General features: G+C 50.0%; 39 protein-coding genes (1 of these 39 running past the window's edge). 4 read left to right on the top strand and 35 right to left on the bottom strand.

Annotated elements, in window-relative coordinates; genetic code table 11:
* The 3 genes from B160_RS0102130 to B160_RS0102110 form a co-directional block, all read right to left on the bottom strand.
* Positions 1–1052 carry the 5' portion of a FecR family protein gene (locus B160_RS0102130; RefSeq protein WP_018626199.1) on the bottom strand. It extends 139 nt beyond the left edge of the window, so the window shows 1052 of its 1191 coding nt (coding positions 1–1052); the start codon lies at positions 1050–1052; its stop codon lies off the left edge, out of view.
* A gap of 75 nt (positions 1053–1127) precedes the next feature.
* Positions 1128–1703, bottom strand: a complete 576-nt coding sequence (locus B160_RS0102125) for an RNA polymerase sigma-70 factor (protein WP_018626198.1) — start codon at positions 1701–1703, stop codon at positions 1128–1130.
* Between the two features lie 694 nt (positions 1704–2397).
* Positions 2398–3558 (bottom strand): Gfo/Idh/MocA family protein, encoded by a 1161-nt coding sequence (locus B160_RS0102110; protein ID WP_018626195.1) that lies wholly within the window; start codon positions 3556–3558, stop codon positions 2398–2400.
* Between the two features lie 184 nt (positions 3559–3742).
* Between B160_RS0102110 and B160_RS0102105 the strand changes: the two genes are divergently transcribed.
* A complete protein-coding gene (locus B160_RS0102105; protein WP_018626194.1) occupies positions 3743–4642 on the top strand; it encodes a L,D-transpeptidase in 900 nt (299 codons plus the stop codon).
* A gap of 307 nt (positions 4643–4949) precedes the next feature.
* Here B160_RS0102105 and B160_RS0102100 read toward each other — a convergent pair whose 3' ends face one another.
* The 27 genes from B160_RS0102100 to B160_RS0101960 form a co-directional block, all read right to left on the bottom strand.
* Positions 4950–5918 (bottom strand): flavin reductase family protein, encoded by a 969-nt coding sequence (locus tag B160_RS0102100; RefSeq protein ID WP_245562135.1) that lies wholly within the window; start codon positions 5916–5918, stop codon positions 4950–4952.
* An 894-nt stretch (positions 5919–6812) separates the two neighbouring features.
* Positions 6813–7727, bottom strand: a complete 915-nt coding sequence (locus tag B160_RS0102095) for a ferredoxin family protein (RefSeq protein WP_018626192.1) — start codon at positions 7725–7727, stop codon at positions 6813–6815.
* A 19-nt stretch (positions 7728–7746) separates the two neighbouring features.
* Positions 7747–8940 carry a cupin domain-containing protein gene (locus B160_RS0102090; protein ID WP_018626191.1) on the bottom strand — a complete coding sequence of 398 codons (1194 nt, stop codon included), beginning with the start codon at positions 8938–8940 and terminating at the stop codon, positions 7747–7749.
* An 82-nt stretch (positions 8941–9022) separates the two neighbouring features.
* Positions 9023–9232 (bottom strand): hypothetical protein, encoded by a 210-nt coding sequence (locus B160_RS0102085; protein WP_018626190.1) that lies wholly within the window; start codon positions 9230–9232, stop codon positions 9023–9025.
* A gap of 181 nt (positions 9233–9413) precedes the next feature.
* Positions 9414–11087 carry a glutamine--tRNA ligase/YqeY domain fusion protein gene (locus B160_RS0102080; RefSeq protein WP_018626189.1) on the bottom strand — a complete coding sequence of 558 codons (1674 nt, stop codon included), beginning with the start codon at positions 11085–11087 and terminating at the stop codon, positions 9414–9416.
* A 191-nt stretch (positions 11088–11278) separates the two neighbouring features.
* On the bottom strand, positions 11279–12397 hold the full coding sequence (locus tag B160_RS0102075; RefSeq protein ID WP_018626188.1) for a glycoside hydrolase family 183 protein: 1119 nt from the start codon (positions 12395–12397) through the stop codon (positions 11279–11281).
* 319 nt (positions 12398–12716) lie between these two features.
* Complete coding sequence (locus B160_RS0102070) at positions 12717–15332, bottom strand: GH116 family glycosyl hydrolase (RefSeq protein ID WP_018626187.1); 2616 nt, start codon at positions 15330–15332, stop codon at positions 12717–12719.
* A gap of 33 nt (positions 15333–15365) precedes the next feature.
* A complete protein-coding gene (locus B160_RS0102065; protein ID WP_018626186.1) occupies positions 15366–16469 on the bottom strand; it encodes a GTP-binding protein in 1104 nt (367 codons plus the stop codon).
* Entirely contained in the window at positions 16456–17256 is an 801-nt protein-coding gene (locus B160_RS28210; protein WP_018626185.1) for an MIP/aquaporin family protein, read from the bottom strand. Before B160_RS28210 ends, B160_RS0102065 begins: the two co-directional genes overlap by 14 nt.
* Positions 17257–17355: 99 nt before the next feature.
* Positions 17356–19449 (bottom strand): hypothetical protein, encoded by a 2094-nt coding sequence (locus tag B160_RS0102055; protein ID WP_157557852.1) that lies wholly within the window; start codon positions 19447–19449, stop codon positions 17356–17358.
* 30 nt (positions 19450–19479) lie between these two features.
* Positions 19480–21042: a DUF4185 domain-containing protein gene (locus B160_RS28205; protein ID WP_169539981.1), complete on the bottom strand. Its 1563-nt coding sequence runs from the start codon at positions 21040–21042 to the stop codon at positions 19480–19482.
* 103 nt (positions 21043–21145) lie between these two features.
* Positions 21146–22486, bottom strand: a complete 1341-nt coding sequence (locus tag B160_RS28200) for a glycoside hydrolase family 183 protein (RefSeq protein ID WP_169539980.1) — start codon at positions 22484–22486, stop codon at positions 21146–21148.
* Positions 22487–22633: 147 nt separating this feature from the next.
* The gene (locus tag B160_RS0102040) at positions 22634–23638 is read right to left on the bottom strand and encodes a glycoside hydrolase family 43 protein (protein ID WP_157557851.1); all 1005 of its coding nucleotides are present in this window, start codon (positions 23636–23638) and stop codon (positions 22634–22636) included.
* 341 nt (positions 23639–23979) lie between these two features.
* Complete coding sequence (locus tag B160_RS0102030) at positions 23980–25203, bottom strand: DUF1735 domain-containing protein (protein ID WP_018626179.1); 1224 nt, start codon at positions 25201–25203, stop codon at positions 23980–23982.
* A 45-nt stretch (positions 25204–25248) separates the two neighbouring features.
* Entirely contained in the window at positions 25249–27033 is a 1785-nt protein-coding gene (locus tag B160_RS0102025; protein ID WP_018626178.1) for a RagB/SusD family nutrient uptake outer membrane protein, read from the bottom strand.
* A gap of 27 nt (positions 27034–27060) precedes the next feature.
* Positions 27061–30249: a SusC/RagA family TonB-linked outer membrane protein gene (locus B160_RS0102020; RefSeq protein WP_018626177.1), complete on the bottom strand. Its 3189-nt coding sequence runs from the start codon at positions 30247–30249 to the stop codon at positions 27061–27063.
* Between the two features lie 320 nt (positions 30250–30569).
* Positions 30570–31859 carry a sugar MFS transporter gene (locus B160_RS0102015; protein WP_018626176.1) on the bottom strand — a complete coding sequence of 430 codons (1290 nt, stop codon included), beginning with the start codon at positions 31857–31859 and terminating at the stop codon, positions 30570–30572.
* 418 nt (positions 31860–32277) lie between these two features.
* Positions 32278–34065: an L-fucose isomerase gene (locus B160_RS0102010; protein WP_018626175.1), complete on the bottom strand. Its 1788-nt coding sequence runs from the start codon at positions 34063–34065 to the stop codon at positions 32278–32280.
* Between the two features lie 250 nt (positions 34066–34315).
* Positions 34316–35578 (bottom strand): DUF6786 family protein, encoded by a 1263-nt coding sequence (locus B160_RS0102005; protein ID WP_018626174.1) that lies wholly within the window; start codon positions 35576–35578, stop codon positions 34316–34318.
* A gap of 119 nt (positions 35579–35697) precedes the next feature.
* Positions 35698–36861: a glycoside hydrolase family 172 protein gene (locus B160_RS0102000; RefSeq protein ID WP_018626173.1), complete on the bottom strand. Its 1164-nt coding sequence runs from the start codon at positions 36859–36861 to the stop codon at positions 35698–35700.
* A 149-nt stretch (positions 36862–37010) separates the two neighbouring features.
* Positions 37011–38057, bottom strand: a complete 1047-nt coding sequence (locus B160_RS0101995; protein WP_018626172.1) for a LacI family DNA-binding transcriptional regulator — start codon at positions 38055–38057, stop codon at positions 37011–37013.
* Positions 38058–38202: 145 nt separating this feature from the next.
* Positions 38203–40131, bottom strand: a complete 1929-nt coding sequence (locus B160_RS0101990; RefSeq protein WP_018626171.1) for a glycoside hydrolase family 172 protein — start codon at positions 40129–40131, stop codon at positions 38203–38205.
* 349 nt (positions 40132–40480) lie between these two features.
* A complete protein-coding gene (locus B160_RS0101980; RefSeq protein ID WP_018626169.1) occupies positions 40481–42616 on the bottom strand; it encodes a hypothetical protein in 2136 nt (711 codons plus the stop codon).
* 33 nt (positions 42617–42649) lie between these two features.
* Entirely contained in the window at positions 42650–43468 is an 819-nt protein-coding gene (locus B160_RS0101975; RefSeq protein WP_018626168.1) for a DUF3823 domain-containing protein, read from the bottom strand.
* Between the two features lie 25 nt (positions 43469–43493).
* Positions 43494–45554 (bottom strand): RagB/SusD family nutrient uptake outer membrane protein, encoded by a 2061-nt coding sequence (locus tag B160_RS0101970; protein WP_018626167.1) that lies wholly within the window; start codon positions 45552–45554, stop codon positions 43494–43496.
* A 12-nt stretch (positions 45555–45566) separates the two neighbouring features.
* The gene (locus B160_RS0101965; protein WP_018626166.1) at positions 45567–48701 is read right to left on the bottom strand and encodes a SusC/RagA family TonB-linked outer membrane protein; all 3135 of its coding nucleotides are present in this window, start codon (positions 48699–48701) and stop codon (positions 45567–45569) included.
* Between the two features lie 299 nt (positions 48702–49000).
* Positions 49001–50014, bottom strand: coding sequence for a LacI family DNA-binding transcriptional regulator (locus B160_RS0101960; RefSeq protein ID WP_018626165.1), 1014 nt, complete (start codon positions 50012–50014; stop codon positions 49001–49003).
* A 281-nt stretch (positions 50015–50295) separates the two neighbouring features.
* On the opposite strand from B160_RS0101960, the gene B160_RS0101955 reads away from it, so the two are divergent.
* The gene (locus B160_RS0101955; protein WP_018626164.1) at positions 50296–50493 is read left to right on the top strand and encodes a hypothetical protein; all 198 of its coding nucleotides are present in this window, start codon (positions 50296–50298) and stop codon (positions 50491–50493) included.
* Between the two features lie 108 nt (positions 50494–50601).
* Here B160_RS0101955 and trxA read toward each other — a convergent pair whose 3' ends face one another.
* The 3 genes from trxA to B160_RS31500 form a co-directional block, all read right to left on the bottom strand.
* Positions 50602–50922, bottom strand: coding sequence for a thioredoxin (gene trxA / locus B160_RS0101950; protein ID WP_018626163.1), 321 nt, complete (start codon positions 50920–50922; stop codon positions 50602–50604).
* A 130-nt stretch (positions 50923–51052) separates the two neighbouring features.
* Positions 51053–52306: a nucleoside permease gene (locus B160_RS0101945; protein ID WP_026309454.1), complete on the bottom strand. Its 1254-nt coding sequence runs from the start codon at positions 52304–52306 to the stop codon at positions 51053–51055.
* 87 nt (positions 52307–52393) lie between these two features.
* Entirely contained in the window at positions 52394–52531 is a 138-nt protein-coding gene (locus tag B160_RS31500; protein ID WP_157557850.1) for a hypothetical protein, read from the bottom strand.
* A gap of 31 nt (positions 52532–52562) precedes the next feature.
* On the opposite strand from B160_RS31500, the gene mqnE reads away from it, so the two are divergent.
* Complete coding sequence (gene mqnE, locus B160_RS0101940) at positions 52563–53711, top strand: aminofutalosine synthase MqnE (protein ID WP_018626161.1); 1149 nt, start codon at positions 52563–52565, stop codon at positions 53709–53711.
* 508 nt (positions 53712–54219) lie between these two features.
* On the top strand, positions 54220–54654 hold the full coding sequence (locus B160_RS0101935; protein WP_018626160.1) for a CBS domain-containing protein: 435 nt from the start codon (positions 54220–54222) through the stop codon (positions 54652–54654).
* Between the two features lie 12 nt (positions 54655–54666).
* On the opposite strand, the gene B160_RS0101930 is transcribed toward B160_RS0101935, so the two are convergent.
* Positions 54667–55722: an MBL fold metallo-hydrolase gene (locus B160_RS0101930; RefSeq protein ID WP_018626159.1), complete on the bottom strand. Its 1056-nt coding sequence runs from the start codon at positions 55720–55722 to the stop codon at positions 54667–54669.
* Positions 55723–55802: 80 nt separating this feature from the next.
* Positions 55803–57380, bottom strand: coding sequence for a Na+/H+ antiporter (locus tag B160_RS0101925; protein ID WP_018626158.1), 1578 nt, complete (start codon positions 57378–57380; stop codon positions 55803–55805).
* Between the last annotated feature and the right edge of the window lie 291 nt (positions 57381–57671).

Below are 57671 nucleotides of genomic sequence, written 5' to 3'. Positions count from 1 at the left end.
CGGATCTCCAGGTCATACCACCGGGCGATCGCCCGCATGATGGTGGGAATATCGGCATTATCAAATTGGAACAGCCCGCTTTTCCAGGCGACCGCCTCCTCCGTATTTGCATTCCGGATCAGTTTGGCTCCGCCCCTGTCGTCCAAAACAGCCTGCTCGCCGGGCCGGAGCACCTGGCTGGCCTGCGCTGCTCTTATCTTAACAGCGCCCTCCAGCAGGGTCACTTTTTTTGATCCTTCCTCCGGGTATGCCATAATATTGAAATGCGTTCCCAGCACTTCCACATCAGCGCCCCCCGATCTTACCTTAAAGGGCATTGCCCGGTTCTTTGCCACTTCAAAATACGCTTCCCCCGTCAGTGTTACCACACGTTCCGTGCCAGTAAACGCAGTGGGGTATTGTAAGGAAGAAGCTGCATTCAGCCATACCCTGCTGCCATCCGGCAGCACTACCTGGTACTGGCCGCCACGCGGGGTCGTGAGGGTATTTACTGCAACTTCCGGACCGGCGGCTCCCAACGACTCGTAGATCAGCTGACCGTCCTTTGTTTTGGTAATGCGGCAGCTACCCTGAACCACCGCCGCGCCGCTTTTCATTTCCGTAAGCACAACGGTCTTTCCGCCGGCAAGCGTCAGTGTTGCCCTGTTGCCACCGGGAGGGGCATCTTCCTTTACCGGCTGTCGCGCAATATTCTGTGCGGGCTTTCCCGGGGCCGGCCGCATCATAAAATAAGCGCCCAGGCCTGCCACAATGAGGAGTATCGCCGCCACGGCCAGTCGCCGGAGCAGTACCCTCCTCTCCATGCCTGCATTGCGGACCAATGGTTCCTGCCGCTGTTTTTCCAGTACCGCATCCAATAGCCGTGCACTCTCTGCCGGCTCAAACGCTGCCGTAGCCGGCTGGTTTTTCCATTCATCAAGCAGCAAACGGGTCAGATCCTTCTCTTTCTTTTCATCCAATAAATAAAAAAGTTCCTGCAACTCAGCGTCGGTAGCCGTTTTTGTATGATAACTGTTAAGAAGGTACGCAAATCTTGACTTTGACACATCCATTGAATCTGATTTAATAAATTTTCCCACAGCTACATCTATAAGACATTCCGTAACCCCAAAACGGGGGTACCTCCTTTAAAAAAAGATAAGAAAAACAAGGAACAATACAATTACATCTGAGTTTTGCGTCATATAAGCCGTTATTGAAGCAGTGGCGATGCGCAGGTAGCTTTTTACGGTTTCCCGCGAGAGATTGAGCTCCTGCGCTATTTCGGCATATTTCAGCCGTTGATGCCGGCTTAACAGGTACACTTTCTTTTGCTGGGGCGGCAGCTGGTCAATGGCCTCATCCAGCTGACGGTAGTAAGCGTTTTCCGGCAGGTCGTCCGCGGCAGGCGCTGCCGACGGGTCTTTCTTCCATTTTTCCTGTTGCTTTAATTCCCGGGCCAGTTTTCTCAGGTAGTTTAACGCATGATTTTTAGCCAGAACAAATAAATAGGCGTCGATATTGTTTACCGTTTCCAGCGTGCTGCGGTTCATCCACAATTTCAAAAAAACATCCTGTACCACCTCTTCCGCCAGTTCCCGGGAACCGGTGATCTGTACGATATAGCTTCCTACCCGCTGGTGGTACTTATTGAATAAGTGCCGGAACGCCTGCTCTCTCCCTGCTGCAATTTCTGTTAATAATTTTTTGTCCTCGTTATACATACTCAAATGGAAGATGGCTCAGCAACTCCAAAAAGATCCCGTTCCGTTTTCTATGCTGGGCTTATACATTACCAATGACCGAACGATCTGATCAATAAAACAATGAGCATCTGCAATACCCCAAAGCAATAAAAATGCCGGGACCGGATCTCAATCGTTTAACAGAAACAGACCATGAACTCTCCTCTGCATAATCCGTCTGAAAGCAAAAGTTACAAAATCAGATGGACCCAAAATTACGGAAACATTTTCGAGGCCGTTAAAAATTTGCGGGTAATTTTCGATGATCCGGCACTGCCTGTTGCATCACAGGATCTTTTAACACTGCGGGTATTATAAATGAATGGATTGCAAAAAACCGGGCGGGGCAAACGGGAATCCGATGATCCTATACCGTGTGCCTGACCTTTACGAAATGATGCCCGGTCATAAGATGGCGCTGATACCGGCGCCTTTTTAACCAATCGCCGGGGCAGCATGCGACCACAATCACCAACTACAGTTTTTTAAACAACACTGCCACCCGGAATGCAAGTACGATCTATAACCCGGGAAATACCTTAGTACGGTGATCAAAAACGGCCTGCGTTCGCTGTTCCCTGGCTTCGCCGCGCGAAACAAGATTTCAGCAATCAGCCTTCAGCCCAGCAACAATTGCTGAAGACCGAAGGCTGAAAACTCAGATCGCAATATCTTAAACTTTAAAATCCCACCATTTCTGATCCGACTGGGAGGAAGCCACCACATTGTCGATAAATGCCATTCCCCGCACCCCATCATCTACCGAAGGGAAATCAAGACTTTCTTTTGAGGGTGTTTCATTATTCAGTTTGGCCTGCAAGGCTGTTGCAAAATTCCGGTAATGATTGGCAAAGGCTTCCAGGTAGCCCTCGGGGTGCCCGCCGGGAGTGCGGCAATTGTGCTTAGCATAGTCGCCAAGATATCCGCTGCCGGCGCGATATACCTGGGTGGGGGCATCCAGCCATTTTACCAACAGGGTATTCGGTTCCTGCTGGTGCCATTCCAGCCCTCCCTTTTCACCATAAACCTTGATCCTGAGCGCATTTTCCTCGCCTGCAGCTACCTGGCTGGCAATGAGCACACCGGAAGCACCCTGATCAAATTTCAGCAACACCGCACCGTCATCATCCAGGTTACGCCCTTCCACGATCGTGTTCAGATCAGCGCATAGCTTTGATATGTTCTGACCGGTGATGTACTCTGCCAGGTTTGCCGCATGCGTACCAATGTCGCCCATACAACCGCTCTTCCCGCTCTTCTTCGGATCTGTACGCCAGGCGGCCTGCGCGTTTCCTTCACGTTCAGACAGGCGGCTCAGCCAGCCCTGGGGATATTCCACATACACTTTCCGGATCTTACCAAAAGCACCCTCCGCCACCATCTGCCGGGCCTGTTTTACCATTGGGTAGCCGGTATAGGTATGGGTCAGACAGAGCATCAGCCCGGTTTCGCGCACTTTCTGCTGCAGCTGCTTTGCCTCATCCAGGCTAAACACCATCGGCTTTTCGATGACCACATTAAAACCATGCTCCAATGCCATCATTGCCGGGGCAAAATGCACAAAATTGGGTGTTACGATCGACACAAAATGAATGCGCTTATCTGCCGGCAGCTGGCTTTCCTTCCGGATCATTTCTTCGTAGCTCATATAAATACGGTCTTCCGGCAGAAAAAGCAGCTCGCCGGATTCACGGGCAACCTCCGGATGAACACTGAGTGCTCCGCAGCTCAATTCGATCAATCCATCCATATTGAACGCCAGACGGTGAACAGCCCCGATAAAGGCATCCTTGCCCCCGCCGATCATACCGACACGCAATTTCTCTCTTTTCATATAGTAATCTTTATTTAATGTGAATGATTATAAGGGTGCAGTGCATACTGCAAAAAAAATGGTATGCATGCGTTACGAATATACAGATTTCTGATTTCATCCCTACAATTGGTGAGGAAGAATTAACCGCCCCGATCCTTTACCTATGATTTTTTTCACGATATTGCGTTGCAATAATTCAAAAATGAACCTCAGGATAATAACTGCTTCCATCGCCTGCCTGTTCGCCGTGGCATGCAAGCAAATGGAGAAACAACGGACCGCCGAACTGCTGCCTGAACAAAAAGACACCGTTATCAAAAAACAGCCGGTACCGGAGCGCCCCCGCCTCACCTACCGTTTTATGAAAAAAAAGGAGTGGCAAACCCTCAAGGACAGTTTTGAAGGCGCCCGGCATCTTGACCTTTTAATTGCGATCAATCGCACCGACTCCGTTCATATCCGTCGGCTGGACAGCATCCTGGTACCCAGCGATTTTTCATTGCCCCGCACGGCCTACCTTCCTTTCCCGGAAGAAGCGGCCTTCTTAAAAGGGGTCCATAAGATCCTGCTCTTTTCCCTCCGCACACAAACCTTTGCTGCGTATGAGAACGGCAGGCTGGTTTTAACCGGTCAAACCAATACGGGTCGCAAAACCAAACCAACACCGGAGCATTTATACTTTGCCAACTGGAAAGCCCGGAAAACGACCAGTACCATCGACGACGAGTGGGTGCTCCAATGGAATTTTAATGTGCACAATACCTGGGGGATCGGTTTTCACGAATATGCGCTTCCGGGCTACCCGGCGTCGCATAGCTGTATGCGGCTGCAGGAGCGGGATGCCCGGTTCCTGTATGGCTGGGCGGAGCAATGGATCCTGAAAAACAATCAGCAGATAGCCGCCGGAACCCCGGTCATTGCTTTTGGGCAGTACCCGTTCGGACAGGCAAGGCCCTGGTTCCAACTTGCTGAAGATCCGGCAGCGCTGACCATTTCTCCCGACAGCCTGAAAAGCCACCTCGCCTCCTGGCTTCCGGAGGTCCTGAAAAAGCAGCAACAAAGAGACTCTATCGTCTGGAGCTCCTCCCAGGCAAAGCTGTAATCCTGCTTCCGCAGCAACCAAAGTGCAGCGAGCGCAGCACTTCAAATGCTAAAGGCTGAAAGCTGATCGCTGAGTCACCCTGCACATGGGTAACAACATGGTTCATTATTGTAAAAACTGGTCGGGAATTGAAAAGCAAGGAAACAAAAGCAGTTAGCCGTGGTCGCTTTTAGCATTTTAGAAATAGTCAATGTTTCTCCCTAGCATAGGGTGAAGTTAATCCTTAAAAAAAAGTTAAGGGCAACTATTCGATAAACTCCCTGAAATCATAAGACGAAATCCGGTTTTTCTTCGCCGGATACCCGCATTATTCAAAAACAATGGTGGCGTCTCCTCCCACGGGATATCCCTGACAGGTAAGCACCCGCCCTTTTGCAATTTCTTCATCCGTCAGTACTTCATTGTACGCCATCCAGATGGTTCCGGAAGTACAGGTGGCCACACAGCTGCCGCATTGCCCCGATTCACAACTGTACGGCAGCTCAAGCCCCGCCCTTTTGCCCGAGGCCGTAATCGTATGCGGGTATTGCACGACCAGCTGATGCAGAACCCCACCGATCCGGATGGTAACCCGGTGCGCACCCAGGTCCGGCGGCTTGGGCTTCACCAGCCGGGGCATCGGATAAAAATCCTCCTTAATGATCTGCTTTCCTGTTACACCGTTGCTCTTTAACGAAATGCCGGCCATAAGCATATAATCATAAGGGCCGCAGATATAGAACAGGCTATTCCTAAGGATCTGCTCCGGCAGGTGTTGCTTCACAAGGTGTGTCAATACCCAATGACTGAGCCGCTTCTGTAAGATCTGGGGGTGGTTGCTGAACATAAAGTGGATCAGCAGCCGGTCGGAATATCGTTCTTTTAATTGCTTCAATGCCTCATAAAAAATGACATCCGCCGGGGAGCGGTTGCTGTAGAGCAGCATGACCTTTTCGCCCGTGGTAGCCAACAGTGTTTTGATCAGGGAGAAACAGGGTGTAATGCCGCTTCCCGCCGCAAGAAAACAAAATTGCTTTCCCCGGACATCTTCCGGCAGCACAAAAAAACCACTGATGCCGGAGGTTTTCAACAGGTCACCGGTCCTGGCCTTATAGATCAGATACCTGCTAAACTCGCCATTGTCCAGTTTTTTTACGGTAAATGCAAGGGCTTCGCCCAGGACCGGGCTTGAAGAAATGGAAAAGGAACGCCGTTGCTCGCCGAGATGGTTTTGAAAGACCAGTGTCAGGAACTGCCCCGGTTTGTAAACCGGTTGCCATCCTTCCAATGGCTCCACAACAAATGTTTTTGCATCTGCCGTTTCCTGTATAATCGCTACAATCCTGAGTTTTTTGATCACCGGACCATTCATCCCGCTAAATGTACTAAATATCCTGATAATGATTAAAGGGAGTGCATTGCATTTTTATTCCCGAAGCGGCCACCCGGATCCGCACCCATCCCGACACATTAGAAATGTAATGCGCCCGGATGCCGCGCAGGAAGGAGCTGAAACGAAAAAGCGTTCCCGTATAAACCGGAACGCCCTTTTTGCCTCCAAGTGTTTGCCTATAGTCTTATGTTTATTTATCGAGTCCCAATGAACGGTGCTCCCTGATCTCTCTTCCCCCTCTGCATCGAAAGCCCGGGAACACCGGAACGGATAAAAACAACAACCCGGTAAAGATAGCGCTGCCCGGTGTAGCTTGCGCTCATGAATGGCTCAAAAGGCAATAACTGTCGGCCAATGAACATCTGCGGCCGTTCAGAATGACAACATGCTATAAAGTAACTTTTAATACAATCTCTTTAACGAGGCCGTAATTTCATAAGTGTCATGGACACGGTTCATCATGCCCCGGGCCCCTGGCGCTCTGTTGTTCTTTTGGACTTATAAACGGGTTGAAACCCCGTTCTTGCCGGATCTTTCGAGGCCGTGCTTCTTTCGTTAAAATGATTGCAGAACCCCGTTTTTTTTACAGATGGGTTTAATTATTTCCCGACGATTTATACGGTCCGGAGTATCAAATGACCACCGCGCAGCCCGTCCAGGTCATCCGGGCAGGCTGGCAGGATGGGCCCTGATGGCATCGCAGATAAACGCGCATGAATCTGAGCGGATCTGCGTTCGTGATATACGTTAACACTTAGAACCTGCTGGCAGCGTACCGGCGAAGGAAAGAGCGGATCCTCAACGAGTCGCGGAAGAGCCGGTTGCTTCAGCGAAGGTCTCTAATAAATACTTGGTAATATTTCCCGGCTTTTGCGACTTGCAGGTGAGGTAATACGGATAGGGGATCACTTTCTTTAAAAGGCGAAGCTCATAATGTACACCATTTGCCGTAACCCGGAAATAGAAACGCTCCTCTTCCTCCTCCTGTACATCAATGGTAAAATCAAAAGAAGTGGAGAAGTCCTGCAGCTGCTCCCGCAGATAACACTCCACCGACTGGTACAGGAAAGAGCGTGTGGCAAGTCCCCGGTAATTGGGATAATGGATGCGCTGCCGCTCGGTGGCCTCCAGGATGGCATCCACATCCTCCACCATCACCCGCCCATAATAGATCCCTGCAGGCATGCATACAGCATTGGCGGCAAAACGGTCGCCTCCTACATGGGTGCTTTCAAAAACAGTAACACGCCGGTCATGATTTTCGATAAACTTAAATACCGGGAAGCCGAACTTCGCGCAGCATTTATCTTTTTTCCCGTTGGTGCACACCACAAAAAAGGGATCAGTTTCCCAGATCGTATCCGGGCTGTTCACATAATACTCCAGCCGGATGGCGGCCACATCTGCCAGCGTGGAGTGCAGGGTCAGGTAGCGTTGGCGGAGGCAATCCACATAGATCAGCCGGCAGCTCTTAAAGTCCGTCTTCCGGTTGCGGATCAGCAGGAGCTTTGCTTTTTTCTGTTTTGCCAGGACCTGAAGACCGGCTATAAAATTGGGATCAAAATGCGCCTGGTCCATTTTCTCCGGAAACGGATCGCTGTGCTCCAGCAATATGAACCCGTTATAGTTGGCAGCTGAGCCATGGATATCCTCTTTATAATACCTGGATGCTGCGCTGCAAAAGAAAACGTGCCGGGTGCCTGTCTTATTCAATGATCGTATTTATTTTTGTTTATGAATGATAATCCTCGCCGTAAACCACGCCCTCCCGGATCAGCTGCGTCACAGCGGCCATCCGGGTGTCTTCCGGTTGCTCACCCGGCAGCTCCGCCACGGTAAATTTTTCGGCCTCAAATATATGATCAATCGCCTGCTTTAAAGAACGGGAAAATGAAATGGTCTTACCAAAGCATTTCACAAAGCACTGTCCATCCGCTTCACCACGCTCATAGAACACATTCCTGTTCACCTGCAATACCGTATCCTTCCGGAGCTTTTTTACCTGCAACAGGTTGTCAAAATAGCCGTGGATCTTCTGGGGCTGCATTTTCCGGTACTGGTTATCCAGCTGCTGCAACGCCTCCGCCCGGGCCAGCCGGCCAATCGTTTCCTTCAGCAGTTCTGTCTTTTCCCCGATGAGTATGTCCAGGTCGTTGCGCCAGAAAGGAACCGCCTCCCGGAACGCTTTTTCATTTTCAAGCTGCGTTAACAGCTCGGAAAAATACCGGATCCAGGTAAAGGAAAGGATCCCGATGGTAATATGGGCGGAAATGCCGTCGTCTGCCACGGCATCATGCACGTATCCCCTCGGAATATATAAAAAATCACCGGGGCTCAGTTGCAGGGTCTGCTCCGGTTCTTTATTGTACCCTTTGCTCACAAACCCCTGGTTCTTTGTGGGCAGTTCCTTTTCAAAACCATACAGGTGCCAGGTCTTGGTTCCGGAGATCTGCAGCACAAATACATCGTGCGTATCCCAATGAGGGTTAAAGCCCTGCGACCGGTTGGGCGTGATGTATAAATTTGCCTGGACCGGCGCATTAAATTTTCCGGACAGTTCCATACAACAACCCGACAAATGGTCAAAATACCGCTGGCCAGCCTGGATCACCAGGGTGGCGCCTTCATTGAACAACGCGAACGCTTTTTCCGTATGAATGATCCCATCGCGTTTGTGATGCCCGATGGGCACTCCCTTCAGCGTATAGGATGCAGAAGGCACTTCCTTCCCATCCTTCACCACGCGCAGCGACGGATAAAAAATATCCTGCCGGTCGAGGAAAGCCGATATTTCCGAAGCCGTTAACACAGACCGGTAATAGGCATCATCATTCCGCGGAACATGCAGGATCTTTTTTTCATGGTAGGTATAAAAAAAAGATTCGACGGAACAGGGAGCAATGATGTTATCAAAAAATGTGGTCATAGCCGGGAAAGATTTATGCTACAAGATAATAAAAAAGCCGCAGCATACAGGATGCCGCAGCTTTTCACGAAATTCATTTTTATCAGGCATTGTCCGATCCGTCGGTATCACTTCCGTCGCCGTCCGCGCCGCCATCGCCGTCTGCTCCTCCATCTCCGTCGGAAGCATCGGACCCATCGCCATCACTGCCGTCACCGTCTGCGCCGTCACCATCCATTTCTGAATATTCATTTTCCGTAACGCGCGTTACCTGAAACTCATCTTCATTTAACAAGAGTTCATTTAGTTCCATAATCAAAGTTTAAGGAGTTTAGAAATAGTTTACTAAAGTAAGTTAATCAATTTTTTTTAAACCACCCGTTTCGCCGGTAAATTTAATAGATCGTTATAAAACGACCGGCCGGACGTATCCTGTTTTTCCAATCCGCAAGGAGATCTGTGATCTGTAATTTGTTATTTAGTAATTATGACTGTTATTTTCCCGCCCGGGCCCAGCTGTCTTTCAAAGTAACCGTGCGGTTAAAGATCATCTGCTCCGGCGTGCTGCCCGGATCCAGCGTAAAATATCCTTTCCGTAAAAACTGAAAGCGTTCCTCAGGGCCTGCTTTTTTTAATGCCGGTTCTGCCAGCGCGTTTGCCACCACCCGCAGGGAATGTTCATTGATGTAATCCGTAAATTCCCCTTCTGCATTTGCCGGATCCTCCGCGGTGAACAGGCGGTCATATTCATTTACCTGTATGGAAAAACAGTCCCTGGCATTTACCCAATGCAGGGTTCCCTTTACCGATATGCCCGAAGTATCTTCCCCGCTTTTGCTGTTTGCAAAATAAGAGCAGTTCAATTGCACGATGTCACCTTCAGCATTTTTTATCACTTCATCGCATTGAATGATATAAGCGCTTTTCAAACGTACCTGTTTCCCTGGCGCCAGGCGGAAATATTTCTTTGGAGCGTCCTCCATAAAATCGTCCCGCTCTATATACAGCTCATTACTGAACGTTATCGTACGGCTGCCACCCGCCGGATCTTCCGGGTTGTTTTCCGAATGCAATTGTTCTCCTGTTCCGGCATAGTTGGTGATCACCACCTTCAACGGATCGAACACCACCATCCGGCGCAAGGCAATTTTGTTCAAATGTTCACGGGCACAAAACTCCAGCACTCCGGCATCCACCAGGTTATCTCTTTTGCCTACTCCGATACGCTCGCAATAATCCCGGATGCTTTCCGGTGTATAGCCTCTCCTCCGCAGCCCCGCAATGGTAGGCATACGGGGGTCATCCCAGCCGGAAACATATTTTTCGGTCACGAGCTGCAGCAATTTCCGTTTGCTGGTCAGCGTATGGCTCAGGTTACGGCGGGCAAACTCGTACTGGTGTGACGGATAAATTTCCAGTTCCCGGATCAGCCAGTCGTACACCTCACGGTGTGGCACAAATTCCATGGTACAGATCGAATGGGTGATCTGCTCGATGGAATCGCTTTGTCCGTGGGCAAAATCGTACATGGGATAAATGGCCCATTGATCGCCGGTGCGGTGGTGATGCGCCTTTTTGATGCGGTACAGAATGGGATCACGCATGATCATGTTCGGAGCGCTCATGTCGATCTTTGCACGCAATACCTTTTCGCCATCGGCGTATTTGCCATTCCGCATTTCTTCAAACAGCTGCAGATTTTCTTCCACGGTGCGCTCTGCATACCGGTTTCTGTGACCCGGCTGGGTGGGCGTTCCCTTTTGCTCAGCAATTTCTTCACTGCTGCTATCGTCTACATAGGCCCGTCCTTTTTTGATCAGCTTTACTGCATAAGCATACAGCTGCTCAAAATAATCCGAAGCATAGAATTCGTTTGCCCAGTCAAAGCCCAGCCACCGGATATCCTTTTTTATGCCCTCCACATATTCCGTTTCCTCCGTTACGGGATTGGTGTCGTCAAACCGGAGGTTCGTGCCGCCTCCGTATTTCAGGGACAGCCCAAAATTGAGGCAAATACTGCTTGCGTGGCCAATATGTAAATAGCCATTGGGTTCCGGGGGAAACCGGGTCATGATCGTCTTATATTTCCCTGCAGCCAGATCCGCTTCCACGATCTCCTCCAGGAAATTCAGGCTCTTTTTTTCTTCCGCTTTATTCTCTTCCGTCATAAAAATAATAATCAGTTCAGTCTGCAAATGTAGCTAATTGTCCGTAAACGAGTTACAACCATGCATCACAGCCGGCGCCACGGCGGGTGTTGTCTTCACCCCGCCGCTCCGCAGGCAGTTCCTCAAAAAAGGCAACAGAAAATGCCATGGGATCCGGAAATGTGCCGGGCCAGAGACGAAGGCCCGTTCATTCAGCCGTCTGCCAGCTTCAGGTCTGCGCGCATTAAAAATACATTGTAGTCCTTCCATACGGACATCAGGAAATAAAGTGTTTCACCGGTTGCTGTGGGATAGATAAATGATCCGTACAAACCCGGGTAGTCGGAAGCCGGCACCAGTATCTTGGGGCTGCTCCATCCCTTCTGAAGCTCCTTTGAATCGCGCAGTACCAGCGCTTTCCTGCTCACATCCAGGTAGGTAATGATCCATCGCTGCCATGTTTCATTATAAATCACCGACATCTCCCCTGCCGGAGCTTCGATGACGGGTGTTGCCATGGCCTCGTTGTTCTTTACCCAGCCCCGGTCTGCATTCCAGTAAGCATACCGGTACTGAAAAGCAAGATCCTTTTCCCCTGCCCGTAAAAGATAAATGGCCCCGTGCCGGCCTGTGGGCGTTCCCAGCATATAAACGAACCCATTACGCTTTGCAAAAGCCGCCTGGGCAAATTTACTTCCGCCGGGGAACCGCACGCTGTGGCAACGGCTCCAGGTTCTTCCAAGATCCGCAGACCGGAACAGCCCGGAATAGTTCGTTTTCCAGCGGCCGGGCACCTCCCAGCAATGAATGTTCATACAGTGTACATAATCGGCATTGCCGGCATGAATGGCTGCCGTTGGGATCATGGTATGCTCGCCTTTGCAATCCGGATCATGACGGCTGGCGATAACTTCTTTTGCTTCCGTTTTCCCCGCATCCGTAAGCATCCGGTCGAAAGCGAGCCCGTCCGACAGATCTTTATCGTTTGAGAAAGCCAGCACATTCGAACGCCAGCCGCCCGCGTTTCCCGGCCCTCCGCCACCAGGTCTGAAATCGCTGCCATAGGTATCGCCAAAAAACAGCCCCACAGATCCATTACCCATTTTCCATGCGATGCCCAAATCGGTACCGCCTACGTTATAAGCAAGAGCGGTCCTGTTCGGATCCGGCAATAGCGCTCCAGCGTCGCCCGAACCGGTAACACGAGCGATCCTTTTGACATTAATAGGCAGCAGATCCCGTTGCTGCGGTACCGTCATCGCCCTGCTCCCGGCCAATTCCATAGCACCCGCGATGGCCGGCAGCAATAAAATAAATTTCAATCCCTGCATTGTAGCTAATGATTTTATCCCCGCAGCATTTTTACCACAGCCGATACCTTCTGTTGATGATCAAAAGACGTAACTCCCGGGGACCTGCTCTTATACCGATCGGATATCCGTAAAAGACCCATTCTGTTGGTCTAAACGGCTATTACATCCGCATTATACGGGAAAATATCGACCTAAATTATAATTCAATTTCGTATTAGCCGCAGCACAGGGGGAATCTTTTTGGAGCAGCCTTATATTACCGGTGCACTGCTGCTTTGCCTTTGACCATTAAATTCATAAAAATTAACCTGACAGACCGGGACATTTTAAAAAATGGTTATCCTGCGATCCTGATCTCTTTTACATCGATCTTGCCGTGCACGGTTGTCAGCCGGGCTTTCTGATTCTTATAGGTCACCGTCCCAAACCCCGTAGCGGCCGCAATAAAGCAGGTAAAGTCACCGATCTTTGAATCGATGTATACCGTTTTATCAACGGCATCGTACCGCAGCCCTGTAAGCCCCTGCAACATGCCATAGCTCGACATTGCCCTTGCATACCAGTGCCCGCATTCATACTCGTTAAAGGGGTTCCGGATCTTTCCGTCATACCGGTTGCGGCAGGTCCGTACGATCTCCAGGCCTTCCTCCACTTTTCCCATCATCATTAAATGCGCAGCCACCTGGTACTCGATCCCCGTCCATACTTCATTGCTGTACACAAAGGGCAGGGACAGTTTTCCACCCCTGGGCCAGGTGCACAGCAGCAGCCCGCCTTCATTTCCCAGCGCATACGCCGGCCGCTGCGGGTTCACGTGCCCTTTGAGGCTCTTTTTTAAATTGTACCGGTGTACCGAAAGAAGATGACTGGTTATCTTATTGCGGTCAACCGGGTCTTCCAGCCCGCAAACGGCCGCGATCCAGCTTCCCAGGACGCCATCCGACAAACAGCCCTTGCCATATTGATATTTCGGGCCTTCTTTTTTCAGGATTTCAACCGCCTCTTTGGAATAGGCGCCTCCGAAGGATTGTGCCTCAGCCGGGTTCCGGGCTTTTAATCCCTCCCACCGGATCTTTTGAAAAAAGAATTCGCCATTGTACAGCTGGCTTTCCAGGAAGGTCTTTCCTTTTTCCAGCAACGACTCATAGACCGAAATGTCTGCTTTAAGAAAACGTCCCATTTTGATCATGGATTGCAGCGCCCCGAGGTAAAAGGTGGTGCACATGGCATCGGCCCCCCAGAATTCGATATCATACGTGTTGTGATGGGGTTCTTCCAGCACGCCTTTATGCATCGGGTCCCAGGTTTCAATACAATAATCAAGGCTGCATTTTACAAGCGGATATATTTTTTCTAACCAGGCCTGGTTCCCGCTGATGCGCCATTCCCGGTACACTTTCATGATCCCGCCCAGCTGCCCGTCGGCCGCAGCATGAAAATCGTGCTTTACGGGGCTGATGGGCATGTTGGCGCGAAAGGTCTGATGCCCTCCGGCGCTCTGGTCCTCGCAGAACTCCGTATTCCGCAGCCCGATTTCCAGTCTGGGAAACAGGTGACAGATCGCCTGTGCATAATTCCAAACGTGTGTGCAGGTTCCGTGACAGCACCCGTTCTCATCACTGCACCCCTCCCAGGCCCACATCCGCCCGTCGTACTGGCGCAATACGGTGGGCGATTTCAAGATGGTAAGATTGGCGGCAACCGCTTCCATCACCTCGGGTGGCAGGGTGCTGCTGTAAAATGCGTCTTTAAATAAAGCGGACTTTTTTTTCAGGGTTTCATATTGCTGCAGCCAGTACCCGGCCACGGCCTGTATATCTGCGAACCTGGATGCATACCAGGGCTTGTATTTTTCGCCGGTAAACTTTACAAATGTATCCAGCCCCGATACTTCCGGGCTGATGCAACATGCTGCGCTGTTGCAATGCTCTTTCCCGTCGGGGCCTTTATCCTGTATCCGCAGGTCCGATTCCGGTACATACCAGGCCATCAGGACGCGGACCGTTTTTTGTGCGCCTGGCGCCAATGTAAACGGAACAAACAGCGATGCACCCGGAGCGTCCCATGCTGCGGGCGGATTGTCCTTTGTGGCTCCTGCTTCAATGACATTCCAGATCATTGTCACCGGGTCAAACCAGCCGCCCCTGAACCAGCAATAATCGATCACCGGCCGCTCTTCCGCGGTAGTAAAGATGGCAAAATCGGTTTGGGTAAACGGTTTGTCCTTACCCGGCTCCTGGGAAAGGATAAAGCCATTGTCCATTTTCCGGATGCGCCCCCGTTCACCCCGGGCCACAAAATTCTTCGCATTATACGAGAACACCGCCTCTATTTTTTTTGGTGACCGGTTTACGAAAGTATATTCCAGCGCGCCCGCCGGCAGACCGGAGTGGTCTTCATCGCCCGGGATAAAAGGGCTCCAGCCATTGATCTTTACGGTAACCGGCACTTCTTCATCTTCCAATGCGACCGTGCCGAACGGGAACCGCGCCCGGAAGGACGCCTTGCTAAAACGGGGCAGCCCGTAGCTGGTGCCCCCCGCGCCGTTCCCTGTTCCCCGCTGACCAAAGATCTTCCACTCCGGCACCGGGCCTTCCAGCACCCTGGCCACAGGCGTTGCTCCTTTTACAGACAGGGCGGCAAATACCTGGGGCTCAAAAAAAACCTCCGGCTTATGATTGATCGACATATGCGAAACAGCACCGGTACCCTCCAGGCAAAACATACCGGCGCCCAGCCCGCCGACCGGGAATGCTACCCGGTTGAGGTGCTCCTCCTCATAATCAGCATTGTATGCCCTGGCCGCAGCGGGCAGCCTCTTTGCGGCACCGACACCGGCGGCACCAGCATTTTTTCCCGGTAAAACGGCGCCCACCGTGATGCCGGACGCAGCAGCCAATCCGCCAACGCCCAGCTTTTTAATAAACGATCTTCTTCCTGTTTCCTTATTCATATGGTTCTTTTTATGTCAAACGATCGGTGTCATTCAGGATACCACATGGCTGTACCGGTGTGTGGGCCGGGGATAGCCGGGGCGCAGCGACCGGCACTGGCGGATCTCGTAAAACAGTCCGCCTTCTGCAGATTGCGCCAATGCCGCAAAAACCATCTGCTCCAGCGCTGCGGGGTCAGCCTCTACCCGTGCATTGATGGTCATCTGTGCAATATTGCTGATCCCCGCCGAATTCCTGAACTGCAATGTATGCCCGGCGCCGGTCTGGTTCCCGATGCAGTACCGGTCTCCCATACCTTCGATCAGGATCTTGATATGCCCGATCCCTGCCGGGCTTCCCAGCAGCGCATTCAGGCGGTGAAAATAGTTTTCCAGGAACCGGTCCCAATCTACCGCCGTTCCCTGCAGCAAAACGGATGCATTGAGCCATCCCAGCACCGCTTCACCTTCTGCATAAACATCATAATCTATCGCCGCTATCCGGCTTCCGGAAACCGTGCCTTGCAGTACCTGATCCAGCCATTCCTTCACGCCGGTTCCCCTGCGGGCACTTATGGTCCCCACTTCGTGGTCCGGAAAGGCCAGCTTTACTTTCTCCGTCAATACCTGCAACCGTTCGGGCCTTATAGTGTCTGTTTTTGAAATGAGGATCCTATCGCTTTCTTCCAGTTGCTTGCGATATATATAGGCCGCAGACGGGTGCAGATCTGCCGGGTCCCCGTCAAGAATGCGCTCCAGTTTTTCCGGATCGGCAAGTACAGTAAAGGGCGCCAGCTCTATTACTGCCTGCATCTGGCTTTTCAGTGGCTGTAAAAGTGTGGCGGAGATGTCGGTACAACTGCCCACCGGCTCGGCAATGATCACATCCGGCGCCGTATGGCGACCCGCAAGCTCGCTCAGCACCCCGGCAAACCCCTCATAGTTGCAGCAGAAACAACTGCCGCTGATCTCCCGGGTCATGCTGTTCTGCTTCGTTAAAAGATGGGTATCTACCAGCGCATCTGCCTGGTCATTGGTGATGAGGCCCACGGATCGTCCGCCGGCGGCAAGCAATGCGGAAGCCTGCTGCAAAAGCGTTGTTTTACCCGCACCCAGAAAGCCCCCCACGAAGATCAGTTTTACTCTATTCGTTTTCATATCTTATCTTTAGCTCCGCACGCGGAGACCGTTTTAAATAATAATTGTACAGCAACGCAGCCAGCGTGGCACCCGCAAACGGGGCCAGTATATATACCCAGCAAAAGCCACCTGCCGGAACAGGAAATGCGGCTCCCCGCCATCCGGCGAAATAAGCAACCAGCCGGGGGCCAAAGTCCCGCGCCGGGTTAAAGCCCGCCTGGGTAATGGAGGCAAAAAGAACAATAAGCAGTGTCAGCACAGCGCCAATAGCTACCGGCGCCCATTTTGACCTGTTCTTTTTACCAGGTTGCTCATGGGTAGCCATAAAAATACCAGCCGTTAATAAAAAAGTGCCCGTACCTTCTGCAAGCATGGCAGGCAAGGCCGGGTAGGGCGCATAAAATTCCCCAAACATCCGGGCAGTGGTTACCGACGCCGGCGTTCCTCTGAAAATATGATGCGCCGCTTCATAACCCCTTATCGGATCATTCAGGACCGCATACAGAACGAGCGCAGCTGCCATTGCCCCAAAGAGCTGCGCTATAAAATACAACAGCAGTTTGCGCTTTTGAAACCGGCCGGCAATGGTCATGGCAATGCTTACAGCGGGATTAAAATGCGCACCACATACCGGTCGCACGGCATAAATGGCCATCACGACCGCGACACCCCAAACCGCAGCAATGGCGGCGATATGCGGCAGCCAATCGAATAAAATCGAAACGGCAACAGCCCCGCAACCTAAAAACACCAGGATAAAGGTGCCCGCGGCTTCTCCCAAAAACTCCTTAAGCGAACTGTGCATACTATCAATGCCTTATTTAATCGTTTAAACATGGCATTCCGGATCACTTCCGGAACAACAAAACCGCTGCTCATCACACTACCTGTTCCGGATGCCGGGTCACTTTGCATGCCCGCTTTTGAACAGGCCCGGTCCGTAATGATCGAGGATCCGGTTATAGGCCTCCGCTGCCGCGCCATTGCCCCAATCATATATCGTAAACTCGCCGATCCCCAGCCCCTGCGCGTTGGTACTCCCATTGTGGCCGTAGTTCTCCATCATAAACCCATAATCCTTTCTGTTGAAAAAAGGCCACCGGGCCTGCCACTGCTGCATGGTACCCGGGTTCAGAGGGGTGTACATCATCACAAAGGAAGCATTGAGGGCGGCAATGCCCCGCTGGCGGTAGTCCGGACGGCGGAGCAATGTTCCGTACCGGATGATCAGTTCTGCAAAAAGACTCTGCCGTGAATCATTCCATTCTGCATCTCCGTTCATCACTCCAAAGCCGCCCAGGGTGCGCACGGCCATATACGGGGGCTGCCATACCGCCTGCCACAGGAGCAATTCGTCCAGTACCCGCTGACCCGCAACAAGATAGTTTTTTTCTTTGGTAATCTGAAACATTTCCAGCAACGCCTGTGCTGTCCAGAATATGGAAAAACTATTCTGCTTGTACATATTGTTGCGCGGTATTTTACGTCCCACCCAATCAGCAGCGCCGATGCGGCTGCAGGACCAGTAGGTTTCGAAATCTTCCCACCGGCCTTCGGGCACAATATCCTCCATCACCGCATGCATGGCCTTTACAGCACTGCTCCGGTACCGCGGGTCACCCGTAAGGACATACAACTTTAACAGGAAGGTTATCGAAATACTGGTTTCCGGCGATTGATTCAGGTGCTGCAGCGGTTTCAGATCATCCAGCCCCAGCCAGGCCGGGAAAAAGCCCCTGGCATCCTGTAACCCGATCAGCGCATCGGCATAGCGTTGGGCATATTGCAATAATCTCTTATCTTTTTCCAGCTCATCATACCAAACCAACATCCAGTAGGCTGTGAAGCTCATATCCGCAATATGATAAGGCGCCTTGCGGGCGTCCCAGGTATAGGGATTGCGGTTCGAGTTTCCCCAATAACGGGTGCCCCAGCCTTTGGAACCCCTGTATTTTTTTCCATCTACCGTAACCTCTTCCATTTCTGTAGCTATTACCGATGGGAAAATGCCATCATGCTGTGGAAAAGAAAGCGCCAGCTCTTTTGTCTGCAATGCGTAGCGCATCAGCGAATCGTTGCCGGTTCTTCCGGCGTACCGGTACAGCCCCTGTGCAGAGCGCAGGGAATTAAACCAGGCCTGGTTCCATATGGAAAGAAATTCCCGCTGATTGGGGATCCCTTTATAATTCGGGCTTTGGGTCGTATTAACGATGAATACCGGCGCACCCAGTTTTTTACCGTCCAGCTCAAATTCCTGCCACACCGCAGGCCGCCAGTTCTTAAATGCCCATTCGTAGGTTTGCTTTACATACGGTTCCAGCCCTGCATGCTGCAGCGGTTCTCCTTTCCGGAACAACGGGCTGCCCCATTTTTTCCATAAAAAGGAAACGGCTTGCTGAAACGGATTCCGGATGGCTTCCTGCTGATCCGAAACAATGCAATAAAAACCGATCGAAACCCGGCCCTTTGGGAACACTGCTCCCGGCTTCCTTGTAAAAAGCACATGCTCCTTTATAGCCGTTTCGCCCATACCCAGCACCAACCGGTTTTCCCGGGCATCCATATCCATATACCAGGGTACTGCGCTGCCTTTTTGCAGCAGGTCAAGATCGGGTATAACGGTGAGCATTTGCGAAGCGTCCGTAACAATAAGTGCCGGCGCCCGGAATACATGCTGGGCAATTACATGATTGCTATCAGGAGTCAGGTGCGGCGCCCAGTTAAAACGGGGCCGGAACGCAGGCCGGATGGAGAATTCCCAGTGATCTGTTTGTACATCTTCTTTCAGATACAACGATACCTGAACTTTATATATGTTTTTTTCAATTTTGCTGTAAACAATATCCAACGCCGCTGTGTCCAACCCTGAAGAACGGATATTGCTGATATACCGCTTTAACCCCACCGGCATATTGCCTTGCGCAAGGGCTGAGCAACAATGATTCACCAGAAAAAAAAGTACCCATATCCAATATTTCATACCCGCTCTTCCTAACATACGCCAACTATTTAGTTAAAAATAAAAATATCACCGGTTAAAAACCGCTAACTCGCGGATCGTCGTAAGCAAGCTGTTCTTACCCGGCCGGCCAACGATCCTGATACCGTCTCCTGAAATTCTTTTAAAGGTTATAATATATTTACTCCCCGCGGATGGATGCACATCCACGTAAGGGATACGCCTGATCTTTGCCTTTACATTTTTCCACCTGAAATTTTTCCGGACCTGCACCCGTACATCGTCCGCCGTTCCTTTAACCGCCGTATCCGCCGTTCCGGAATAATACACCAGCTCATTCATACGACAGGGTCTGCTGAAGCTGTATCCCCAATAATATTCCTGTCCCTTTTCCAGGCGGGGCCAGTTCAGGCTTGCCTCCTGCTCCAGGCCGGTATCATTTAAAAAAGACAAGTAACCCTTCCGGAGACTTCCGCCCAAGAGTGGTGTAACGATATCCCAAGGAAGATTCGCTACGATATTGCTGTCAGAACGCCCTGCACGGGTCTTTTGATTTTTTAGATAGGGAACCAGCCATAATTTCCTGTATGCAAAATCATAGTGCTTTACACCGCCCGAAAACGTACTGCTGACCAGTCCCATCATCCGCCCATCTTCACTAATGAATTTGGAGGGCGCTACGACGGCATATCCGCCATACTGTTTTTCTGTCCACGGATACGGACCAAAATCATAAGAAAAAAACAATTTCCATGGACCCCAGGGGCGTGGTGATTCATAAAATTCAAAAGTGAATTCTGTCCATGAAGTATAAATATACCGCTGCAGCGGCTTGTTATACACAACCGATCCCTGGGAGATCACACTGAAATCCTTACTCAATCCGGGTTGTACACTGTTGGCCGGATAGCGCCTGCGCAGATCCTCCAATACCGGCTTTTTATCGGAAATATCCGGCGACCATTGCACGCGCTTGCCCCGGGTGCCTGAAAAAAACTCCCAGGCAGACCGGTCCAGTATCTTATCCCCGGGAACGCGGGCCAGGTACAGCCGTTGAGGGTCCGGTACAATATCATGATAAGAATCCCGCCAGTTACTATCTAACCCATATGCGTATACATAGTGATCAAAAACATTATCCCGGTTATCTTTCCCATAATCCAGGAACATGATCGTGGTGAACCCATGATTGATGAACATAGGATGACCGGCGCCTTTCCAGGTCGTTCCTTTATCAGCTGAAGCGTAAATACTGGCAACCGGGACCTCATTAAATGTGCGTTCCCCTTTTTTATTTAAGTGCTGCACGGCCAGGTACAAAATGCCATTTACGGAGATCATCCCGGTAGGCTTCCGGTTATATTGAGCCGTATCCAAAAACAGATCCGCCACCTGGTTACCCGAGGCCAGCCGGATGCCGGACAGGCTATTGTCTGCGATCATCCCCGAGATCCGATTCACCACAATATCGTCCCATTCCCCGTCCAGGTCAAACCCCTTTCCATCTCCATTGGCGGCATAAAGCTGGTCATCATCGGACCAGGCAGCAGGCCACAGGTCGCCGTCACTCTGCGTATCTGTTCCAACCGGCTCCACTGCAGCCGCTGCAAAGAAACTCCGCTGTTCCTTCACATGGATACACGAATAAAGGCACATAAAAATAAAAATCCAGAACAACCGCATTTTTCATCTGCTTATTTAATTATAAAATATCCTGTTCTTTCAGGGATGGCCTTTACTCTATAAAGGCCAGTTCGGCTTTCATAAAAAAAACATTATACGGCACCCATTGTGACATATTAAAATAGATTTCCTTTCCCGTGCTTAAGGGATGCACAAATGCACCATATAAGGCCGGGTACAGCGAAGTGCTGACCAGTACATTGGGTCCGGACCAGGGGCCACTGACATCATGAGCATAACGGATCTCCAGATCGCGATCTCCCAGGTAGGTTAACATCCATACTTTATAATACCGGTTAAATGTCAGCGATGCCTCCCCCATAGCGCCATTGAAGAGCGGTGTTGCCGCCGCTTCATTATTCAATATCCATTGTGTTCCGTTCCAGTATTCGTAGGCCGGCTGGTTCAGCATATCCTGCTCCCGGCACCGGGCCAGATATGGAAGCGCTCCTCTTAACACTTTGGTACCTACTATATAAACATAGCCATCTTTTTTGGCATAAGCTGCACAAGTAAACTTACTGCCCCCGGGATAATAAACGGATGTACACCGGGTCCAGTTTCTACCATGATCCACAGACTGATATAACGAAGCAAAATTGGTAACAAACCCATCCCATGATTTTAAATCCCAGTAGTGCACATAATCTACCCCCTTCACATGAATTGCTCCGGAAGGAATGGCGGTATAGCCATTGGACGACCTGGAAATAATTTGCCGGGCAAAGTTATCATTCCCTGGTTCAGCAGCCATATAATCGATAGATAAACCATCTTCCAGATCAGCATCGGTTGAAAAACCCAATGTATTGTATCTCCATTGACCGGCACCCCCGGGGCCTCCGCCCACCGGCTTGAAATCATTTCCATAGGTGTCTCCAAAGAAAATACCCGTCTGGCCGTTCTCCATATCCCACAGGATCCCCAGGTCTGTTCCTCCGATGTTCCATTGCGCTGTTGGAGCAGGATTGGCCATTTTTTCGCCTGCCAGGGGGACACCCGTTAACCGGGAGATCCGGGTCAACTTAACCGGAAGCAGGCCGGTTTGCGTGTTTATATAAAGTCTTTTGGTATCAATAGGCTTCCCGCCCTGGTCAATCACCACAATTAAAAAAACGTAGACATCCCGTTTATCAGCAGGGATCTCAAACCTGAAATCGTACCGATCCGATAACTGTGCAGCCGGTATCCGAACGTATTCCGAGAATTTACCGGGAGTCGTTTCTAACTGAATTTTCAGCTCTTTGATAAGGTGAACATTTTGCAGCTGGATAAGAGCAGATACCGCGGCTCTTTTACCTGCATACACCGTATCTTCTGCAATTGTTATGGATGGCTGCCCGCCGGCTTCCGTTTTACGACATGCCTGCAGCAGCAAAAGTATCCCTGCCAAAATACCGCCTGAGCATTTCACAAACTGTAGATATCTCATTATCCTGTTTCTTTTATGGGTTGCTTCACATGAGCCCGGGCACCATCAGCAATAGTATGCATCACCGCCACCGGGGCTTATCATCCTCCCTTGTATTTATGTGCGCTGCTACTTCCCGGTTTTCAAAAAGGTAAAACTGTCCGTATCCATTACTAATTTATCTGCGCCACCGGAGCTGGCCACAAATTTTGCTTTGACCATTGCCGTACGGCGGGGTGACACTTTATCCATGGCATTATGAGTATGGCATACATAATACATAGATCCATCAGCATCCGCAAATATATCGCCGTGCCCGATACCGGGTTTGCCCGTATTGCCCATGCTCAATATCGGGTTTTCGGCCGCTTTTGTCCAGGGGCCCATCGGGTTGGAAGCCGTAGCGTAACCAACTGCATATTGCTGGTTCTCAAAATGATTGGCAGAATACACCAGGTAGTAGACCCCTTTATGCTTTAAGACGGTAGGCCCTTCCGTAACCCTTGCCTGTATCGTTTCCCACGGCGCTGTTGCTGTTATACACAAGGCGCGGGTACTCTTATCAATGGCGGTAAAATCATCATTAATCGCCGCTACATAAATTTTATTGCCGTTGGTAATGTCTACATGATAAAGATATTTTTTCCCGTCATCATCAAAAAAAACATAAGGATCTATATTTTTCTGATCGAAGGCAATGGGGTCATTTACAGAAAACGGGCCTTCCGGGCTGTCCGAGATAGCTATGGCAATTTGCTCATTGGCCACATAGGCCATATAAAATTTACTATTCCGATACCATACCTGCGGTGCCCAAAAGCCTTTGGTGCCAAAGGATTCACCCACCGTCAGCACAAATCCTCCCCCGGGCCGCGCTGAAGGTTCCCATTTCTTTTTGTCAGGCGATACATATGCCCTGATTCCTTTATCCGGTGTACTTCCATCCGTGCCATACAGGTAATATTTCCCCTGGTAAAGAAAAATAGTGGGATCTGCCTGGTAAATGGGCTGAGCGGTTGCGGCAGGCGGATCCGGCACGGGATCTTTTTGAGCGGATCCCTTACTACAGGAGTAGAAAAGGATCCCTAATATACAATAGCCCGACAGCATGGATATTTTAAATTGTTGTATCATATTTCAGAAGCTGTTTAGAAATAGATCTTTCTGATACAGTCGGTTATTTTTCCCGCTGATCTTCGCTAATTTTCTTCGCAGATCCCCGCTAATGAATTCTTTTCTGTGGTTGGTCTGCGCCATTCCATCTAACAATCCAGTTTTGCGTTTTTTATGCTCACTGATGGCACCGGTTTTCACATATTTGTATGGGATCGTTTTAAGTCTGTGCCATCCGTAAGCCTCTTTTACATATTTACATATAGCCGGCTGTTAGTGGCGGCGTTTTTATTTTAATATCCTCCAATCTGCGGGAAATAATCATCATTACTACTTTTTGCGGCCCCTTTTCAGGCAGTTTTCTAGAAAAAGTATGTTTTATCCGGATCAAAAGCAATCGCATATACACCATTCGTTTGTCCAAGCGCCAGTATTTCGTTCCCTCTCACGATAATTTTCTTGAACACATTCCAGCCCGTTCCTACTTTCTTTCCGGCGCCCGGCACACCTCCGTTCACAGGATAATACCATAAATCACCGGCCGCATTCACACAAATCAATGCATTGGGGTTGGTGGAAGGATACGCCGCTATTTGTGTATAATTAAACCCTGTGGCTACCTGCGTCCTGTTCACATCTATTTTGGAGAATATCGGCTGCCGCCACAAACTGCCGCCATTATCCCTGGTAAAAAGGTAATCGCCAAAGGGAGTAATGAGGTACTTATCCCAGAAATCTCCCTGCCAAAACGTATTCCAGTCCGCTATCGATACGATGATATTCTCGGTTGGCTTGGGATTGTTTTGTACTATATTTTCAGGATACATATTAAAACGGAACAAACCTGCCCAGTACGGATAGTTTCTTACAACCATTGAATTTTCACTCACATAGTAAAAAGATTCCGAGTCTTTCCAGTTGACGCCGATGTGCAGTGGCGGCTGATTATATATACCTTCGGCATTGGGCAGATACATCAGGATATCCAGGTTATTCTTATCATTGGAAATCACCGTATTCTTAGGCCCGATGCTGAGGATCCCTCCCCAGTTGCTGCCCAGGTTCAGTATTTCCGGCTGCCCTACTTTTACCAGGTAATAGGTAGTGGCATATTCCGGCAAAATCCTGCTTCCGCCGCCATCTACGGATTGTATGCTTATGGGCAATATATAGGTTTTAAATAATGCCAGGGATTCATTCGACTTAACGGTCAGCGTCAACTTATCCGTGCTGCGGTCCCCGGTACGTATAACGGCAGAAGCGGCGCTTAGCGAGTAATTGGCGGCAGGCAATAACGGATAATTTGTTCCATGCCTGTCATTAAAAGCCGTTACTTCAGCTTCATCCACTTTAAATGATACATTGATATCGCCCGCTGCATTTTCAACGCCACCCAGGTAGGCGCTATAAGCTAATTCAAAGACGGCCTCATCCCTTGTAACGGCTACTACGGTAGAATCATTAGCAGCACGCGGCATATACACGTTCTTGTATATTTCCGGGTCTTCAATACCGCTGTAATATTTATCACAGGAGACGAGGGCCATTGAAATACAGGCTATGATAAAAATTATTTTATTTTTCATTTTTATAGTTTTATAGTGATGGAAGTATTCAACCGGCTCGTTTTATTACCAGTACATACTCTGCTGCAAATTGCGGTCTTTGTCCAGCTCAGACTGCGGCACCGGCCAGAAATAATCCCGGGGTGCCAGGAAAACCCTCTTCTCCACAACCGTTCTTTTATAAAAAGACGCGTCGGTTGCCGAACTACCAGCGGTTATATTTAACCCGTATAAATTGCCGCTATTAGTGGTTGCAGCAATCTTCCATCTTCTTGTATCAAAATAACGATGCCCTTCAAAAGCCAGCTCTATCCTACGCTCCTGCCAGATCCGGGTGCGCATATCCTCCTTTGAAAGCCCTGCCGGCAGATCGGGAAGCCCCGAACGGTTACGAATGGCATTTACATACGTGTACACGTCTTCCACCGGTCCCTGGCTTTCGTTCAACGCTTCAGCATAATTCAGGTACTGTTCGCCCAGGCGGAAATAAATAAACGTTTTGAGATCCCACCCGGTATTGGTTACAATATTGATCAGCGGGTTGGAGAACTTCCGCAATACATACCCGGTCTTAGAAAAGTCCGAAGCATTTTTAGAAGCCCCGTCTTTGCCGGAATACCACATCTGTATCGTCGTATTTTTCCAGGTTTGCCCTGAAAAGTGAACACTTGCATAAAAACGGGGTTCCCGGTTTATATACATATTGCTTACACCGGCAGGCCAGTATTTTCCTGCAGCAGCCGTAAACCCGGTTTCCGTGTACCCGGTCTGGCTATTGATAATCGGAGAACCATCTGCATTATACCCAGTGATCACGTCGCGACCCTGGGTATCCCTGTAGGCGTCAACCAGTTGCTGGGATACGGACATGATCGAATAACCACCATAACTCAATGGGTTGGAGCAGCGTTCAAGGTGCTGAAAAGCCTGGTAATTGGTCGCCCACAGCACTTCCTTGTTATGGTTTTGCAGGAATATATTTGTATAGTTCTGTAAGGGATCATTACCGGTAGCCGTATAAAGACCATAGCCTCCGGCTTCACAGGCATCAATACATGCTTTTGCCGCATCGGCTGCTATCTTCCATTTATTGGCATCATAGCTTTGCGGGAACAGGTTGACACCGTCCGGATCTTTAAAGTTTTTGAAGTCATTATTGCCATTGAATAAAGGGCTGGCGGCATAAAGCAGCACTCTTGCCTTTAGTGCCAGCGCAGCAGCTTTGGTGGCCCGGCCCAGCTTGTCGCTGGATACGGTAATGGGCAATAGCTCTATGGCCTTCTCACAGTCTTTCACAATAAAATCCACGCAGGCCTCTACCGGCGATCTTTTAATGGTTGTAAAGTCATCACTGGTGTTCCATGCCCTGTCCATTATGGGAAAGGCGCCATAGAGCCTGAACAGCATAAAATGATCATAGGCCCTGAGAAAATACGTTTCCCCCAGCCAGGAGTTCTTGTTCTCCTGCGTATAGCCATCCTGAAAAGGCAGCAGGTCTATATTTTCGAGGAACAGGTTGGCCTTGCGGATGGTTTGATAAGCAAACTGCCAGTTGTCTAAAATATTCTGGGAGTTCCATCCGCCATTGTTCAAATAATGCACATAGCTGCCCGGGAAAGTGATTTCCATTTCATCGGAAGATCCGGTCCAGGGCGCCCTGTTCCCAGGGTCTACGGGGTTAATATCCCATTCCTGGCCGGCATACATGGAGGTAAGGAAGGCCTCGGTATGCAGCCTGCTCACAAAAACATCTTTGAGCGTAAGATCTTCATCAGGTGTCTTGTCCAGGAACTTTGAACATGAGCTTAAGATGATCAGGAGCAGCCCCGGTATAAATAGTTTTGTTTTCATCAGTATATTTTTAAATATATTCATTAATTAAAAATTGACCTGTAACCCAAAGTTCAGAGACCGTTGCAGGGGGTACAGGTTAATATTGCTGTAATCCCCGCTATTGGTACCGTTATTAGACTCCGGATCAAGAAACTTTAACTGATCGAACGTTAACAGGTTGGTACCATTTATAAAGAAACGGAGGCTTTTCAGCTTGTACCTTTTCACAACCAGCTCCGGCAGGCTGTAACCGATTTCAGCGTTTTTCAAACGCAGGTACGAAGCATCCCGCATATATTGGGTGGAATTCTGGAAATTGTTTGCGTTATTTTCGGGCGTGGCCGCAGGATAGCGGGCATCCAGGTTATCCGGCGTCCACCTGTTGTCATAGTATTCCTTTAGTATATTATAGCTGCCCGGGCCTCTCTGGAAGGGGAAAATGGACGGGCCAACGATAAAGATGCTCGTTCTGGCCGCGCCGTTAAAAAATACGCTTACATCCACCCCTTTCCAGGCAACGGTCCCGCCAAAGCCATATACGATTTCGGGCGTGCGCGGATAGCCATCGAGAAATATGTAATCGTCAGCATTCACAAGCCCATCGCCGTTCACGTCTTTAAACTTGATGTCCCCGGGGCGTACCGGGCCAAACCGCTGCGCCGGACTTTGGTCGATATCTTCCTGGTCCTTAAACAGCCCTATTGCCTGCAAACCATAAGGCGCACCTATGGAATGGCCCTTTGCAGATTGATAGGGTACTCCTTCCCTTAGCGGCTTATCATCTTCTATAACCTCATTATGCGCATACGTAAAATTGCCCATGAACGAATAATACACCTGATTCGGGGCGGGTTTGTTCTGAAACTTCAGGCTGGCATCTATACCGTGGTTCTTTGATTCCCCCAGGTTACCGAAAGGAACAATCCATGAAAAATATCCCGCCACATAAGGAATGGTTCCCCTTCGTATCAGCATCCCCTTTCTCCTTTCGCTGAATGCATCCACCTGCAACGTGAGCATATTGAACAGCTCCGCATCAAAGCCTATATTTTTTTTGAAGGAAGATTCCCAGGTAACGTCCGTAACCCCAATCTGACCTTCGTCATAGCCTCTATATCCCTGCTGGCTGCTGCCGAACCAGGCAGTATTGGCATCTTTGGTTATTGTTGTCAGGTATAAAAAACGGATGTTATTAGCCGGCGTTATCCGGTCATTACCCACCTTACCATAAGAGCCTCTTATTTTTAGCTGGTTCATCCAGTCTACATTCCAGAACTTTTCATTGGAAACGATCCAGCCGGCGGAAACAGAGGGAAAGAAGCCATAACGTTTATCCGGGGGAAACTGTTCGGAACCGTTGATCCCCATGTTCAATTCCATCATATACCGGTTGTCATAAGCATAAGTGGCACGACCGGCATAGCCCCTGCTCCTGTAAGGCAACGCCAGAATAGACGAAGCAGCTGCCTGGTATGTATCTTCTTTCTGATTAAACAATAATAAACCGCTTACGTCATGTTTACCGTTAAAGGTACGCTGGTAGTTCAGGGAGGCTTCTATGTATGAGCCCTTGTCATTATTAGCGACAAATTTTGAATAACCGAGGTTACCGCCTTCGCGCACCACCGTATATTTGTCTTCCTCCGAAACAGGGTCCTTGCCCATATACTGCTTGATCTCGTAGGCCTTAATCCGGTCAATGCCGCTGAAATTGTAATAGTCATAAGCAAACCGGCCATTAAGAGACAGTCCTTTGGTAACCAACCGTGACAGATCCCATTTGGCGGCCAGCGTGCTTTGCAGGGTATGCCGGGCCTGGTCGGAATAGCCGCTTTGCGTAACCAGTGCATAAGGATTGCGGCCCAGATACGAAGCGCCGCCGGCCACGGACCCGTCCGGATTTTTTACAGGGTACTGGATCGGGGAAATGACCCCCAGGGCGCCGAAGATATCCGGCATGGGGGTACCGGGATAATGGCCGTTCTGGATGATGGCGCCCAGGCCCACCGTAAGGTTAAACGTTTGGGAAAACTTTACGTCAATATTCGACCTGAAATTATAGCGTTTCACATTCGAATTCGTGTTAAACTTATTCAGCCCGTCTTCCTTATAAAGCCCCGATTGCATCAAAAAGCCCACATTGGTATAATAACGCACCATTTCCGAACCGCCGGATATGTTGAGGTTGTGAATGGTCTGGTAGGTATGTTTTTTAAGAATGATATCCGTCCAGTTCACATTGGGATGTAAATAAGGATCGCTGCCATCCGCATACTTTTGCAGGTCCTCATCGGTATAGGATACATTCGTCATGCCGATATGACGCTGGGCTTCATTCAGCAGGCTGGCATATTCATAACCATCAATATACTCCGGCATCCTTAATGCCGTAAGCTGTGCAGCTTCTGAACGCAGACTAACAGTTGGTTTGCCTATTTTACCTCTTTTGGTATTGATCAGTATTACGCCGTTCGCACCGCTCACACCATACACGGCGGTGGCCGACGCGTCCTTTAAAATGGTAAAACTTTCTATCTCCTCCGCCGTAATATTATTCATATCCCGGCCTCTTACCCCGTCAATCAGTATCAACGGGTCGTTGCCACCTGAAAACGAAGCCTGCCCTCTGATAAATACCGAGGCCTGGTCGTAGCCCGGTTCCCCGCTGCTCTGCCGCGTAATAATACCGGGCAGCCGGCCACCAATGGCATTTGACAAAGAAGGCACCGCCGCGCGCTGCATATCGCTCGCCGACACGGATGAAACGGCACCGGTAACCGTAATTTTCTTCTGCGTTCCATAACCTACCACTACCACTTCGTTCATTTTTTGCGCTACCTCATCAACGTAGAGGGTGATGGCCACATTCCGTTGCCCGCCCGGCAACATCCTTTGGGTAATGTACCCTACGTTAGAAATTTCAATACTGTCGGCAACGTTGTCCATTTCGAGCATGAACCGCCCGCTCAAATCTGTTGAAGTACCTTTATTTTCCGCATCTGCAATCTTAACGGATGCGCCCGGCAGGGGCTTGCTGTTTTCATCGGTAACAACACCATGCAGCACCCAGCTGCTTAAAGGCACCGTGTCCTGTAGCGCACTCGTTTTGTTGCTTATGGTTCGGTCGTTACCGCTTGCCTGCCGGTAAAGCATCAGCAGGCAAACGCTCCATAAAACCATTAAGCAGCCCCGCTGTAAAGAGCGGTCAAATGGAAGGTTTCGTTTTTGGCTCATAACTATAGAAGATTAAAAAGATGACCGGGCATGCCCGCTATGAATAAAATGTTCAAGATTCTTTGCTTAATCGTTTAAATTATATATCCCGACGACAAATACAGGATACACCTCATCCAAACAGTTTCTTAAATCCGGCTTTTTCCTGCTGCACCTTTCAAGACAATCGCAAAAGCTTAATCGTTTAAGTAAAAATAGTGTTTTTTTTATACGCAACAAAAAAATAATATAAGTTTTGTGAAATATACGATCAGCGGGGCCACGAAAAAGGGCGCCGGATGGAACCGCGCCCTTTATATGCGAATGTCTTTAACCCGCTCCTAATACTGTGCTTTTACCTTATACCCGTTTACCGCATAATACAGGATGAACAGGAATAAGGGGATCGGTACCAGAAACCCTTTTGCCATTCCAAAAGTATCGGATATGGCCCCCATAATGGGTGGGAATATGGCGCCACCGGCAACAGACATTACCAGGAACGCCGCAGCCCGTTTGGTACTCGTCCCCATCCCTTTTATAGCCAGCGCAAATATGGTGGGGAACATAATAGACATAAAGAAGAAAACACCGTATAAAGCAATCAGTGACGGCCATCCCATTTCGGCTGAAACCACCGGCAGCAGAACGCATACGGCCAGCGTGTAAAGCGCCAGGAGCTTCGTTGGTTTAAAATACTTCATCATCATACTGCCGGTGATCCTTCCCAGCATAAATAAAGCAAAACCGACCGACAAAAAATAGGGCCCGTACTTTGTATCCCACCGGGGCGACATATCATGATCTGTAACAAAATTGATCAGGTAGCTGAACACACCGGTCTGGGCTGCTACATAACAGGCCTGCGCGACCACGCCCAATCTAAAATGCCGCTTGTCCCACACAGATCCTGTAGTGACCTGCTCAGTTCCGGATAAAATTTCGGGATCATCGCCGGGTGTGGCAGAGGCTCCGTGACCGTGCGCCGCCAGCTCATCTTCCTCGGTTATTTCCGGCAACTTCAGGCGCGTAAAAATAAACGCTACCAACAATACGGCAAGGCCGATAATAGCAAACGGCAATACGATGGAAATCATTTTTTCGCCCTCTACATGGCTTTGATTACCGTACACATATAAAGCGATCAGCGGGCCTACTACCCAGGCCAATCCGTTAAACGACTGAGAAAAGTTGATCCGGCGCTCCGCAGTTTCCGGCGGACCCAATTTTGTGGTATAAGGATTGGCCGCGGTTTCCAGCGTGGTAAGGCCGGCACCAATTACGAGGAGACAGCATAAGAAGCATACAAAGGATTCCAGCGGGGCCGTAGCAGCCGCCAGCAATGCGCCACCGGAGAAAAGCAGCAATCCGAAGATCACCCCTCTTTTATAGCCGTACTTTTTCATAAAAATAGCGGCCGGCATGGCCATACAAAAATAGGCGCCGTATAATGAGAACTGGATAAAGCTGGATTGCCATTTTTTTAAATGCAGCATTTCCTGGAAATTCTTGTCCAGCGTATCCAGCATCCCGTGCGCCACCCCCCAAAGAAAGAACAAGGCGCTGATGGCGGCAAACGGCGCCGCATAGTTAATACCATCCCTGATAAAAAGTGATTTCTTTTCGCTCATGTCGATTGTGTAAGTTGGATAAAATATTCTTTGTTGTTATATACTCATCGTTGTTTGCAGGATACAGCGCCCGGATTCCAGGTTCCTGGTTCTGCTTCGCAGCGGGTTCCGGCTTCCACCAAACATAGCAACCATTGACCATTCACCTATGCACCTATCCTATACAAAGCGGTAAAATACATATTTTTTGCAGAATCCTGTTCGCCCCGGTTAATATAAACTACAAAAATGTAAATTTTGTTTACAGTCTGGCCCAGCTTACAGCAATGAGTCTTCAGCCAACAGCATCTGCAACCCTCAACCGCCTTCAACAATTTTCAATCACAGGCCGCCCCGGTGGTCCGCAAAAAGTGAAATAGATCCGGCGGCAAACATTGAACCAGGAATCTCAAACCATAAGCTAACAACCCTATACGCTTTATCCGTACAACGGGCCATAAACATTGCAGGCCCGGTAATCGGCGCCCTCAGGATCCATTCCAAACGCACCCCACGCAGATGGCCGGAAGATCTTCGTTTCCGGAACATTGTGCATGGCTATGGGAATGCGGAGCATGGAAGCCAACGTGATCAGCTGGTTCCCGATATGCCCGTAACTGATGGCTCCGTGATTTGCCCCCCAGTTGGCCATTACCGAATAAACGTCCCTGAAAAAGCCGTTGCCGGTAAGATTGGGTACAAACCAGGTAGTAGGCCAGATCCGGTCCGTACGTTCATTCAATACCTGGTGTACCTTTTCCGGCAGATCGATCGTGTGCCCCTCGGCGATCTGCAATACCGGCCCCTGCCCTTTTACCAGATTTAAGCGGCACATGGTTACCGGCATGCCGCCCCGGGTAAGAAAGGTGGAGGAATAGCCGCCCCCGCGCATATAATCCCTGTTGGAGGGGCTCCAGGTAGTAGCTGCCAGGCAGGCTGCAGCCTCCTTCTCTTTGATCTCCCAGAAGGGCTTCATGGCGGGCTTACCGTTCCGCGACTGCTGACCGGTGCCATCCAGGGTGGCAGAGCCCGAATTGATGAGATGGATGAATCCATCCTGCGCAAGGCCATCGGGTCTCCAGCCCGATACCCGTTCCGTAGCGTCGGGACTCCAGTAAGTGCGCACATCGGCAAAGATCTGTGCCGCGTTCGTCAGCAGGTAATTGAACAGCATGGATACGCCGTTATAGCAATCATTTTCGGTAGCCACCATATAAGGATTCCGGATGCCGTTCCAGTCGAAGGAGGAGTTCAGTATCGCTTCTGAAAAATCGCCGTCCGGCAGGAAATCGGTCCACTGCCGCTGTCCCTGAAATCCGGAGACCAGGGCATTGTGCCCCTGCGCTTCCTCGGCATATCCCAGCGCTTCCAGCCTGGGGTTGCCGGTCATCAGGTCCCGCATGATCATGGTCATTTTGGTAACAAATTCCCAGTCCCTGTCCTTTTCTTTTCTTGATTTTATTTTTTCCCTGCGGTTATGATCCTTTCCTTCCTTGCAGTTCTTCTTTACCCAGGCAATGGCTTTTTTAAACTCTTCCGGGTCAAAGATGCCCAGCTGGATGCGCCGCAGGATCTCGGAGGAATCCACATATTCATTGCGCATTCCCAGATACTCCTGAAAAAACTGCGGATCAACGATCGATCCGGCAATGCCCATTGATACCGATCCGATGGCCAGATAAGACTGGCCCTTCATGATCGCCACGGCCATGCCGGCCTTTGCAAAAAGCAGCAGCTTTTCTTCCACATCACCCGGTATCGATGTGTCTCCCATATCCTGCACATCCCGGCCATAAATACCAAAGCAGGGCAATCCTTTCTGATTGTGCGCAGCCAGGGTGGCGGCCAGGTACACGGCTCCCGGGCGTTCGGTACCGTTAAAACCCCAGATAGCCTTGGGTACGGAAGGATCCATATCCATGGTTTCCGAGCCGTAGCACCAGCAGGGCGTTACCGATAAAGAAAGTCCAACATTATTTGCGGCAAACTTCGTCGCACAAGCGGCCGCCTCTTTTACCCCGCCAATGCAGCTGTCCGCAAGAACGCACTCTACGGGACTGCCGTCCGGATAGGTCAGCTTTTTTGAATACAAGGCAGCCACTGCCCGGGCCATTCCCATCGTTGTTTCTTCCAATGATTCCCTGATCCCCCCCAAACGCCCGTCAATAATGGGACGGATCCCTATTTTGGGATATTTATTTTTTTGCAATTTTCTTTTTACTGCCATTTTATAGCTATTAGACTTTAGATATTAGATGCTGGATACTGGATTTTGGATACTATCATACTAAATACTGGATGCGGGGCACTGGATGATCGACGCCGGATGGCAGACAGCCTGTTCTGTTTGAGATGGGATCCGGTTTTATGCCTGCTCCCGGTAGCCATCGGTCTCCACACTTCCACATTCCTAAATTCTCACATTCCTACATTTTCAAATTGTTCCGGTTAAACGCCCTGACCCCATTAACCCGTGGTCATTTGCTAAATGCTTTTTCTATTTCCTCCACTGATACGCCCAGCACTTTCTTTGCGATCGCGCTCAACACGGCCTTGTCGCCGGTAAAATGATATACGCTGTGCCGGTGCGTTTGTGTGGCTCCGGGTTTCAGAAAGGCTGCAGGAGAAACGCTTTCCATTTCATAAAACGGTCCCATCTGTTTGCCGTCTTCCAGTGGCCCGTCATTATAAGCGTTCATCGCATCCCCGCTAAAGGGCTCCCGGTCCGTTCGCCATTCCTGGTTTAAATATTTTCCCGCAGGGTCCACATCGTATTTAATAATGGTGAGCACATTACCGGCTGCATCATAGCTGCCGGCAACATCTTTTACCCGCGCCGGGGGAATGCCCAGCTTGCTCCGCGACTTCCCGTCTGCTTTGAAGAACAGCAGGCCATTACTGTAGTGGACGCGGTCCCTGGGGATCTCTCCAAAATAATCAGTAGTAGCCACCTTCCCCGTTGCTTCGTTCTTATAGGGGATCACGATGATGCACTGCTCCGATGGGGTAAACATATCGAGGTTCCACATGCAGGGGGCACCTGTTTTTTCATCCCAGGCCTGTGACCCGCTGTTGGTAATGCTATTGACCGTTTTGAATGCCACCGATTTGATGCCGGCTCCCAACGCTACTCCCAGATCGGAGGCAATGGCCTCCCGGCCAATCAGTGCCACCTGGCGTATTGCTTTCAACTGCAATTGCGTACCCGCATAATTCTGCAGGTTCATTTCCTTGCTCATGGAAACCGAAGATCCGTCGGACGTTTCAAGTGTCCAGGATTCCGTATCAATGGGCGCCGGTGTTTTCCAGTTTTCAAATTCCATTTTTGTACCGGGCTTAAAGTACAACGAAAAAATGCCACCCTCCGGCCCCAGCCACAGGCGGTCTTCGCCGCCATAGGCATTCATATGCGCATCTTCCGGCCCTTCAAATGCCTTATAATTCACCCACCCGAAGCTTTTACCGGCCAGCCCGTCTGCCGATGAAGTGAACACTTTTGCCTGATAACGCGGGGAAACAAGTACCTGGCTGGCGCCATCGTTGCTTTTCAGCACGATGAGCCCACTGTCCTTCTGCTGCAAAAACTGCACATCATATCCAAAGCTTCCCTGCCCGTGGTTTTCCATACCGGTATTTGTTTTTTTTGAATCAGATGTGGCACCGGGCGTTTTTGTATCGCCGTTACAGGACGCCAATACGGCTACGGCAGCCATCGCAATAAGTGTATTCTTTATTTCCATATGTTCATTTTTTATTGTGCGGAATCCCGGGTCTGAGCCTTCAGCAATCAATTGAGACCCCAAGACCCTCAAAAATCTCAAAACCCAGATCTCAAACCCCGGATAAAGCCGGCCGTTCCTTAATTCACCTCCAGTATATTGGCATCCGGCAATTTGGGAAATTTTTTATGCGGTTCTGTCTGATACCAGTAAGCTACCGTAATAATGTCGGAATGCTGGGGCAGGTAACGGCCGCCCGATTTCCAGCCCAGATCCTGTATGGTCACTTTCAGCTCTTTGTCGAATCGTATGGGATCCATAATATGCCAGCGGTACATGCCAAAACGCATTTGTGACCCGTACAGCCCGTCCGGCTTAAGCACCTGGTGCAGCCCGGCATAGGCGGTTGAAAATTCCTGGTACTGATGCGTCCTTTTATTTTCAAAATTATAGGAGCCGCAGAAATAATCTTCCGTCCCGGTTCCCACGATCGTTGCATAATCATCATCCCCGTCCATATAGAATTTTATTTCGCCTTCTCCCCACCATCCGTTATTGGTAACACCTACGCCCATATACGTGCCTACGTATTGTCCTTTTCCTTTTACCCCATCCAGGATGGTATGCAGGGAGGTCATATTCGGTTTGCTGCGGCGGTACTGGGCATGAAAATAACCTTCGTCGGATCCCACATCTGTTAATGTATAATCCACCTGGTAATATAAGCGCATCGGCTGCGTATCGATGTTCTGCATGGTGATCTTGCAGTTCTTCCGGAACGGCATCTTCCAGTAGCTGTTAAAAGCGCTGCCCGGGTTCACCGTCATCGCCAGCGAATTCAGCGGGGAGAACTGGTTCCATGCCATACCGAAAAAGGGTCCTACGGGACTTTCCACGGAAGGATCCGATTCCCCATCATAGTAGATCCTGAAAATCGAAAAATTAAAATTTCCGGTCGGTGTCATCCAGATGTGCTGAATGGCTCCGGGACCGGCAATATCTGCCATTGTAAAGGTCTCACCGGGTTCGATGATGATGAAGGGGTTCACCTTCCAACCCCTGCCCAGCTCGCGTGCCTCATTGGCCGCGTTGGCCACATTACGTTTTCCCTTGTCCCTGGCCGGATCCGCCATGCCGCCTTTTCCTTTTTCACCGGTAAAATTTTCCGGACTGATGGAACGGGTCTTTGCATCAGACAGACGCGACAAATTCCCCAGACTCATATCCAGACCATTGAATTGCTCCTGGGAAAAACCCTGGCAAACAAAAAGAAAAGACAGGAACAAAAATCCAATTTTTTTCATACTGACATTTTTTAATGAACAATCGTAAACAGAAAAGCTTATACGTTTAAGCAAAAATAATGGGTTTCTTTTTAACCACCAATTTTATTCTATAGCGGTTCAGAACACCATGTCTTCGTAAAATATCTTCCTGCGCAGGACTGCCGGCATCATGTGTTACGGCCTTCACGCCGGCTGCTGCTGCTTTCACCCTTTACGATTACCGATGGTACGGTAACACGGATGCACTTGCGCGCCCGGGTATCGATCGCCTGCATCAGCGACTGGACCGTATTTTCGCTAATGGCCTGGAGGTTCTGTTTAATGTAGGTAATGGGCGAATAGAAAAAATCAAATACATCGCTTTCATCAAAGCTGATCACTCCCAGGTCCTGGGGTACTTTTATTCCCCGGGCATGGATCACTTTCAGCGACTGTACGGAGATGCTGTTGGTTGCAAAGACCAGCGAGTCCACCACCCGTCCTTTTGCATCCAGCAACCGCTCCAGTGCAGTGGTCACATGCTCTTTATAATTTCCGTAGGGCACTTTTGCCAGCCATTTTGTATTGAACCGGATGCCGTTATCTTTCAGCGCATCTTTATAGCCCGCAATCCGGTCCGTCATGTGCGTCAGCGGCGTATCATATGCTATGATCCCCGGTTTCTTATACCCGTTCCGGATCAGTAAATGAACCGCATTGTACATGGCATCATGATTGTCCGTAACTACTACATTGGTCTCCATCTCGCTAAACCCCCGGTCCATCAAAACAAAGGGAATCCCCCGGTTGCGCAATTCTTCGATCTGGGATTGCGATCCCGCTACCGGGGTAATGATCAGCCCGTCTACCTGGCGGTTCAGGAATGTATTGATCAGGTTCTGGGATTTCTCAAGCTGCTCATCGCTGCTGCCAAACAGTACCGTGTACCCGCGCTTTTGCGCCTCCAGCTCTATAATGCGGGCCAGCATGGCAAAAAACGGGTTGGAGATATCCGCAACAATGAGCCCGATGGTATGCGTTTTCCCGAACTTCAGCCCCCGGGCAATCAAATTGGGCTGGTAGTTCATTTCCGCCGCCACCTTTTTTATTTTCCGGGCTGCGGCCTCTCCCACCCGGGCCTCTTTCTCTTTTCCATTCAGCACATAGGACACCAATGCAGTGGACACCCCTACTTTTTGGGCGATATCCTTCAACGATACACGTTTTTTTATCATGAAGCTCTTTTAAACAATGATTGTTTGCCGTTGTTCTGCTCTTTCCTTTTTCATAAGAACAATCGATTATCATCCAAATTACAAAAATTGGAATTATTGACTGAATAAAATATTCCCCGCTCCGTTTATTTTTATCTAAAGTTGCTTACTTTTCTTTTGCAAACATTACTCGGTCAAATACCAGCCCGGGTTGCGGATCACCGCTCCGGAAGAGCACGCTCACCGGTATGGATGCATCGGTTATTTCCACCTCACCGATCAGCAGGCTCACCGGCTGGTTACCGCCGATAACAGCTACGGATCGCCAGTCCTGTACCCGCACCGCGTCCGCGATGCGTACTTCCAGTTGGTTGGTTGCCGCCTTTACCTGATGTAAAAAGATCCGGTACTTTCCCCGGGGCACTTCCGATACATTGATATTTAAAACGGCATTGTCCTTTCCGGTAAGCGCGGCCGCACCCTGCTGCAGCTGCAGGTTACCGTTATAGGTCAGGTGCCGCATCAGCCGTGTATAAAAGGTAACCGTGTCCGGTACCCATACCCGGGTTCGCTCATTATCCGGTGCAACGGAACGTGCAATCGGTCCTGTTGCATAATACAACGCAACGGACGTGTATTGCACCAGCCGGTTGTTGCGGACCGGACCATGTTCTATGGTATGCAGGATGCTTTTACGGAACGGCATTTTATCGGTCAAAAAGAACCGGTAGCCTCCCGTTCTGCCCAGGGGCAACGAATAATCCAGGCAACCGCTCAGCGGCGCACCCAAACGCTCCACCCATCCCCCGGGCTGCGCGTACCAGCCGCCGTTGAAATAATCTTCGGAACCGGTACCGTGCAGGGTCATGCTGCCATCGATCGTTGTAGCATCATCGCCCTCAAAGAATTCGGTAAAATTGGTAAAATCGGTTGCCTGCCCCTGCAATAAAGTGCCGATATAATGTCCCTTCCCCTGCCCTTCCAAAAAAACATAGGGCGCTCCCAACGGCGGATGTTCGTTTTTCCAGAGGGCATAGAACCGGCCTTCCTTTGCAGCGTTCCTTTTTTCATACGTATAGGAAACGGTTGCAAACAGCTCCACCGGCTGCAGGTCTTTATAGCCGTTCCGGTATACCAGCTCAATTTTTGCTTTCCGGTCAAAAGGCATAGGAATATAGCTATACACTTTTGCACCGGTAGCGCCCAAAAACAGGCTTTCCATAGAACGCGACCCGTAAGCGAACCCAAAGAAATCAGCAACGGGAACCCATACCGCAGGGCCGGGCTCATCATCCCAGGTGATCTTCAGATCCAGCTGCTTCCAGATGCCGTTAAAAGCGGCAGCAGGCTTCAGCTCCAGCCCCAGGATGCGCCCGCCCTGCTGCAACGCGGCCACCACGGCTGAGCTACCGGGCCTGAGCAATAATTTTTTGGTGATCACTGCCGGAGCTGCCGGATAAAAGTTACGGACATCCCGGTCGGGATCTGCCCACAATGCGACGGCCTTTTGCAATCGTTGGCGTTCCCTGCCTGCATCCTCCTTTTTAAAGGTGCGCACCTTGTAGAGTCCGTCATAGGTGCGGTACTGGATCTGGTGGAACAGGATCTTTTTTCCCCGGAACACGATCTTACAGCCTTTTTGATATGGAATGGGAATATAGCTGTAGAAGCCGCCTACTTTATGATCCGCCAGCGGTTTCAGGAAGGGCGCCACGGTGCCATTGAACAGATCTCTGAAACGGATGGACAGACCAGGGCGGGTATCTCCGTCGAAATAAAAATCCAGGGTATCATCGGTGGGCGTCGGTGTCCAGATGCGCTCGATCACGCCCTGCCCCTCGTGATCAAAAATAACCAGGCCGCCGGCTTCCTTCCTCAGGTAAGAATATTTTCCTCCAAAACCATCGTCATTTCCCCCGGTAGTATCGTAGGAAGAAACCTGTTTTACCACTGTGCCTTCCATATACCGGGGCAGGAGCTGCAGATTGGAAAGGCGTTCCAGTTCGGTAGCAAAACTCACCGGCACCTGGGCACGCAAATCTACAGTGCTCATCAAAACCATAGTCAGTAAATAAATAGCAGCAAAGCGCTTCATATGCCAATTTAATCGTTAAAGCAAACTTATGGACAATGTTTGAAGGTACCAAACAATTCTCGGATCAGAGCAGCCGCATTGCATCTTCAAAGCAGTCCGGCAGCGGCGCAGCTTCGAAAAGTATCCAGGAAAGACCCGGCTCAAAAGCAGCGAATCTATCCTTAGACGGGAAAGCGGGAAGGGGTCTATGCATCAGTTCTTACTGCACAGGCACCGGCGGAAGCGGGTGTCAACCATTCTCTTTTAAGAGTTTCACTACAATACTTTTTTTTAATACGGCCGGCCGGACATTATTGAGAAAGTATAAAGGACGTTTCATGCATCCCCCGTAACATTATTTTTTAAAAAGCTACAACTGTATGGCCACCCGGATGCCCTCGCTGTCATTATCAAACTGAAGCAATAACGTATGGGAACCGGCATCCCAGTCCTTTTTCAACAGCGCTGTGGCTGCACCATTCTTTGTAAGGGTAACGGCACCCGGGGCCGATGGCAGGTAGATCCGCATCACATTCACCGTACCGGTGGGACTCTTCAACAGGAAGCTGTATTGCCCGCGCTGATAAGATTCATTATAGGCCCGCCCCGCAGCTGCCAGGATCTTTGGCCGGCCTTTTTTGATGGTTTTCAGATCGTATAAAAAGGCCTGCTGCCCGGGCAAAACCTCCTTGCGCGCTAAAACGGGTAACTCCGGATCAAACAGATCCACCACCGGACCGTCAATGGTCAACGGTTGCGGGCCGGTGCTTTCATCCAGCGTTGCTGCGATCACATAAGGGCCCCGCTTTAACAGGAAATGATTTTTCATTTCCAGCTCCCCCGCATGCGCGTACCGGCTGTACGCCTGCGCTACCAGCTGCAGGAATGCCTCGTCCTGCCCCGCCTCCAATACCAGCTCTTTCGGATCCATCCGGTTCACGGCCACCCAACCCTTACCCGCTTTTACAAACCCCTGCTGTCCTTCCCCGATATTTAACAACCGGAACAGGTCTTCCGAAGGCGCTTTATACTGCAACCCGTTACTGTTCCACCATTCCTTTACCGTCTGAAAAGGATCATTGTCGCGCCCGTAATAGATCAATATTCCCCCTGCCCGCACCCACCGGGCCAACGCCTCATGATACTGCTGCTTTAACGGCTTCATGTTGGCATAGCTCATTACCAGCACCCGGATGTTCTTCAGGGTATTGCTGTTCTCCAGGTTTTCCATATGCACCGTTTCAACCGGTATGCCATTCTTTAATAAAGGCAGGGCCATCCCATAAAAGTTTGAAAGCTGGGGATCTTCATACCCGGCATGCGTGGGAAAACGCTGGAACATCATGGAATTCGAAACCAGGATGCCAATGCCATGACTGCCGCTGATCTTATTGGAGGACAATGGCATTTCATTTAACGCATTCACCATTACCTGCATCTGCGTGGCATAAGCTTTTGAAATAGGATGCCGGACGGTATCGTTTTCCAGCTTAAACCGCCCGAGGTAGATCCGGTTGGGCCAGGGCATTACCTCGTAATCTGCTACCGTGGGATACAGCAGCTGCGCGGTAAAGGTAGCCTGGTAATTTTTTTTATAGTCGTCCCAGGTACGCGGCCAGTCTTCTATGGGATCAGTGAGGAAGAACATCTTTTTTCCGGTGGGCGCCGTCATGGAAACCATGGAGCCGTATTCCAGGAAGGCGTTCTCAAATACCCGCTCTTTTTTTACCCCCTTGTAATAGACCGGCTCCCGGGAGGTGCCGGTCCATACCTGTGCGATGTAGCCATCCATATCTTTCAGGGAGGCCAGGCTTGCTTCCGGGCTTACGATCCGCCAGGAAGAATAGTTCAGCAGCGAATGGGTAGGCACATAGCAACGCACCACTTTTCCCTGGCTTTTGGCATAGCTCTTTACATAGGAAAAAGCCTCTTTCAGAGCATTCAGATACAGGTGATATTTGAGTTTGGAAGACAGGTAAGTGGCTTCCGGAGATTCATGCTGGGGGCGCCACGCCGAGCCGTAGTACTGCTGCCATTCCTTTTTAAAGGCCGCGCTGTAGCCTGCCCTTGCCCAAAACTCCGGTTCTTCCAGGTGAATGGCGGTAACGCCGGCATCAATGGCGCGTTTCAAATGGGTTTTAATATAGTTCAGATAATTTTGCGACGGTACAATGTAAGGCACGTCCCTGCCGTGCCAGATCGTGTCGCCGTTCCGCTGCACCTGTCCTTCGTCAAAATGCGACTTCCCGTCAAAGCGGCCTTTAAAATAATCCTGGTACTGCCCCCAGGCGATACCCGTCATAAAATGTACCCGGTATCCTTTGTCCCGCCATCCCTTTACCCGTTCCTCAAAGTTGCCGCCGGCATCATTGACCCCGTATACAATAGCAACATCCGACCGTACATCATAGGCCGCATTCCAGGGGGCAGCGATCTGGAAGGCGGTCTTTTCCTGTGCATAGATACTGTTGATGCACAAAGAACAAAAAAGCAAAATACGTTTCATTACGCTAAAATATTTTTATCATCTGCAGCCGGGTCATCGGGGAATATCGACCCTTACCGCAGCATTGTAATTATGTCGCTTGATATTTTCGGTGGCATAATTAATCCTTGCGGCAGCCCTTATAAATACGGTCCTGCCCGCGGGGATCGTACCTTGTGTTGTAATGGTTACCGGCTGGCCCAGGAGCGCCTCAAACGCATTGCCCGCGTAATTAACGATCGTCGAATACCGGTTATCCCATTCACGGTAACCCACATAGGGCACCTGGCTCACAAATAGCCGCACGTCGGTAACCTGCAGCATCTCGTTCAGTTCATCGTCGCTGTAATTACCCATGGGGCCGATCTTTGCCTTAAAATCTGCCGGGCTTACGGCTCTTGTTACTTTTACTGTGGCAGTCACCTTCCCGTTCGCCACGGAAGGCGTACCTACCCATTCCAGCTTAAGAAACGGCTGTACCTTAAACTCCAGCTCGGTTACCCCTTTGATCTCCAGGGTCTTCGATTCATTGGCCAGTGTATCGCCGTCGGCATTCAGGCGCACCAATGGGATGAATGCACCGTCCACCCGTACATTATACGTGCCCTGGAACACTTTTGTATTCTGGAAAATGCCCTCCTTCATACAAAAAAAATCAAGATTCTCGGGTTCGGATGCGGTCCAGGTAAGCTCGCGCATGCGTACCCTTGTACCCTCACTGCCCTGGTCCGTCAACACCGGCTCGCCGGTAGCCACATCTACCACCGTTCCTTTCAGCGTTTCTTTGGGCTCCGGGTAATTATCCAGCTTGGTGCAGGCATCCGTCCCCGCCAAAAGGATAAGTCCTCCTATGATATAAAGCGTTCTTTTCATACTTTGTCTTTTATATAATTTTCAGTTATCTGCCGGGTTGCTGATCAATAACCGGGCTCTTTGTTACCTCGCCTGAAGGGATCATGAAGTAATATTCCTGCTCCGTGATGCGGAAACGCTTCCGGGCTTCTTCAAACCCCGCATCAAAAAAGTATTTGTTGACCGCAGAAGCGTAAAACGGATAAAGCCCCCTGTAATAGGCCCCGTCTGCCTGAGTAAAACCATTCAGCACATCGGAGTGCTGCGTGCGCCACCTGCGTATATCCCAAAGGATCTTGTGTTCAAACGCCAGCTCTTTCCGGCGTTCTTTCCGGATCAGGTTCCGGCCGGGTATCCCCAGCACATCTCCCGCTCCGGCAAGCGGGTTGGCACCCGCCCGTTCCCGGATCTCTTTAACGGCGTTATAGGCCACCGTTTGCAAATCATCGCCTTCTGAAGTTGTTTCGCCTGCCAGCATCAGTTCCGATGCAGCTTCTGCTGCATTCAGCAACACTTCAGCATAGCGCATCAGGATAAAAGACTGGTCCGACCTCGCTTCCAGCACCAGGGCCTGCGGCATGTTGGGGTTTAACCATTTCCGGACAACAAACCCCGTAAATGCTGCAGTCATATCCGAATTTCCGAACGGACCGCTTTTACCGCCGGCATTCATCTTCGATCCATCCAACAAGGTAACCACTTCATGGGAGGTGCCGTTTTGCGAAAGAAATAAGGACTTCTTTCCGGAAAATGCGCCCTTTGCCGTGTAAGCATCCACCTGGTTGTAGGTTTGTGGTCCTCCAAATGAATAATCCGTTGCACCGTTCACGACCCGCAGCGGAGCGATCCCGCCGGCGACACTTCCGGTAAAGATACCCCGGCGTATCTCTATTGCCTCTTGCTTGAACACATCGCCGGGCAAAATAACATTGGCCCGCAGCCGCGGCTCTGCATTTGCAAAGAGGTCCGTTACCTTGTCGTATAAAACATATTTTCCCTGGGCATCGAGCACTTTAATCGTACCGTCCGGGTTTTTCGGGAACCCGTCGAACAGCTCTACAAAATCCAGGGTCGGGCAGTTGCCTGCCGAATAACCATTTCCCCCCATGAGCTGCCGTGGAATGTTATAGGCATCATACCCATGCGGCAGGTCGGGGTATTTGTAATCTTTGGTATAGATATTTTCGGTACTGGAAGCGTCAAAAAACATATCCACCATATTCTGGTACTGTGCTTCTTTATCATTGGCCGCCCATTTCTTTTTGTACAGGGAATATTTTCCGGACTGGATAATGGCATCGGCCGCTTTATAGGCCTCCGTAAAATATTTTTTGGAGGTAGCGGCGGCAGTTGCCGGATCAAACCCGATCACCCGCACTTTCGTTTTCTGGCCAAACCCCGTGATCCGGTTGTATTTGGCCACCGACCCGGCAAACAGCATGGCCTCCGATTTAAACCCAAGCGCCACATACTTATTGGCATATCCTTTAACCGGGCTGGTTTCGGGCAGCAGCCCGACAGCTTCGTCAAAATCGGCCAGCACCTGGTTCCACGTTTCTTCTTCAGTTGACCGGGGTATTTCTAACTGTGCAGCGGGGTTCTCCGGGTATTTCAGCACTTTGGTCACCAGGGGTACTCCGCCATACCTTTTTGCCAATGCATAAAAGACCATTGCCCTGGCGAAATGCGCCTCCCCCATATATTCATTCAACTCAGCATCGGTAAAATTCGTTTTAAAGGCGGGTAAATTCTCCAGAAGGGTATTGGCATCCCTCAACAAATTAAATGCCCGTACCCAATAAGCGCCATTGCGGGCCCAGCCTTCAGATGTCATTGCTTCCCCTGCATCCCTTCCCAGGGAAGACCCTTCGTTGGTACCGGGCGTAACGAGCCAGTCGTCAAAGAACTGCCGCGCCGGTGAATACTTAAAATCTTCAAAAGGCATCTGGCTGTACATACGCGACAGGTATAAGGACATTCCTTTCGAATTGGAGAAAAGATCCGATTCGTTCACAATATTTTTAGGAGGCACATCCAGGTAGCTTTTACACGAGATCGTAATACTGCCGATCCCCAATAGTATGAACAAAAAATATTTCAGTTTCATATAGCGTGCTTTTTAGAATGTTACGTTTAAGCCGGCAGATACCGTCTTATTCAGCGGATACAGGTAACCATATGTGTCGCTGGGATGTTCCGGGTCTATATACTTCACTTTTGTTTTTGTAAGCAGGTTGTACCCGTTTACATAAAAACGGGTATTTTTTACGCCCAGCGTTTTCAGCCACCTTTCCGGAAGCGCATACCCCAGCTCCACCGTTTTCAGACGGAGATACGCACCATTGACCGAGTTATACGAAGAACCGCCATCCGGCAGCGTGCCGGTGTAGCCGTAGTAACCGGGTACCCACACCGTGGCGGGATCATAGGGGTCGGCCTGGGGATCCTGTGGGTGCCACCGGTCCATGAACTGTACCATGGCCCCGGACTCGTTATTGCCCCATAACGGCTGAAACAACTGCTCTACGTACTGCACGGTTGAAAGGGCCGATCCCTGAAGCAGGAAGAACAAATCGACGCCTTTATAGGAAAAGCTGGCGGAGAAGCCATAGTTGATCCAGGGAGTTGAGCTCAGCTGGAAGGGATGCCGGTCCAGATCGTTGATCTCCCCATCACCGTTCCAGTCCTCATAACGGTAGTCGCCGGGCAATGTGCCCCGCCCGATATATACCGGGCTGTTCCAGATATCGTCCCAGGATTCGAACCTTCCGTTGCCCGTATAGCCCCACCAGATGTTTTGGAGGCGATCGTTCTGATTGTTCCGCCAGTTCCAGTAAGAGCTGCCATTGGGACCCCGTTCCACATAAAGCGCTTTTACCCGGGTAAAGGAAAAGATCCCCTTTAAACTATACGCCAGATCGCCAATATGGTGGTTATGCGTTACCTCAAAATCATACCCGAAGCTGAGATCGCTGTTGATGTTTTCATCGGGGAGCGCCGCCCCTACAACGGTTGGAATGCCGCCATTTCTTTTTGCCAGCAGTCCTTCCCTTTTCCGTTGAAAATAATCAAATGTAAAACCCAGCAACCCATCCCAGCCGAGGAAATCAACACCGGCATCGAACGATTGCGAGGTGTACCAGGTGATCTCCGTATTGGGGATGCCCTTGTTACTGGCACTGGCAATAAAGTTGCCGTCAAAAATATACCCCCCGGTAAAGTTCCGGGCATCGGTACCCGACGGGTAGTTATAGCCACTTGCCCATTGATAGGCCGCCGCTCCGTCATCACCCATCACCCCGTAAGAAGCACGCAGCTTTAACTGTTTGATGAATGCCAGTGCTGTTGCATTCTTAATAAAATTTTCTTCCGAAAGCCGCCAGCCGATGGATCCCCCGGGAAAGAATCCCCATTGATATCCCCCGTTGAACTTGGATGACCCATCATACCGGAAAAGGAATTCTGCCAGGTATTTATTGTTGAACGCATAATTGATCCGGCCGGCCAGCCCCAGGTTTGTAAACTCATAAAGATCCCCGGAACCGGTGTTCATTTTTGCCTCCTGGTTAAGCGGCACACCTGCAAACAAATAGGGCAGCGGCAGCGCCAGGTCCCTTTGTGCGATAAAATTATCCCCTTCCCTTTTTTGGGTTTCCCAAATCAGCGCACCGTCTATCTTGTGCAGGCTGTTAAAAAGCCGGCTGTAGTTTAAAGAGGTCTGGCTTAAGAGTTGGGAATAAAAATAGGCTTCGCGCGTTATCCGGTCGGGGGATTGTCTTACAAAGGGAGGCAAAAATTCCTGTGCGGCATCGTCATAGCGGTATTGTTTGTATTCTTTTTGAAAATAGTTCCGGTTGGAGATGGAATAATCGTAGCTGAAGAGCGTTTTGGCATAGAGCCCGGTTACCGCGGGGATATCATAGCGCAAACTCAGCACGGGCTGCACCCAGCTGTTCTTATATACCCGGTACCCGCTGATATCCTTGCTCATGAAAGAGATGGGGTTATCGCCTTCGATCAGTCCATGATAGGGTTTGGAAGGGTCATCATTGGCATAAGGGGCGATCTGGGGGCCCTGCCTCCAGAAACCGCGTATGATCCACCAGGCGCTCTGATAGGGTTGGTTGATCGTTTCTGTGATCAGGTTTACACCGGCATCCAGCGTAAACCTTTTGGCAATTTTTGCGGTGATGCTTGTTCGCAGATTATACCGGTTGTAGTTCAGATCATTGGTCCGGAAAAAGCTTCCCTGGTTCTGATACCCGCCTCCGATATAATACTGGAACTTCTCATTGCCACCGGTTGCGCTTAAATTGTGCTGGGATTGGGGCGCAGACTTTCCAAAAACCAGCGGGTACCATTCATAGCTCTTTCGTTTCCCCGTCCGGTATTCTTCAAATACGTCGTCTCCGTACACAAGGCTGCCCGGTCCGCCGATGATCGCATGGCGCGCAGCTTCATTGCGCAAGGTCAGGTACTGATAAATATCCACCGTCTTGGGTAACCCCGAGGGAAACTGCCAGGTAAAGTTTCCATCGTAAGAAAGTACACTTTCATTGTTATGCCCTTTTTTTGTAGTGATCAGCACGACCCCGTTTGCCGAACGCACACCGTATATTGCAGCAGAAGCATCTTTTAATACCGAAATGTCCTCAATATCGTTCGCGTTCATCCGCTGAAAATCGGCATTGGAGCGGGGAACGCCATCAATGATAATCAAAGGAGATCCAAAGCCCCGTATATCGAACACATTATTGAAGGCCCCGGGCTCCGCACTTTTTTGAACGATGCGCACACCCGGTACTTTACCGGTCAGCATATTCTGCGGATTTTCATTTTTGGTGGTCCGGATATCCTCTCCTTTGATGGAAGACACCGCTCCCGTTAACGATGACTTCTTCTGAGTACCGTATCCAACCACTACCACCTCTTCCAGGGCGTTGGCCGCCGCCGGCAGCAGGGTTACGATCAAACTCGAATCACCCGTTACCTGTATCTCCTGTGCCTGGTAGCCGACGGCAGAGAATAACAACACCGGCTGTTCACCGGAAACCGTGATACTGAATGCGCCGTCCTTATCCGTAAGCGTTCCTGTGGTGCCGCCTTTTACCTGTACACTTGCATTTTGCACGGGTGTATTCAGCTGGTCCTGTACAATCCCCTTTACCCTTTTTAACGGATCCGTCTGTTGCGCAAATCCTTTCCCCTGACAGATAGCAATACAGATTGCTAACAGCAACAATAAATACTTCATAGAAAATGATTGATATTTGGTTTACTAATGCGAAAAATGCAGCAGGCCATACGGCAAACAGACAGTCATCATTGCTCCTGCTGCAACGAAGACGGATCAAAAGGATTCCGCTTTAACCAACAAACGTGCTATCTGAAAAAAACGGCAATGATCCTTCCTGGTCAAACAACCTAACAAGAAACAAGACCTCCCCGGCTAAAACGTTACGCATTCATTCTTCGGTTCTTCATACATCGGGAGGGCTAAATCGTTTTTGCAATCTAAAATTAAACCGTTACCATCAATTAACAAAATTTTTTTTAAACGGAATTTCGCAAAATGAGTTCCGGGGGAACAAGGACGCCTTCCCCGGATTCGGTTTTCTTTGCCCCGCTGTTCATTTGTTCCAGCAACAACCGCATTGCCTGACCGGCAATTTCCTGCACCGGCTGACTGATCACGGAAATGGCGGGTGAGGAAAACCGGAAAAGATCGGTATCATCAAAGCTAAAAACAGCAACCTGCTTTGGAATGGCAATGTCCAGGTCCTTTAATGCTTTGATGCCAAACATGCCCAGGTAGTTGGTAGCGAAGATCATGGCATCGATCTCCGGGTGTTTCCGAAGGAACTGGTGGATCCGCGGCTCATACTGCGCCTTATCCTGGTAATACGGAAGCCGCAGCAACAGCTTTTTCTGAAAAAGCCCGTTCTGTTGCAGCGCCTCTACATAGGCCCGTTCACGCTCCTGCATCTGCACCTGCTCTGTGGCGATATTTACAAAGGCGATCTGTTTCTTTTGTTTTTTTATCAGGCATTCAGTGGCCTTACGCACGCCGGCATAGTTATCGACCAGCGCAAAAGGGATCTCCTCCCCCGGGAAATAACGGTCGATCAGCACCAGGGGCTTCCGGCTCTTTTTTAAGGCCTGCACACTGGTTTTCATACCAATGGACGGGGCGATCAAAAACCCGTCGACCTGCTTGGCCAGCAACTGGATCAGGTCATTTCCCCGGCCATCATTGTTTTCGGTGCTCCCGTACACCACCCGGTAGCCCACTTTTGCAGCGGCCTTTTCTACCGATTTGGCCAGGGATGCAAAAAAGGAATTGGCAATGTCTTCCACGATCAGGCCGATCACATGCGTTTTCCCGGTACGAAGACTTGCGGCCGCCCGGTTGGGTATATAGCCGGTCTTTTTGATAATAGACTGGATATGCCGGACCATTTCTTCGCTGATGCGCATTTCCTGGTGCTTTCCGTTAACAACAAATGAAACGGTAGAAGGCGCTACACCCGCAAGCCGTGCAATATCTTTGATGGATAAATGTTTCACTATTGATGATCAAAAAAATCGATGTTCTGAAATACGCACAAGGGTCCCATAATAGATAAAATTAGTTGTTTTTACCCTTTACTGTCACACCGTTTATAATTTTTAATGCGTATTCCCCTGTTGCAGGGCCTCATTCTTTAGCGTATATATACAAGCCCCCTACACCAAAATTACAGTTCAGACGGCCAATTGAGCAGTTCATACAGCAAATCCACCCTGGTTAGCGGGTAAATAGGATCACCTTTACACTTAAAAAGCTTCCGCCAAAGCGGCCGCGGGTATTGCCAACGGCAAAATTAAAAGACAGGGTCTACAACGGGCCTGCTGTTTCCTTTAAAAAAGGAAAGGTAGCTACCCTGTATGAAGCAAATGCTATGGGCCACCCCGTACGCCTTGCCATCAGCATTGATAATGCAGCATTGAACAGCCTCGACATGCCTGCTCCGGGGCCGCGTTCTCCCCGGTGTTTATTTTTGTAAACTGCCGTATTCCTGTTTTGCGAGTTGTTTTGGCATTGCCCTGTAAAATTAATAAAAAAGCTCCGTGAAAACCATCACGGAGCTTTAGTTATGTACCAGCCGCTGGGATCAATTCAGATGCGATTCAATTTTCTTTACAAAATTGCCCTTGGGTTGTGCGCCCACCAGCTTGTCTACCACCTGGCCGTTCTTAATAAACAAAATAGCCGGAATGGAAGTGATCCCGTAATTCATGGAAACCTGGGGATTTACATCCACATTCACTTTTCCGATATTCACCTTTCCTTCATATTCTTTTGATAATTCTTCAATTACCGGACCGATCGCGCGGCAGGGGCCACACCATTCCGCCCAAAAATCCACCACCGTTAATTTATCGGAGTCCAGAACCTCTGCCTGAAAGTTGGAATCATTAAATTCTTTTGCCATTTCCAAATATTTTAGTTGATTAATTGTTTGAAACAAATAACAAATTTAGTTCCCATTTAGATAACAGGCAATATTGACAAAAAGTTGTGCAGAAAATGTCAATTCAGGTAAAATGCCTGACAAAAGACCGCTAACGGCTGTTCACTCCCTCTTTTGCCACTACTTCGGGGTTGTGCCGGTACCGGAATACCAGCGCAAAAAGCATCCCGATCACCAGGGCATAAAACGCAAAGATAAACCAGACCGTTCTCCAGTCCGTTAACTCATTCCGGGTATAGTGCTGTATCAGCCACCCGCTTCCAAAGCTCCCCATCATGGCCCCGATGCCGTTGGTCATCATCATGAACAACCCCTGGGCGCTCCCCCGTATTTTTGAAGGAGCCTCTTTTTCAATAAAAAGCGAACCGGAAATGTTAAAAAAATCAAAGGCCATCCCATATACGATCATCGATAGGATCAGAAATACCAGTCCTCCGCCCGGATCGCCCACCCCAAACAAACCAAAACGCAGGAACCAGGCAAACATGCTCATCAACATCACCGTTTTGATCCCGTATTTTCTTAAGAAAAAAGGGATGGTTACGATAAATGCGGTTTCTGATATCTGGGAGATCGAAATGAGGATATTGGGATACTTTACCCCGATCGTATCTGCAAACGCCGGGTCAAATTTAAAATGATCAATAAAAGGCACACCCCATTGATTGGTGATCTGCAACGCTGCTCCCAGGAACATTGAGAAAATAAAAAAGATCGCCATCTTGGGTATCTTAAACAGGCGGAATGCATCTATGCCAAATGCCGCCGCAAGCGACCGGGGTCCCTGGCTCTCCGGTTTACAGGGAGGCAGGGTAAAACAATAAAAGCCGGTTACCAGCGCGCTCCCTGCCGCAAAGATCAGCTGCCCGTTGGTAAGCGTCCAGTGAAACAGATCGGTCAGCCACATCGCTGCAATAAACCCGATGGTCCCCCACACTCTTATAGGAGGAAAATCCTTTTGCGGTTCCAGCCCGTTATTCTTTAAAACATGATAGGCCACGGCATTATTTAATGATATTGTTGGCATATAGGCCATGCAGACGAGCAACATTCCCCAAAACATTCCGGCCGGTTCCGTTAAGGTAGCAGTGTAGTACAGCGCCCCGGCCCCTGCGATATGCGACAGGCCCAGGAGCCGTTCCGCATTCACCCACCGGTCGCTGATAATGCCCAGTACCGGGGGCATAAAGATAGACGCGATCCCCAATGTTAAGAACACGGTCCCGATCTGCTCTCCTTTGAAGTGGAGGGTGGAGTACATATACCCTCCAATAGACGTAAGATAGGCGCCCCAGATAAAAAACTGTAAAAAATTGATGATGGTCAATCTTAGTTTTATGCTCATAGACGAACTTTAGTTGCTTTATACATCGTACAGCAATTGAAGATAATTATTTACCCCGAAGTTTCGCTAATCCGGCGGGCAAATTTGTCAGGTTGAAACCGGGATCCCGGCAGGTTCGCGAAGATGTTCAACAGCAGCTTCCCCCTCCATTGCGATCGTTGCCCGTCCCTGGCGCAGGTTGCGGTTCCCGTTCAATACAGAGTGATTCCGTGGCTCAGTGGCCATAAAATGCTAAATTTGCAAAAAAATCAGCAGCATGACGGAAGTGATAGAGACCTCAATTTTACCTGAAGACACCGATCTGAAACATATCGCTCAAAAAGTTTACACTGACCAACGCATCACCAATGAAGAAGCGCTGCTCCTGTTCGAAAAAGGCAGCCTGGGCTTTGTGGGGTCCCTGGCCAATTTTGTGCGTGAAAAATTACATGGGGATCGCACTTACTTTAACCGGAATTTCCATATCGAGCCTACCAATGCCTGTATCTACACCTGTAATTTCTGCAGTTACAGCAGGCTGTATGCACACCGGGATGAAGCGTGGGAGCTGGGGCTGGACCAGATGATGGATATCGTGAAAAAATACGATGCCGAGCCGGTTACCGAAGTACATATCGTGGGGGGCGTTCACCCGAAAATGAACCTGGAATTTTTTGCAGAGCTCCTCCGGAAGATCAAAGCGCACCGCCCGGAGCTGCATATCAAAGGCTTTACCGCGGTGGAGCTGGATTATATGTTCCGCAAGGCGAAGAAAACCGTGGAAGAAGGGTTATCATACCTAAAGGAAGCAGGACTCGAAAGCCTGCCCGGTGGCGGTGCGGAGATCTTTGCTGACGCAGTCCGCAAGCAGATCTGCCCGGACAAAGTGGATGCTGACGGATGGCTGCAGATACACGAAACGGCACACCGTCTGGGCATGCATACCAATGCCACCATGCTTTACGGACATATTGAAAGTTTTGCCGACCGGGTGGATCATATGCACCGCCTGCGGGAACTGCAGGACAAAACCGGCGGGTTCAATACTTTTATTCCACTCAAATTCCGCAATAAGGACAACGATATGAGCCACGTGCCGGAGTCGACGCTGGTGGAGGATATGCGTCTTTATGCCATCGCCCGCATCTACCTGGATAATTTTCCGCACATGAAAGCCTACTGGCCCATGCTTGGCCGGCAGAATGCGCAACTGTCACTTGCTTTTGGTGTTAACGATCTCGACGGCACCATTGATGATACCACGAAGATCTATTCCATGGCCGGCTCCGAGGAACAGACCCCTTCCATGTCTACACAGGACCTCGTAGTGCTGATCCGCCAGGCCAAACGCAAGCCGGTGGAGCGGGGCACGCTTTATAATGTGGTCAAAGATTACAGCCGGGAGGAGTTGGGAAGCGAGGTTTGAGAATTGAGAATCGAGATGCTTTTTACGTAAACCTGGTGTTTAGTATTTAGCTTTTAGACCTTTTCAACCAATTGAAACACATTCATGGAATTGCGAAAATGTTCATCGATCGACGAACGGAAACCAACCTGGAACCTGGGACTTTGGACGATAGACGATAGACGATAGATAATAGACATTAGACCGGGCAATGAGGTGGAAACATGGAACCACTTGCTATCAGTATTCAGCATTGAACCCTGAATTGCGAAATGTTCATCGATCGACGAACGGAAACCAACCTGGAACCTGGGACTTTGGACAATAGACGATAGACGATAGACGATAGATAATAGACATTAGACCGGGCAATGAGGTGGAAACATGGAACTACTTGCTATCAGTATTCAGCATTGAACCCTGAATTACGAAATGTTCATCGAGCAGCGAACAGGATGTTTCATCGCTTATGCCCGATTAGGTATTCTCCGCTTTTTTTAATATATTGCTGATCTAAATCATCGCTATCATGGCTAAGGTCTCCAACATTCTTGCCCGTAAAGGGCATGATACGATCAGCATTGTGCCCTCGACGTCTGTTTACCAGGCGCTGGAATTGATGGCCGATAAAAATATTGGAGCGCTCGTTGTCAAAAACGGGGAGCATTACCTGGGGATCATTACCGAACGCGATTACTCCCGGAAAGTGATCCTGAAAGGAAAACATTCCTCCGATACGACAGTGGAAGAGATCATGTCTACCGAGCTGCCCCATATTTCCCCGGAAGACTCCGTAGAGCACTGTATGGAGCTGATGAGCGATAAAAACATCCGGTACCTGCCCGTGTTCATCAATGCACAGCTGGCAGGCATTATCTCCATCAGCGATGTGGTCAAAGAAACCATCTTACAACAAAAGGAAACCATCAATCATTTGAAAGATTATATACACGGGAACGGATAGAAGGGCACCGCTTCAATTCCGCAGCCCATCTTCCTCCCACCATTTCTCCCATGTCTGGTCCGGATGGTCCAGGTTCACTTTTTCACCGATCTTCGGAGTGAGGACCGGATAGTTTTCGGCTTCACCAAATGCCGTTACCTGCTCCAGCGGTTCGTACCAGGGATGTTGTGCCAGCCGGAATCTGGAGTGGTGCACCGGCAGCACCCGCTGCGCTTTCAGCGCCCGGGCCTCTGTTAAGATCTCCTGGGGCAGGGAATGGATATAGGGCCATTTTTCATTGTATTGTCCGCATTCCAGTATCGCCAGGCTAAAAGGGCCAAACCGGTCGCCAATATCACTGAAATGCGGGCCATAGCCGCTATCGCCGCCGAGGAATATCCGCCTTGAGGGCGTCTGCAGTACAAAAGAGGTCCAGAGGGAATTGTTCCTTGAAAACAGGCGGCGGCCGGAAAAATGCCTTGCCGGCGTAAGGGTAACCGTACATCCGTTTCCGAGATCTGCATGGTCGAACCAGTTCTTTTCAATGATCCGCTCCCTGTCCCAGCCCCAGTATTCAAAATGCTGCGCCACGCCCAATCCGCAGACCACGGTCTTCACTTTAGGTTCCAGCCGGCGCACCGTTTTGTAATCGAGGTGGTCCCAATGATCGTGCGAGATGAACAGCACATCGATATCCGGCATATCTGCGGCCTGGTAATGATTGGTACCGGCAAATGCTTTTACCGAACCGGGCAGCGGCGAAGCACTGTTGCTGAATACCGGATCTACAAGAAAACGCATGCCATCCAGCTGTATAAAATAGGAACTATGTCCAAACCACACCAGTACATTTTCCTCCGGCCTCAAATGCTGCAGATCCGTTTGTACAAAAGGAAGGGGATACCGGGGCACAGTATCCGGCATCTTTTGAAAGAATTTCCAGAAGATCCGCATCATGCTTTCTCCTTCGGCCAATGCCGGTGTGGGCAGCAGGTTTTGAAACCGCCCGTTCTTATAATTGGAAAGCGGGTAAAACAACCCTTTCCGTTCGCGGCCGGGGTATTGCCCCAATTGTCTGATCAGTTCCATCGTACATTTCTTATCGCTGTTTGTAAATACCGGTTCATAAAGATTGCGGCCAAACCACGGTACCCGGTTTTGCCTGCATACTATGTTGCTTTTAATTTCTCTTCTTCCATATCGATATAGTGCAGGAATTTCCGGACGGTTTCCTCATCCAGCCGCTGCTCCCTCCTGTTCTTGTCCAGCAGCCACCTGCGCTGCCGCTCCAGCACTTCGCGGCAGATCCTGCGTACCGGCCCGGAGTAATGCACAGCCCCCTCCGTTTCAACATCGATCCGCCATTGATCTGCCAGCAGCCGCAGCACCGGGCTGTTTTTCAGCTCACCGGGGTAATGTTCCTGTATATGATTCAGCGCCTCCCGGGCAAGTGCCGCCCGGAAACAGCCTTCCATCTCCTCCTCCGGCAGGTGGTCCCGGTAATCGGGAAGCTTCAGTTTTTTTATGATCCCCGGCAGTGTGAGGCCCTGCAGCACCAGCGTTACCAGGATCACCACAAAAGTGATGAACAGGATCAGGTTCCGTTGCGGAAAAGGAGATCCATCGTCCAGGACGGCAGGTACCGACAGGGCCGCAGCCAGGGAAACCACACCCCGCATACCCGTCCAGCCCAACAGCAATGGCGCTTTCATTCCCGGGTTCTTATCGGCCACGGTAATGAACCGGCTGGCGATCTTCGTAACCACCACGGCCCCAAAAGCCGCCAGCATCCGACCGATCATCAGCACCCCGGTAATGAGCAGGCCATAGCCGGAGGCTTCGTAAAAACCGATCCCCTCCTTCCGCAGTCCGGCCATGATCTCCGGCAGATCCAGCCCGATGAGCATAAACACCAATCCGTTCAGGAGAAATACAAAGCTCTGCCACACATTTTCGCCCCGCAAGCGGGAGGAAACGCTTAAAAACCGGTGCCGCTGTGCCGAAAGAAAAAGCCCGCCGCTCACTACCGCCAATACCCCGGAACCGTGCACTTCCTCTGCAGCCATATACATTACGTAAGGAGCAACCAGGGTAAGGATGATGTCCATGTTTACATCGGTAGGCAGACGCTGGTGCATCTTCATAAAAACAAAGCCCACCAGCAACCCGATGCCCGCGCCGCCAATGATCATCCATACAAAGCTCAGGGCCGCATCGTGCCAGATGAACTGCCCCGTGCCAACGGCCACCAAGGCAAAGCGCAAAATAATAAGGGATGAGGCGTCGTTCAGCAAACTCTCGCCTTCCAGTATCGAGGAGATCCTCCGGGGCACTTTTACAAATTTTACAATCGCACCGGCACTTACGGCATCCGGCGGCGAAACGATGCCTCCCAGCAGGAATCCCAGGGCCAGCGAGAAACCGGGAATAAAATGATTGGCCACAAAAGCTACCGACATAGCGGTAAGAAAGACCACTACAAAGGCAAAACTGCTGATCACCCGGCGCCAGCGCCAAAGCTCCTTCCAGGAGATGGCCCAGGCCGCTTCATACAGCAATGGGGGCAGAAAAATAATAAAGATCAGTTCCGGGTCTATCTTCAGCGCCGGAACACCCGGTACAAAGCTGATCAATAACCCGGCTACCACCAGCAATATAGGATAGGCCACTTTTATCCGGTTGCCCAGCATGATCAGCAGAACGATCAGTACGATCAGTGCCAGGTAAAATGGAAAATGCTCCAGCATACAGTTGATCTTTTGAGAATAAAGATAGTTACCGGCCGGATCTTAATCAAAAACGGGCGCACGGCAACTCAGCGCAGGCAGCTATAAAAAAATACTCAACAAGAAACGCTTGCCAGGTAAAGCCTGGGGCCTTTATTTGCTGAGTACAGTACAAAATTACAACTTTTATTTTTTAAAACTTCACGGCTGTCATCATGGGGTGCATTTCAGATTTTCGCGGTAATATTTTGAGATAATGGGTAAATTCAGGAAACAAATCCATCAATTATGACAATGCAGCAATACTTTGAC

The organism is Niabella aurantiaca DSM 17617 (genome assembly GCF_000374125.1).
GTDB classification, from domain to species: domain Bacteria; phylum Bacteroidota; class Bacteroidia; order Chitinophagales; family Chitinophagaceae; genus Niabella; species Niabella aurantiaca.
Note: the sequence above shows the minus strand (reverse complement) of the source record. Positions and strands in the feature narration are given on the sequence as shown.

Bases quoted from the DNA above. Each gene is read 5' to 3' on its own strand.
- B160_RS0102125 (WP_018626198.1), bottom strand. From the start codon at position 1,703: ATGTATAACGAGGACAAAAAATTATTAACAGAAATTGCAGCAGGGAGA.
- B160_RS0102110 (WP_018626195.1), bottom strand. From the start codon at position 3,558: ATGAAAAGAGAGAAATTGCGTGTCGGTATGATCGGCGGGGGCAAGGAT.
- B160_RS0102105 (WP_018626194.1), top strand. From the start codon at position 3,743: ATGAACCTCAGGATAATAACTGCTTCCATCGCCTGCCTGTTCGCCGTG.
- B160_RS0102090 (WP_018626191.1), bottom strand. From the start codon at position 8,940: ATGACCACATTTTTTGATAACATCATTGCTCCCTGTTCCGTCGAATCT.
- B160_RS0102085 (WP_018626190.1), bottom strand. From the start codon at position 9,232: ATGGAACTAAATGAACTCTTGTTAAATGAAGATGAGTTTCAGGTAACG.
- B160_RS0102080 (WP_018626189.1), bottom strand. From the start codon at position 11,087: ATGACGGAAGAGAATAAAGCGGAAGAAAAAAAGAGCCTGAATTTCCTG.
- B160_RS0102075 (WP_018626188.1), bottom strand. From the start codon at position 12,397: ATGCAGGGATTGAAATTTATTTTATTGCTGCCGGCCATCGCGGGTGCT.
- B160_RS0102070 (WP_018626187.1), bottom strand. From the start codon at position 15,332: ATGAATAAGGAAACAGGAAGAAGATCGTTTATTAAAAAGCTGGGCGTT.
- B160_RS0102065 (WP_018626186.1), bottom strand. From the start codon at position 16,469: ATGAAAACGAATAGAGTAAAACTGATCTTCGTGGGGGGCTTTCTGGGT.
- B160_RS28210 (WP_018626185.1), bottom strand. From the start codon at position 17,256: ATGCACAGTTCGCTTAAGGAGTTTTTGGGAGAAGCCGCGGGCACCTTT.
- B160_RS0102055 (WP_157557852.1), bottom strand. From the start codon at position 19,449: ATGTTAGGAAGAGCGGGTATGAAATATTGGATATGGGTACTTTTTTTT.
- B160_RS0102040 (WP_157557851.1), bottom strand. From the start codon at position 23,638: ATGATACAACAATTTAAAATATCCATGCTGTCGGGCTATTGTATATTA.
- B160_RS0102030 (WP_018626179.1), bottom strand. From the start codon at position 25,203: ATGAAAAATAAAATAATTTTTATCATAGCCTGTATTTCAATGGCCCTC.
- B160_RS0102025 (WP_018626178.1), bottom strand. From the start codon at position 27,033: ATGAAAACAAAACTATTTATACCGGGGCTGCTCCTGATCATCTTAAGC.
- B160_RS0102020 (WP_018626177.1), bottom strand. From the start codon at position 30,249: ATGAGCCAAAAACGAAACCTTCCATTTGACCGCTCTTTACAGCGGGGC.
- B160_RS0102015 (WP_018626176.1), bottom strand. From the start codon at position 31,859: ATGAGCGAAAAGAAATCACTTTTTATCAGGGATGGTATTAACTATGCG.
- B160_RS0102010 (WP_018626175.1), bottom strand. From the start codon at position 34,065: ATGGCAGTAAAAAGAAAATTGCAAAAAAATAAATATCCCAAAATAGGG.
- B160_RS0102005 (WP_018626174.1), bottom strand. From the start codon at position 35,578: ATGGAAATAAAGAATACACTTATTGCGATGGCTGCCGTAGCCGTATTG.
- B160_RS0102000 (WP_018626173.1), bottom strand. From the start codon at position 36,861: ATGAAAAAAATTGGATTTTTGTTCCTGTCTTTTCTTTTTGTTTGCCAG.
- B160_RS0101995 (WP_018626172.1), bottom strand. From the start codon at position 38,057: ATGATAAAAAAACGTGTATCGTTGAAGGATATCGCCCAAAAAGTAGGG.
- B160_RS0101990 (WP_018626171.1), bottom strand. From the start codon at position 40,131: ATGAAGCGCTTTGCTGCTATTTATTTACTGACTATGGTTTTGATGAGC.
- B160_RS0101980 (WP_018626169.1), bottom strand. From the start codon at position 42,616: ATGAAACGTATTTTGCTTTTTTGTTCTTTGTGCATCAACAGTATCTAT.
- B160_RS0101975 (WP_018626168.1), bottom strand. From the start codon at position 43,468: ATGAAAAGAACGCTTTATATCATAGGAGGACTTATCCTTTTGGCGGGG.
- B160_RS0101970 (WP_018626167.1), bottom strand. From the start codon at position 45,554: ATGAAACTGAAATATTTTTTGTTCATACTATTGGGGATCGGCAGTATT.
- B160_RS0101965 (WP_018626166.1), bottom strand. From the start codon at position 48,701: ATGAAGTATTTATTGTTGCTGTTAGCAATCTGTATTGCTATCTGTCAG.
- trxA (WP_018626163.1), bottom strand. From the start codon at position 50,922: ATGGCAAAAGAATTTAATGATTCCAACTTTCAGGCAGAGGTTCTGGAC.
- B160_RS0101945 (WP_026309454.1), bottom strand. From the start codon at position 52,306: ATGAGCATAAAACTAAGATTGACCATCATCAATTTTTTACAGTTTTTT.
- B160_RS31500 (WP_157557850.1), bottom strand. From the start codon at position 52,531: ATGGCCACTGAGCCACGGAATCACTCTGTATTGAACGGGAACCGCAAC.
- mqnE (WP_018626161.1), top strand. From the start codon at position 52,563: ATGACGGAAGTGATAGAGACCTCAATTTTACCTGAAGACACCGATCTG.
- B160_RS0101935 (WP_018626160.1), top strand. From the start codon at position 54,220: ATGGCTAAGGTCTCCAACATTCTTGCCCGTAAAGGGCATGATACGATC.
- B160_RS0101930 (WP_018626159.1), bottom strand. From the start codon at position 55,722: ATGGAACTGATCAGACAATTGGGGCAATACCCCGGCCGCGAACGGAAA.
- B160_RS0101925 (WP_018626158.1), bottom strand. From the start codon at position 57,380: ATGCTGGAGCATTTTCCATTTTACCTGGCACTGATCGTACTGATCGTT.